We start from the raw sequence: 57,671 nt of genomic DNA, 5'->3' as shown, positions 1-57,671 counted from the left end.
TGTGGCAAGGGCACGGCCCGTTGGCAATCCTACTATGGAGGCTGCAATGAGAAGGCTGATGATCGAGTGTCTCATGGGAGAACTCCTTTTGGGTGAACTTCACGTCATGCGTCACCCCGCGTAGGCTCGTGTCGCGTTCAATGCGTCGCGAACCCACAATCCTCCGGTAGATTTTCGTACAATTGATTTGCCAATTGCTGGCGTAATCCCCAGAGGCATGGCCCATATGCTATAGGGAGGTACAATATCAGGCCTTCTAGATCGTTCCCTCAGGGAACGGTCTTCGAGCAGAAAAAAATCTAAGGGCACCGCTCGCATTTTGATGCGGCGTCGCTGATGCAGCGTTCACTTTCTTTCGATTTTACTAGATTTCAAAGCACCGGACAGCGGTCGGCATACTTGATCAGAAATTTAGCTTCGGGTCATTGAGTGCCAATCTTGAAGCTCTCTTGACGGCAACTTGTTTTTTGGAAGCGGATGCTTTCTAAAACACCGCTGGCTCACAGCTCCCAATCTCTATCATCGGCTTCTGGGATCGACTGTCGATCGATCTTCAGCCGTTCGCATTCTGTCGCGATGGCCCGAAAGCCGCCATCAGCCTGATGGCGCTCCGGGCCAAGAGCGGATCATCGATGGTCTCAGCCGGGCCGTGTGAATACAACTGCTCCTATAAAGAAAACGCACGTGATGGAAAGCCTAACTAATCCTCGACCATATCCTCTAGTCTTTCGATGTCTTTTACGATGAGTAACGTGCCTCGCCGCTCGACAATGCCAAGCTTGGAAAGACGGTTCAATTCGCGTGTCACAGCCTCACGATGCGTACTTATGCGGCTCGCAATTTCGGCGTGGGTGGGTGCTGGCTCTATCTTTACGCATTGACCCTGACGTGCACCTAGCCGTGCGAGGCGTAAAAGTTCTGCCCGGGTGCGATTGGCAACGTCCAGGCTGCTGAATTCATAGACGCGGTTCGTCAGCTCCCTGATCTTTCGAGCAAAGCGTAGCAGCATTTCGAATGTCAGATCAGGCTCTGTCTTCAACAATGAACTGAAGGCGAGGGCAGTCATCGAAGCAATGCAGCATCGCGATCGCGCCTCAATGCTCGCAGACCGTAGTCCGTGATCGATCGCGGAGATCTCGCCGAACATGTCGCCCGCTTTGAGATCACTGAACGTAATTGCCTTCCCGTCGATCGAATAGATACTCACTCGAACTTCGCCTTCTGTGATGAAGAAGACCTCATCCGTTTTATCGAGATAGTCGAGGATCAGTTCGCCTGTCTCGTAATGCCTCCAGTTGCAATGCTGCTGCACGCGTTCGATTGCTTCCGCAGGCAAGGCGCGGAACGGCTCAATCTTTGCAAATGAAGGTACGGATGAGGTCGAAGTCGCTTGTTTCATCTCACGTCTTCCTAAATCGCGGTCTGAAACTCACATTGGAAAGTGCCGTAGAAAGTCGATCACTTGACTGTTCCGGCAGCGATGTTCACGACGGATTTGATCACCATTGTCCGCGCGTCAGTTGAACAGTTGAATTCGAGCGTCTCGCCGCTGCTCAGGTTGAACTGATCGAAATCGCCAGGCCCGATATTTGCTTCATGGCGAAGAGCATCGAAGGTTTCGCCCGCCCCGTTTGGGGTATCGGCAACGGTCACCACCAGCTTGCACCGGTTCTCTTTAGGATAGAAATATCCAACTGCGTGTTTCGGACCTGCCGCGAAGGCGATCCCTTGCAACGGCTTCATGACCGTCCCACTGGCTGGGCTTCCCGCCAGTGCAATTCCCGTCGCCGATGCGGAAATCGTGGCGGCCAAGAGCGTTGCTTTCAGCAGCGAAGTGATCTTTTCCATGGCAATTTTCCTTATGTCCATCGGTTGTGTTGCGGTTCGCATCGTCTTTCGATGCTGGATGGATCATGAAGGTCTTTGCCAACACACGCTGTGGGCTTTGCCACAACCCGCAAAAAACTTTGAAAAAGTTTGCTAGGCGGCACCCAATTGAATGCCGCCGGTCCCCCCATTCGACTGGGAGGGTGCCGGGTGCGGAGCAGCCTCGCATTCTTTCGGTTCGCCGCGCAAAGCCCGGAGAACGGCTTCCTCTTCGCGTGGCATCGACGTGAAGTGCACTGTCACCTCGTTTCTCGAGCCCGTTGCGACGACCTTTGCGTAGAGAGTTCCTGTTGCAGACCCACTATCGCCGTTCCGAATGCGGATCTTAAGATTGCAGAGAGCGGATACCGGTTTGGCCAAGTGAGCTTCGGCTCGTTTCGAGGCAAGCTTCGTAAAGCGTCCACCGAAGACGTCATCGCTCTGCATGTCAGATTCGAGGACCTGATAGGTAAATTCAAGAGGTTCAGCCAAATCGACGAGAGGTTCGCTCGACTGATAGAGCATGAGCTTGTGCGGGCCGCCTATGCCCACGACTTCGCAGATTGTTATCGACTGCTCGAATCCTTTCGCTCGTACCTCCATCTGCTTCGCAATCTTGAGCATCGTCCCAACCTCGCGGCGCGTGCTTTCCGAAGCCAGGATTTGCCCGCCGACCGTGAGCGATTGGATGCGGGAGGTTAAATTGACGTGGCTGCCGACGACGCCGTACTTCAGTCGTTCGGCTGACCCGATATTGCCTACGATGACTTGACCCGTGTGCAGGCCAATTCCCATTTCTATATCGGGGAGGCCATCGATCCGGTTATGCTCATTGACGGTCTTCATCGCGAGCTGCATTTCGACAGCGCACGCCGCCGCCCGCTGAGCGTCATCATCGTGCCAAGTCGGTGCGCCGAAGATGACGAACACGGCGTCGCCAATGAACTCGTCAATCGTGCCGCCGTATTTCTTTATGATCGTTACCATGCTCGACAGGTAGCGATTGAGCATGTTCACGACCCACTTCGGATCCAAGCTTTCCGAAAGCGACGTGAAGCCTCTCAAGTCTGCCATGAGCATGGTAACTTTGCGCTTCTCGCCGCCCATCTGCATGCCGCTTGGGGAGTCGAGAAGCGTCGTGACGACTTCATCCGTCAGATAGCGGCCGAATGTATCGCGTATAAATCGGTTGCGAACTTCAACCTCTCCCGCAAGTCTCTTCAGCTCCGCCTCGATCTTTTTTCGGTCACTGATATCGGCCCAGGAGCCAATGAGCTCCATGGGATGGCCATCCTTGTCTTTCGTCGCGGTGAAGGTGTCCTGAATCCAGATATAGTGGCCGCGCCGGTGCCGGAAGCGATATTCGATGGCTCCCCCGCCCTGCTCGATAAGCTTTCCCAGCTCATCGAATACGCGGCCGAGATCGTCGGGATGCAGCCGCTTCAGCCAGAATTTGGGGTCCTCACGCATTTCCCATGGCGCATAACCCATCGTCGATTTCAAGTTTTCGCTGACGAATGTACAGGCGAAATTGCCCGAGGCTTTCGTCGTGTAGATGACTGCGGGACTCGCCGCGACGAGGTTCTGCAGGTCGTTCATCAGCGCCATGCGTTCGCCGAGTGCCTGCTCGACCTGCTTGCGATGCGTGATGTCCGCCCACGACCCCACGATCTCGAGCGGCTTTCCGGCGCTATCTGCGACGACCTTGAAGGTGTCTTGAATCCACACGTAATTGCCATCACGGTGCCGGAAGCGATATTCGATCGAGCCACCGCCTTGCTCGACAAGCGGCCCCATTTCTTGAAAAACTCGCTCGGTGTCCTCCGGATGGACGCGCTTCAACCAGAATTCCGGATCCTCGAGCATCTCCCACTCCGAGAAGCCCATGATGGGATCGATGTTGCGACTAACGAAACTGCATCTGTAGCCGTCCGTCGCCTGATTTGTGTACATGATCCCCGGAGTCACGGTGAGAAGATACTGGAGACGACCGCGCGCTTCATTCAGCTCCGTCGTCCGCTCTTCAACTCGCTTCTCCAATTCGTCATAGGCATTTTGCAACTCTTCCTGCGAACGTTTGCGGTCCCTCAAATCGGTCGCGAAGCCTACGGTGCCGATCTGCTCACCGTCATCGCCGAAGAGCATCGAAGCCGATATGAGCACTGGAATCGACGTGCCGTCCTTGGCCCAAAGAACGCTATCGAAGCCGGATACCGTGCCGCCGCGCTTGCGCATTTCGCGCAAGACTTCGTTCGCTCCGGCCTCACCGCCGTAAATGCGAGAAACACTTTGCCCCACGACTTCGTCGGCTCGATAGCCGAGAAGCGTTTCTGCACCTTCATTAAAGAGAACGATGCGGCCGGCCTTATCTGTCGAAATGATTGCGTCGGGCGAGCTTTCAATCAGGCGCGAGAGCGAGCGTTTGGTTTCCTGGAGCTGGGCGTTCGCCCGCAGTGCCGCTTGCTCGGCCTCCTTGCGCTCCGTGATGTCGGCCCAGGCGCCGATGAGCTCGATAGGACGAGTTGCGTTGCTCGGCCACCCGCCTGTCGCGGCGCTCGTTTCATCATAGACGACCTTAAAGCTATCCTGGATCCAAACGTAATGCCCCTTGCGGTGCCGGAAGCGGTACTCGACCGTTCCGCCACCGTGTTCGATCAATGGGCCTAATTCGCTCAGAACACGTTCAACATCATCGGGGTGCAGCTGATCCGGCCAGCACTTTGCATCCCTCGTCATTTCATCGGGTGAGAAGCCCATAATCGTGCGGATGTTTTCGCTCACGTAGGTGCATGCGTAAGTTCCAGAGGCGAGCGTCGTGTAAATAATGGCAGGGCTCGACGCGAGCAGGTGTTCGAAGCGCTCTCGAGCACTTTTCAGTTCGCTTTCGGATTGCCGGTTCTGGCCACGTGCTTCCAGTTCGGCGATCTTGTCGCGAAGCCGGGCCACCTCCTCCAGAAGCTCTTCACTTGATTTGACCCGGTCGTCCATTCCGACCGCCTCCACTTTTGGAGAGTCATCAGGTCGTCAGCGTACGGTACGTTAAAGCAAGAGCGTCACGCTAGCACGCCCGGAAGCGTAAATCGAGCAATCGGCCAATGCGAAGAGGCGGCGTTTTGTTGGCGTTCGTCGTCAACTTTCCTAATTTCGCTTTTTTCGAAATTTCTTTCATCTTGTGGCAAGTCTCACCGCTCAGGCGCAGCGATGCTGCGAAAGCAGATACTGCCACCCGGAAGCGTTGCCGCCCCCGAGTGGCAAGACAGCGACGCCTTCGATCACCGCTCCAGGCTCGTGGGCCTAAGCGGACGGATCGTCATGGTTCGTGCTTCCGATTGACACTCGAACGCGAATGCTTTGCCGGGCGCGGGCGCGATTATGCCCGATTTTCCGACTGGGATATCGGCCTCGTACTTCGTTGTCGCGAAGGTTGCGACATTTGCTTGCCACGTTGGCGGTGCGGCGACCCACATGGTCGCCTTGCAGATCCGATCCTCATTCGTGAAATAGCTTAGGGTAGCCTTGGCTTCGATCGGGAATGCGACGCTCTGGTTCGGTCTGAGCACTCGTGCGGCAGTGGGATCGTTAGCTTCGGCAGCCTTGTTCACGTGCGTGGTACAGAGGCCCACGGCTAGAGCTATGACAGTTTTCGTCATCGACATCATGGCGCGTTTCTCCTTTCCGCTTGGTCCGGCGCATCGCTCCATGGGTCCTGAAGCAAGTGCCTGATGAAACCACGGTGTCGAGAAATCGAAGTCCGCGCGGTGGCATTTGCCACAACCGTCCGCTTTTGAAGTCATCGATACGAAGTGCACAAGCGTGCGACCCGATGAAGAGCGGCAAAGCTCTATCGCGAACGCGCTTTAAATCGTCGCCTCTCAGGCCCAGTCAGGTCTGGTCGATAAGAACCAAGCTTCAGATGACGGGGCGAACGCGCGATCTCGCACTGTTCAATCTCGCCATCGATAGCAAGCTGCGTGGCTGTGACGTCGTAGCCGTCCGCATCGATGACGTTGCGCCGAGCGGCTAGGCAATGGCATGAGGTTTTACTCCGCATGAGCCGAGCCGGGCATTACCGGCTGCCGGATGGGTGGCAAATGCGGCACGCTTTCCGGTTCCTTTCGGGAGAACGGGCTTGCAGCGGGCCGATTCCGTTGTCGAGGGCTACGCGCTCAACTAGTTTCCACACGGGATGAATCATTTTTTGGAGGGGCAAATGCGTTCTTTGAAACTAGGCTTAGTCGCCACGGCGGCCTTCTGCGCACTTTCAGCAACGGCTCAGGCTGATTGCGTCAAGGTTGGAGCGGTCGGCGAAGCCGTGACCCACGATATCGCCGTGCTCTTTTCGACGCACGGTCTTGCAAACATCATCTATGGGCAGGGCCGCGTGGGCAAGGGTCCGGTCCACACGAAGTGCGAAGACGGCTCAGGTACAACGACGTGTCACTCCTCGCAGACGGCGTGCAAAGTGACGACACCCAAAACCTGCTTGGGCGCTTGGCTTTGCTTCCCCGCGTGACCCGGATGCTTGGCTAGCGGACAAAAGTCGGGCGATCACCGACGCTCAGGCGTCATCCGGAATGTTCATGCGTATTCGCGCGCGGCTTCGAACACATTGTTGGCGACGCGCGCGGCAAACTCTGCGATTTGCGGCATTCCCATCAGCTCGCCGACTGCTGCGCGAGCAAGAGGTCCGGCAATCCAAAGCGTCTCATCCGGATGGCCTTGGATATTTAAGCTCCGCCCCTGAGCGTCGCAGGCGATCCCGAGTCCAAGAGGATCTGCGCATAAGAAGCCGTCGTCCGACAAACCCTTCAAAAATGGTTGACTTGAAAGGATCGCACCATGGTTGGGGCCAGTCGCAAGGATAATGCGATCGACGGTGCGAGCGAGCCTCCGCTGTGATTTCGAAATGCGGAGCACGACTTCCAATTCACTCGCCGAGGCTTCCAGATTCTCTATCGAAGCAGCGACGAATTGCAGAACACCCGCATCGACGCGCTTCTGAATGATGGCTTCCGGTTGTGGGGCGATGCGGAAACGGTGAACATCCCAAAAGACCCGGAGATGGCGAACGATGCGGCGTCGCTCGGCAACCGGCAACGCGGGCCAAAAACGCGGCGCATGAACGCGCAGCGAATCGATAACAGCCTGCCACGGTATGTCTTGAGCGGCGGCCCGGCTGACGGTCTCCCGTACTCTCCGCAATAGCTCAGAGGCGCTTTGCGGTAAGGGATTGGAAAAATCGCCAAAAGGATCCCGTGCGGTCTTGGCGTGCGTCTTCGAGCGAAGGCCACGGCGGGAGATCGCAGTTATTTTTCCGTAGTGTCCTTGCGCGTCGAGGGTGGCCACGATATCGGCCATGGTTAGCCCCGTGCCGACGATCAGCAGACGTTCGTGCCTCTTGACCCCTGCGAGCGCCTGAGGGGCCGTCGCATCGGCAATCAATCTCGGGTCGTTCTCAAGTGTGCTCAAGAGAGGGGAGGGAAGGCGCGGCTCGGGATGCGTTGTGGCGATAACCACAAAGTCCGCATGCACCGATGTATTGTCGCTTTCGACCGTCCAGCGGCGTCCCTGCTTCTTGATCTGAGTGACGGCCTCGCGGACGTGCTCGACGGCTCCCGACTCGAGGAACGGACGAAGTTGTTCGTTCACGTAGCGTCCGAAGACGGATCGCTGAGGAAACGCCGATCCGTCGCCGGCGATAGCGTCCGGATCATCTGAGATCGCCCCCGTCTCGTTGACCCAGCGTAGGAAGTGTCCCTCATCTGCAGGGATGAGGCTCATTTTGGCCGCCGGCACGTTGATGCGGTGGTTCGGATCACTCCCGCCATACGCGAGACCCGCGCCGAGAAGAGCGCGCGGCTCGAAGACGATGATTTTCATCGGTGCCCCGAGCCACGCCAGATGATAGGCGACTCCCGCACCGCTAAAGCCGCCGCCGACGATTGCGACGGTCGGCCGCCGCACTTCCGCGTTCATGATTGGCCCACGCGCGCTGCTGGCCGATGATCACCGGCAATGGTTTCACCGAACGGTCCCGTGTTCAAAGAGAGGCCGGCACGTTTTGTTTCATGGCGAAGCGGCAGCTTCGGCAACAACAGTTCTGCAACGCGATAAGCTTCTTCGAGATGCGGATAGCCCGAGAGAATGAAGCTATCGACGCCGAGGCGGCGGTATTCGTCAATTCGCTCAGCGACCGTATCGGGATCGCCGACAAGCGCGGTGCCGGCGCCGCCGCGGACAAGCCCGACGCCCGCCCATAGATTTGGACTGACCTCGAGCTTTCCGCGGCTCCCCCCGTGCAACTGCCGCATCCGCTGTTGGCCGACGGAGTCCATGCGCGAGAACACTTTCTGCGCCGCCTCAATCGTATCGTCGTCGAGATATTGGATGAGAGACTCTGCTGCCTCCCAAGCTTCCTTGTTGGTCTCACGAACGATGACGTGCAGGCGGATGCCAAACGTAACCTCGCGGCCTTGCGCCTTCGCGAGTTTTCGAACGGTTTCGATTTTCTCTGCGACGCTGGCAGGCGGCTCGCCCCAGGTCAGATATTTGTCGATGCTGGTCGCAGCCACGTTGTTGGCCGCATCCGAAGAGCCGCCGAAGTAAAGCGGCGGATAGGGGCTTTGGACCGGCGGGAACAGAAGGCGCGCATCCTCAGCGTGGATGTGCTTGCCGTGGTAGTCCACGGTCTCGCCCGAAAGAATCCGCTTGTAGACGTCAAGGAATTCTCGCGTGATCTCGTAGCGCTCTTCGTGGCTGGCGAACAATCCGTCGCCCTTGTTCTCCAAAGGATCGCCGCCCGTGACGACGTTGATCATCAGTCGGCCATTGGAAATGCGATCGAGCGTCGAGGTCATTCGCGCGGCGAACGCCGGGGGTTGCAAACCTGGCCTGACGGCAACAAGGAAACGCAAATTCTGGGTGAGCGGCGCCAACGCGGCCGCCACGATCCAGCTGTCTTCGCAGCTTCTGCCGGTCGGCAGAAGCACGCCGTAGAAACCGAGCGTGTCGGCCGCGTGTGCGACTTGCTGCAAGTATGGCAAGTCCACCGCGCGGCCGCCAACGGTCGTGCCGAGATAACGGCTGTCGCCGTGCGTCGGCAAAAACCAAAGGACGTCGATTTTCTCCGGGGCACGGCTTGTCAAGTTGGTCTCCTACTATGTTTGAGTGTCACGGTTGGCGTCGCGGCGGTCGTTATGAATGAGCCGCTTCTGGCTTGCGCGACTTGGCTGGCTTTTTGTCCGCGCCGCTCGTCCGCTCGGGAATGTCGACGACAAGTCCGCGAGGAATTTTCTTTTCCTTATCATAGAGGGGCAGCTGCGCGAGCACGGCTGAATGCGTTTTGTGGTCGCGACTCAAGACCTCGACCTTAGTTCCGTCGGCATGCGGTTGGTCGAGCCGCACGATCGCGATGCCGGCATTCAAGAATGGAGAGAACGCGGCCGCGGTGACGAAGCCGATCCTCTTGCCGTCGATGGTTACCGGTCCTTCGCGCACCGGCTCGCCGCCGTCGCTAATGAGCCCGATCAGGCGCGATTCCTTTTTCGCGCTCGCGAGTGCCGCTTTGCCGATGAAGTCGTCCTTTGAAAGATCGACAAATGCGCCGAGACCCGCTTCGAACGGCGTCATCGTGTCATCCATATCGGAACCGTTGTTGAGGATGCCTCCCTCGATGCGGCGAATTTCCATCGAGTCGAGTCCGGCAACGTCGAGACCGAATGGCTTGCCGGCTTCGAGCACCGCGTTCCACAGTGCCGCCCCGTCGTAGTTCGGCTCATTCGGCAGCGTGTAAAACTCGAAGCCCGCTTCATTCGTCCAGCCCGTGCGGGAGACGATGATATCCTGACCCCGCACACGCGCGCGGCGAACGGAGAAGTACTTGAAATCGGCAGGCAGGCCGCCTTCGATCAAGTTGTTCAACACATCCAATGATGCCGGCCCTTGAACCTGAGAAACCCAGGAATTGGGATCGGAGACCTCGACGTCAAGGCCCTGAGCGTGTGCGATGAGCCACGAGTATACTGGGCCATCAGCCTGCACGTACCAGAAGGTATCCGGCGCTAGCCGAAGAAGTACGCCGTCGCACAGAATGTTTCCATTTGGATAGGTGAGGAGCGCGTAGCCTGCGCGCCACGGTTTCAGGTTGGAGACGTTGCGCGTGAAGACTTTATTGCAGAGCTTCTCGGCGTCAGGCCCCGAGATTTGGATCGGACGTTCGCCGGTGTCGAACAGTCCAGCCTTCTGCTTGAGGGTCCAGTAACCCTCCTCGCGTGAGACCTTCTGGCTGACCGGCATAAGGCGATTGTTATAGACGCAGTATTTGGCTCCGTTCGCGATGTGAAACGCGGAATAGGGTCCGCGAAGGGTGCCGTAGTCCCATCCACCTTCATTGTCGGCGGTGACGACCAAGCGTGTAGTGTTGAGAGACATGTCTTGTTGCTTCCTGATTGCTTTCGTTTGACGAATGGCGAGCGTGCTTCAGCGCGCGATACCGAGATCCTTCTTCGCTTGCTCGGGCCACTCACCCTTGTCGACGATGTAGTGGCGATAAATGAACATCAGCACGACCACAGCGATGACGCCCAACCCGTAGAAGAGTGCGTTCGGTGCGAAAGTGTTGGCGCCAAATATGATGAGCCCGAAGTTGAAGAGAGCGAGCGCAGGTCCGCCGTAGTTCACGAGGAAATCCGGAGCACGGAAATGACGTTCGCTCGCAGGATATTGTGCGCGCAGCAGTCTGACCGCGATGAGATCCATCGAGATGCTCAACAGGTAGGAGACTGCGCCTGCCGCCAGAACGAAGAGCGGAGCGCCGAGCAGCATCAGGAACGCGTTCACGACGATGTCAGCCCACATTCCGGCGACGGGTGCACGGTGCCCGTTGAGGCGCGAGAGAAATTTCGGGAAAACTCCGTCGACGGATCCCTGGTAGAGGGTTCTCGAACTTACAGCCAACAGCGTTCCAACCGACAGCAACAGTGCAAGGATTAGAACGATCGTGACGATTTCGGCAGCTTTGTTGCCAAAGGATATGGTCGCAAGTTCCGCGACCGCCTGCTGTGTGTAGCCGGCGACAAAATCGGGTTGCGTGAGAGCCGTGAGACCGAGAACACCGAGAAATGTGAACGGCAGCAACACGTAGCACACGAAGGCGATCGCCCCAGTCGATACGATTGCCCGAATGTTATCGCGATGCGGATCTTTGAATTCGCTGACGAACGACACCGCCTGTTCGGCACCGTAGGTGCTCCATCCTGCGATGAATAACCCACCGGCCAAAAGGGTCAGGCCTTCGGTGCTGAACCAGTCGACGCCACCCTTCAATTCGAAAGGTTGGAAGTTCGCATAGTTTATCGTGCCGTTGAAAAGAGGGACGATTGCAATCAGAACCAGAGGTATCAGAGCGAAGAGCGCGATGACGTGCTGGATTTTCGCGGCGCGGAGAATGCCTGTGTGCTGAAGAGCAAACACGAGAAGCAGAACCACTATGCCGGTGATGATCGTCGCGTTCAGCTGCAGAACGATCCCAGGCAATATCGACGACAGGTCGAGCAGTGTAACTGAAAAGGACGCAAATGACGTGCCCTGGAAAAAGGCGGAAACGATGTAGCTTCCGCAAAGCGAAGAAAGCACGGTCAGCGATGTCGAAGTTCCGAACCAGTAGGCGCCCATGTTTATGGGTGCGAACAGTTTACTGTACTTGATCCAAGCGACTGACGCGTAGACTGAGCCGCCGCCGGTCTTGTTGGGGAACACACCGGCCAATTCTGCGTACAGAAAAAGCTGCACGAAGCCGATGAGAGCGGAAATCCCCCAAACCAGGATGGACGCCGTGCCAAGAGTATCGGCCATGGCTCCGATGGAGAAGAGAATCCACGGTGATGCACCGGCCGTAATCCAGAAGGCGTCTTTCCAAGTGATGACCCGCTTCATTTGGGCTTGCGGGTTTCCCGCAGAGACCTGCGGACTTTCGAGTGTTGATACGGACATGCTGTTCCTTTGAGGCGATGGCTTTGAAAGCGGAAGTCGGTGTGTAGGGTGGCGAGAGCCGTCTGCCTCAGCTCCAGGCGTGCAGTGGCGGGTTCACACCATTGAGGAAGTAGTTTCCGAGGATCGCGTACTTCCACCGAACCGGATCGTGCAGCGTGTGCGTTCTCGCATTGCGCCAGTGGCGATCGAGATTGTGTTCCGCGAGCGTCGACCGCGTACCCGCCAGTTCGAACAGCTTGTTCGTTGCCGCGATCGCGATTTCGGTGCTGAGAACCTTCGCTTCAGCGACGGCGATTTGAGCGCGAGCAACGGATTCGGCCGTGGCGCCGACGACTGCTTCATCGACTGCTTGACCGGCCTTCTCGAGAAGCGCCTGGGCGGCATGCAAGCGAAGCTTGAGATCTCCGACGGCCTGGATCGTGTAGGGATCCTGCCAGGCATGCTCGACGCCGCTGTCGACCCACGCGCGCGACTTGGTCCGCACGAACTCGATGGTGTCGTCGATTGCTGCTTTGGCGATGCCGTTGTCGACCGCGACCTGGATGATCTGGAATATTGCGCCATCCGCCGTCGGCCGCTCATAACCCTTATAACCCGGGACGAGATGCGTCTTCGGGACGCGAACATTATCGAGGAGGACCGTGCCGCTGAGCGTCGTGCGCTGGCCGAAAGCCGACCAGTCGTCGATCACGGTCAGACCGGGCGCATCGCGCTCCGCGATGGCGTACCACGCGCGGCCCTGATCGTCCAAGGCGACGATCGGAACGAGATGGGCCAGCAGCGCGCCGGACGAATAGAATTTCCGTCCATTGACGATGACGTGGTCGCCGGCATCCGTGAATTTCGTTTCGAAGTCGACAGCCCGCTTGGAGCCAAACTCCGAAAACGCGTTGCCGAAGCGGAAGCCGCGGAGCGCCAAGCCGAACAACAGGCGCTGCTGGGCCTCGTCGGAAACTGTGCGGATCGCAGCGAGCACCCCGAGATGGTTCTGGGGAATCTGCCCGATCGAGGGATCGGCCGCCGAAATGATCTCGATGACTTTTCCGAGCGTGACGTACGAAACCTCGGGACCTCCAAACTTTTTCGGCACGTTGATGGACCAGAGACCGCTTTGCGAGAACGCATCCAGCTCTTGCACGGGCCAGCGGCGCGTGCGGTCACGTTCCGACGAGCCTTCTAGGAATGTCTTGGCAAGTTCTGTCGCGACCTCGATGGCTTCGCGATCTGACTTGATGACGTGGGCATCCTTTTGCGGACGCGGAAGTCCGGGAACGGCCTCTGGCTTGGCTTTGGCCGCCTTCGGAGCGTCGAGCGTAATTGTCATGGTGTGGATCCTGAAAAATAAGGGTGTTGAGAGATCGGCGCCGCGAAGGCGCGTGTATGTGCGTGTGTTCGCGCGGACTATTCCGCCGCATCAGCCAACGGCTGGGCTGCCTCCAACTCGCGTACGAGCGGGATGACGTGGCGGCCGAAATATTCGACCTCCTCTTGGAAGTGCAGGAATCCGAGAAGGATGAGATCTGCCCCAGCCGTCTTCAGCGCGATGATGCGCTCTGCGATTTGCTGCGGCGTTCCGATGAGATTGGAGCGGAAGCCGTCATTGTACTGCACCAGGTCTTCGAACGTTGACTTCGCCCAGTTGCCTTCCCCTTCAGGTGCCGCCTTGCCTGCGTTCTTCACCTCATGACCGAAAGCTTTGACTGCGTCTGGATCGGCCTGCTCGATGATCTTGGCCAATACGCTGCGGGCTTCGCTCTCCGTTTCGCGCGCAATGGCGAATGCATTGACGCCAACCTTCACCGAGTGGCCGTTTGCAGCAGCCTTCGCGCGAATATCGTCGACCTGCTTTCGTATCTCTTCGGGCGTGTTGCCGTTGGTGAAGTACCAGTCCGATACCCGCGAGGCCATGTCGCGCGCGGCGCGCGATGATCCCCCCTGGAAAATCTCGGGCTGCGGATCGATCGGCTTCGGCTTCAGATTGTAATTGTTGAAGCGGTAGAAGTCGCCGCGGAACGTGAAGTTATCTTCCGACCAGATTCCGCGCAGCGCCCGGATGAATTCTTCCGACCGCCTGTATCGCTCGTCGTGATCGAGCCAAGGTTCGCCGATGGCCGCAAACTCTCCGCGAAACCATCCGCTGACGACGTTGATCGCGATGCGGCCACCGTAGAGATTATTTATCGTCGCGATCTGCTTGGCAGCGACAGCCGGATTCCATGGACCCGGAAGAAGTGCGGCGATCACCTTCAACTTCTTCGTTTCGGACAACAGTGCCTGGCTGAACGTAACGGGTTCGTGCTGGAACTCCGCACCATACCCGGCGGTGAATCGGATCTGGCTCAGCGCATATTCGAAGCCGCTTTGCTCTGCGATTTGCGCGAGCTTGCGATTGTAGTCGAAATCCCAACTCGTCCTTTGCTCGACCTTGCTGATCACAAGGCCGCCGGACACGTTGGGAACCCAGTAGGCGAATTTTACCGGATCAGCCGAAGGTGAAGTGGTGGTCGCCGAATTTGTCATCGGGGATCTCCTGAAATTTCTTGGATTGACGCTCAGGCGATTGCCGCTGTGGCGGCCGATCGTGCGTCGAGAGGTTCGGGGCGGGATCGCGCCAGCTGGGTCAATGCCTCGGCGACGACACGTTCGATGCGCTCGTGAATGGCGGTGCTGCTGATGGCATAGTTCGAGAAGTCGCCTTCGACCGCATAGACTGATGTCGGCAGGGTGAGGGCGTTCAAGAAGCCGAACAGCGGGCGAAGCTGATGCTCGATCACGAGGCCGTGCAGCGGGCTGCCGCCGGTCGCGGCGAGCGCAACCGGCTTGCTGCCGAAACGCCGGTGATCGACCAGATCGAAAACGTGTTTCAAGGCACCGGTATAAGAGGCCCGATAGACCGGCGTTCCAACCACGAGCAGATCGGCGCCCTCGATCAGATCCAAGAATTGCCGCGCGTCCTTGCCGATGTCTGCCGGCGAAGTAGCGGCAAACAGCGCGGGCGCGGAGTCCGACAGCCTTAGAAGTTTCGTCTTATGGCCGCTGCGGTCGGCGATGGCTTTCAGGATGGCCTCGACGAGCACGGTCGTGCGCGAGGGATTTGATAGACTTCCCGATATTCCGACAATCGATAGAGTGGTCATATTGCGTCCCGGTCTTGTGCGAGATTGCGCTCGCGCGTTCGAATTAATTCCGGGACGATTTAGGATTGTCGCTTTTTCTAGAGCAATAGTGCCGAATGGCACTAACCGTCGGTTCTTCAGCAATTACGGCTTATACAAATATCCGCTATGCTTTGCAGACGATATATCCGGCGCGAAACTAGGCTTGCGATTTGGAGAGTAAGCCCAGCAGCTCGCGCTCGGAGTTGACCGCAAACTTGCGATAGAGCCGCTGCTTGTAGTTCTTGACGGTGCCCTTGGCGATCCCGAGCTCGACAGCGATCTGGCCGGACGACTTCGTCAGTTTGATCAGCGCCAGAACGTCATTTTCGAGCTTCGTAAGCGGCGCGATTGCGAGGTCGTCAGTCGCAGCCAAGTTCTCGGCAGGCTGACGAATGGAGCGCCAATTCAGTAGGTAAATATGGCCTTCCGGAGCGATGGAGAAGTCATCCGGAAGCCGCGCAACCTTGAGGCGCATGGTTTCCGAAATCTCGATATCGTCTCTGTCGATCGTACGAACATCTTTGCGAAGATTGACGAGGCGTGGCTCTCGATCCTCGGCTTCGCGCCAGCTGACACTGCGGTAGATGACGTTACCGTGGCGGTCGGTAAGCAGGAGGGGCGGTGTGACTCCTTCATCCGCACCGGGCGCGAAGTCGCACAATTTTCCGAAGGATCGGGCGAGATGCGCGAAATGAAGACCCTCCAATGCCGGAAAGATCCTCTCTATATGGGCCGCCAATTCCGCCGAGAATTTCCGATCGGAGCTTTCTAGAAATAGCGCGATGCACGTTTTACCAGGCGACGGAAATACAATTCCGATTTCGTCGGCGACTTTAGCCCGCCGGAGGAATACGCTCGTATATAGGCGGGTCTCCGCCGTATCGCTTATCGCTTCCTCCGAAGTCACCAGACCTTTCCGGCGCGTCGAGCGCCAGAAGCTGCCGAACGGATCGACCTGGTGGTAAGTCGTTTTGTACTCATCGACGATGAAATCAGGATGTCCGGTCGTGCAAAGAACGTCCGTCGATTCTGGATTTCCGTAGCGGACCGCAAACCCATAATCATGCGAGACCCCCGATCCGAAAAGGCGGAGCATGTTCTCGTAGAACGCGGGTGTGCCAGCGGATTTTGCAGCGGTGCCGAGATTGACGTACCAGTTGGCGTCATTGAGGACTTCAGACATGACCGGCAAATCTAGTGTGAAAACATCGGCAGCCGCCAAAATGCCGCGCATCGTCTCGGATAGCAGAGTGCGTGGGCGAGAGACTTGCCACGACTAAACACGAGCCGGCTCCGCGTCCCAAATAAGAAATTCAGGAAAGCTTATCTGCGATTTTGGACGCGCGGTTGGTGCCGAAAGCCGGTTCTACCGGGAAAAGGGCAGCTGCAAGTCCTCGATCTGCGTCGAGAAGAGATCGCCCGGCCTCTTGTCCGGCAGTTCTGCGAGCAGCAATGCCTCCCCACGAGGGCCTGCTCTCGCCAAATCGATCCCATCAGGCCCGGTGATGCCGCTCAGTCCGGTGTACTCGAGATCCCCCTCACTCCCGCAGAGGTTCGCGTAAGCCACAAACACGCCATTCTCGAGAGCGCGCGCGCGAATGAAGGTGGTTGGCACTTCAAAATACGGAGCCATGTTCGCCGTCGGAACGATGATGATGTGTGCTCCACGTCGCTTCAGTTCGCGCGCCATCTCGGGGAATTCGATGTCGTAGCAGATCGCCATGCCGAGAACGCGATCTCCTAGGCGCGCGACGATCAGTTCGTTGCCGGGAGCGAAGAGGTTCTTTTCGTCGGGGCCGAACAGGTGGATTTTTCGATAGACGGCAGTGAGATTGCCCTGCGCATCGAATAACGCGGAAGAGTTGAAGAGTTCGTCGCCGCTTATCTCGGGAAAGCCGACGGCAATAGCGCAGGCTACATTGCGTGCGATCTCTCCGATCGATCTGAGAGATGGACCGTCCCTCGTTTCCGCAAGATCTCGTAGGCGCGAGCCGACGTTGTACCCGGTCAAAAACAATTCCGGCAGAACGAGGAGATCCGCCTTCCAAGACGCAGCCGTCCGGGCAGTCGCGCGAATGGTCTCGATGTTTTTCGCTTTGTCTCCAGGATTGGAGCTCGTTTGGCAAACCGCGATTCGCATTGGGCCGGGTTCTCTTGCAGAAGCGTTAATGAGTTCGGCGCGCCCAATTCTGCACGAGATGTCACGCGCCGATGACCAAGTTTCTTGAGAAACGTTCGCGAGTTCAAGCGTCGACTTGGCTGACGGCTTCGGCGTGCGCTGAACTGCAAGACCTTATGCGTTCAGCCGCAAGATCTGCTTAAGGCAACATTTATCGTCGTTATGAGACACCAGTCCAACCCAGCAAGTTTGCGAGATTTCGATGCCAACAGTCCTTGTCATTTCTTCCAGCCCATCCGAGAAGTCGAAAACCGCGACCTTAGCGCAGTATGTCACAGACCATTTGTCGTCGATCGCTATGGATGCTCGGCACCTGCGACTGCGAAATTTGCCACCGGCGGCGCTCGTCCGGGCCGATACGAGCGATCCGGCTATTGCTGAGGCTGCGGCGCTTGTGAAATCCGCCGACGGCGTCGTGCTCGTCACGCCAACGTATAAGGCGTCTTACTCTGGACTGTTGAAGGTATTTCTCGATCTGCTTCCGCAATACGCGCTCGCCGGCAAAGCCATACTTCCATTGGCAACCGGGGGAACCTTAGCGCATGCGCTCATGCTCGATTACGCCTTGCGGCCTGTCCTTCATTCGCTCGGCGCGCGTCACTGCGTTCAGGGCCACTTTGTCATAGAAAGCGTAATTGATCCGGCCTCTCGGGAGCCGATCACAGACAAACGTTATGGGGACATGCTTGCAGAGGTGATCGGCCAGTTCGATGGCGCGGTAAATTACGCCAGGAAGGCAGCTTGAGAGCCGCTGCCTCGATAAGGCGTTCGTGAAGTATACCCTGAGCGAAGGCGGCGGAGGGTTGACGCATCCCCTCCGCCACTTGGCGCCCCCGTCTTAGAACGCCACAAGGTTCTCTTTCAGCGTCTTGCCCGTGTATTCGGTGCGAACCAATCCCTTGCGCTGCAGAGCGGGAACGAGCCCGTCGCACACCTCGATGATCGTGCGGCGGTTGGTGGATTGTACGGGCGTCGTGATGAGGAACCCGTCACCGCCGACTTGCGCCATGGCGTCAGCCATCTTATCCGCGACCTGCTCTGGCGTGCCGATGAGCTCTACCGAACCGACAATGCCACCGGAGGCTTCCACGACAAGCTGACGGAGGGTTTTGTTCGATCCCCACTGTTGGAACATGTCGAGTGAGCCTTGCTCGCCGTTCGTGCGGAGTTTCTCCGGCAACGGCTTATCGAGCTCGTACTTCTTGAAGTCGATATCGGTAATTGCCGATATGAGGGCGAGGCACTGTTCGAGGAATACGGGATCGGAAGACTTGCGCTTGGCCTTGGCAAACGCTTCTTCTTCCGTCTCGGCGAGGATGGGAGCGATCAGGAAGAGCACCTTGATGTCATCCGGATTACGTCCGTGGGCTTTTGCGCGCGCCCGTATGTCGTCCCGGTACTCCTTCATTTTCTCGATGCCTGGCGCAACCGCGACGATGGCATTCGCATGCTTCGCAGCAAAGTCGCGTCCCTTCGGCGAGCCGCCGGCTTGCACGAGTGCCGGAACGCCCTGCGGTGACCGAACAGTGTTGAGCGGCCCACGGCACTTGAAATACTTTCCTTCGAAGTTGACCGTGTGCACCTTTTTGTAATCGGCATACGTGCCGGTTGCGCGATCGCGAACGACGGCATCGGGCTCCCACGAATTCCAAAGTTTATAGCAAACGTCCATGTACTCATCCGCCATTTCGTAGCGAAGCTCACGTGGCGGGAGAGCATCCATTCCGAAATTCTGCGCCGCGGCGTTCTCCGCCGATGTGACGATGTTCCAGCCGAAGCGACCGCCGGCGATGCTGTCGACGGTCGACGCGAGACGCGCCAGCAAAAAGGGAGGATATGACAAGGTCGACATCGTTGCGACGACGCCGATATGCTTCGTTGCCGCGCTGATCATCGCCGCAAGAGGGACGGGGTCATGCTTCGGGGAAAATCCGAGCGCATGTTTCAGAGAGATCTCGGCTGTCCCACCGTAGGATTCTGAAATCGCGAGTTTGTCTTCGAACATGATGTAGTCGAAGCACGCACGCTCCAACGACTGCGCCATTTCAACGTAGAACTTGCCGTCCCAAGGTGCACCGCCGTTGGAGAATGGTCCGTTCCACTCATCGGACGTGAAGTTCGTGAACCAGCCAAGATGGAAGGGCTTTGCAGGCATTTATCAGTATCTCCTTGCGACGCTGCCGTCGAATAGCTCGCCTCTGTATCGAGCAGGATTAGAGCTACTGGCGGATCGTCCCAATGAGATTCTGCGCACTCTACGCTAATCGACAAAAGATCATTCTCGCTTCAAAAAATGCGCGCTAATTTCGCCCGCGCTGAAGCATGTCGACTACGGAAGGACTCTTCGTGTTGCGCTCCCACGACGCGAGCGACTGATGCCGTTCCTTGTCTGTTTGGCCCCTCAGATCGACATCGCGAACGAGCGTCGCGCCGAACGCGTCCGGCGCCTGAGGATCGCGTCTGACCTTCCCGAATTCAATGACGCGCGTGCCCAATGAGAAGCCTTCGTCCAAATCGTGGGTGACCATGAATACGGTCATGCCCCGGTCTTTCCAAAGTTCCAGCATCAACGAGTGAATTTGGGCTTTGGTCGGAGGGTCCAACGCGCCGAAGGCTTCATCGAGCAGCAGAATCTTGGGTTGGCAGAGAAGAGCTTGCGCGATTGCCAAACGCTGCTGCATGCCACCGGACAATTGAGCGGGATAATGGTTCAGGACATGGCCGAGGCCAACGCGGCCCAAGATTTCGGTTGCAGCGTTTCGAGCGCGACCACGCTTCCCACCAAAGAGATGCCCGCTGAACTTCGCCTCGGCGAGTTCCACCCCCAGCATCGCATTGCCGAGAACCGTCAGGTGAGGGAAGACGGAATACCGCTGGAAGACAATGCCGCGGTCCCTCGCTGGCTCCGAGGCGATTCTGACTCCATCGATCAGAATTTCGCCGCGGGTAATAGGCTCCATCGAAAGGAGTAGACGGAGGAAAGTCGTCTTCCCGCAACCCGATGGTCCGACAAGAACGCAAAACTCTCCGCTCTGGATCTCGAAGTCCAACCGCTCCAGCACGGTGACGTCGCCGTATTCCTTCCAGACGTTCTTGATCGATATTTGGCTCATCAGATCGATGCCCTCGCCCACGGGAACAATCGTTGGCTGAGAACTCTAAGTCCCAAATCCATGAGGAATGCGAGTGCCGCTATCCACGCGACGTAAGGGATGATGATGTCCATCGCCAGATATCTTCGGACGAGAAAAATGCGGTAGCCAAGACCGTCCGTCGACGCGATCGCCTCGGCGGCGATAAGAAACAGCCACGCGGGCCCGATCGAAAAGCGAAGCCCGTCAAGCGCGCGTGGAAGCATTTGCGGCAGAACGATCCGCACGATGATTTGAAACGTCGATGCTCCCATCGTTTGAGCCTTCACCAACAGCTCGTATGGCATCTGCTCGATGCGCAATGCCAGCTCGCGAATGAGATATGGCGCAACGCCCAGGATGATGAGGACAATCTTGGAAAGCTCGTCGAGCCCTAAGGCGATGAATAGGATTGGGAGAAGTGCGAGGGGCGGCACCAGTGACAGTGCGGCGACGAATGGATTAGCCAGAGAGGCAGCGTAGGGGATCAGTCCCAAAGCAATGCCAAATACGATTGCAATGACGAATGAAGCGCCCATTCCCCACGCGAGTCTCTTCAGGCTGGAAAGAGTGTCGGCCCAAAACAGATAGTTGCCGGTGCGGACGTCCGGGGTGAAGGCAAGTTGGCCGATTGCCGACCACATCGAACCGAAGGAAGGCAGGAGCTTGTCATTGGGATTTTCGTGCAGTCGTATGTCCGAGCAGATGACATACAGGATGAGGACCGCGCCGAATGGCACCAACCCGAGGAAGCGTGTGATCCTCGGGTTGGGCTTTTTATTGATGATGCGAGTCAACTCACAACTTTCCTTCTGCAGCCATCGCTGTGAAGGTCGTGTTGAAGCGGAACTTGATGTTGTTGGGATCGCCAATCGTTGATCCATCCGGGAATTGGATTCCGACGACGTCCTTCGACTTTGCGTTTTGACCCAGCAGTCCGTGATCGAATGAGAAAGAGCGGACCAGTTCCATCGTCTTCTTCAAAGAAGCGGAGTCCTGGAACTTGAGTGCATCAGCCGGCGTGTTGAACATGTAGGTCATGGCGAGTTGCGCCTTGAATCCCGCGGCATCGGTGCCAGACGCCGCCGCCATCGATGCGATGGCCTTTTCCGCTTCCGGCGTCCCGGAATTCATCAAAGCCAACATCTCGTACCAAGCGCCTGTGAGTGCTTTGCCCAGAGCGGGATTGTCTTTTAGCGTTTCCGAATTCACGGTCATGACGTCCATGATCTCGCCGGGAATCTGGGAGCTATCGAATACGGAGGTAGCGCCGGGCACTTTCTTGATGTCGCTCAACATCGGGTTCCAGCTTACGATGTTCTGAATTTCGTTCGAGCCGGTGAATGCAGCGACCGAGTCGCTTTCGGATGTGTTGACGGTCGTCACATCGCGCTCTGTCAGGCCGACGCTGCTCAGCGCACGGGCAAGCAGATAATGCGACACGGAGAACTCGACGAGATTGACTTTCTGTCCCTTGAGGTCGGCAACGGATTTGCCGGTTTTCAGAACCATGCCGTCGTTGCCGTTCGAGTAATCACCCATGATCAGGATGGTCGTGTCGACGCCGCCCGCAGCCGGGATCGTCAGCGTGTCCATGGTCGCCATGGCGCATCCGTCAAACTTGCCGGCTGTGTATTGGTTGATGGATTCGATGTAGTCGTTGAGTTGGACGAGTTCGATGGTGATGTTGTACTTGTCCGCCCACTTCTTCAAAATGCCCTGGTCTTTTAGATAACCCCACGGCATCCACCCCGCGTAGATCGACCATGCGACCCGAAAGTGATCCTTCTTTTCGGCACGCGCCGGCGTCAAAGAGAAGGCCAAGCATGCTGTGATAGCGATGAAGGTCGTGAGGAAGCGCTTGTACATCGATGTTTCCTGGGTTGCCTCAATCGAGAATTGATACACATGTCCAGCAAGCCGCCGGCGATGCCGAACAGCCAAGATGGCTCGGGTATTTGGGAAGTCGTGGTGTGCTTTGTCCGATTGGCGAGACCATCGTCTCAGGTGCCGGTCGACTTGGTTGACACGATAGCAGTCTGACCGGCGTCAACTTGCAAATGAGTGCACAAACCATTGCGCGATAGTGCACCGCTGAGTTTTGAATTTGCCGAACGAACGCCCCGGCCGGCATGTCAAATGAGAATGAACGCGCAGCATCGGTGAGCTCGCGAGCAGTTGGCGGCCGCGCACTCGATCGGACAGTAATTTGCGATGCTAAGGGATGATCGGTGAGCACTTGTTCAGTGTGTCTTGTACTGCGGTCGCGCGCATTTCTCGCGGTGTCATTCCATAACGCGATTTGAAGTGCCGGCTGAATTGAGCTTGATCGCTGAAGCCCCACCGATATGCGATCTCGCTTATGCGCTCCCGTCGATTTGTTTCCGAAAGTTGCGCCCGGCAAGCCTCCAGCCGCATGTCCCTGATCCAATGCGCTATCGAGGTCCCGCTCCCTTGAAAAAGCGTGTGCAGGTAGCGCACGGAGATATTGCAGGCGCCCGCAATCATCTCGAGCGAAAGGTTGGGATTGCCGATGTTTTGCTTCACGAAGCGCTCGACGCGGCTCAGGTGCGCGCGTTGCACCGAAGATTGGGAGCTATTCACCGCTCGATTGTGCGACTCGATCGCAAGGACGAGAAGCTCGATGAAAGTATTGCCGACCCCTTCCGCCGAGCGGTCATCCGAAAATCCAAACCGGTGAGGCACTTGCTGCACCATGTCGAACAAGAGGCCGCCGACGCCTGAATCCCCATCGAATAGTCTTCCGTAGAAGGGATCTAGGGATCGGATGTGCCTTTTGACGGATGCGAGAGGTATCTTGAGCACCCAAATTTCGTTGCTGTCGGTTTGCAGAAAATCCGAGGGTTCTCGGCCCTTTTCGATGAAGAACTGCTTCTTCGGACATTGAAGCCGAATGCCGTCTTGCTCGAAGCAGACGTCGGAATGCGATGAGAAGGAAACCAGAATATTCTCTTCGTGATCGCTTTGGACGTGGCCGACTCTTCTAATGTAACGGACCGAATCTGTGCGCATCCACGTCAGCGACGCAGTTCCAAGGTCCCAACTTCTCAAGATTGCGTTGAAGCTGTCTGGATGCCGAAACGACGCTTCGAACGGCAAGATAATTTGGGATACGGCTTCCTGCCATGACCGGGCCCGTTGCGGCAGAGGCGTGCTTTGGACTGAGAATTCCCGATACATCCGTCATCTTGCAAAATGAGCTTCGACGGAAGGTGGTGCAACTTCGATGCCAGATGGGCAAACGTCAGGAATACTGCGTGAACCGGGGCCCCTTCTGGCGCGGCTCCGCCAGATCAGTAGAAGCTCATCTCTTCGGCTGCTCGAAATTTTGGCGGATCGCGAGAATTTCGCGCTTTCGTAACAGACCCCGCACGCGCGTCGCACAGTCGGCAAAGTGTGGGCGGCGCGCGTGCGTTTGATCGCTAAGCGTCTTCAAGCGAAAAATCGTAGTCGGAAACGATTTTTGACTCGAGGAATTCTTCAATCCCCCAGACGCCGCCCTCGCGCGCTCGCCCGGATTGCTTCATGCCGCCGAAAAACGACCCGGCTCCACGGGACTTTCCGTTCATCTCCACCATTCCGGCCTTCAGCTTGAGCGCAAGACGGTTTGCCCTTCGCGCGTCGCCGGTTTGCACATAGTTGGTAAGGCCATAAGGCGTATCGTTAGCGACGCGGACGGCCTCATCCTCGGTGTCGAACGGGATCATTGCCATCACGGGGCCGAAAATCTCCTCGCGTTCGATCGTCATGCCGGGCTTAACGTCGGCGAAGATTGTGGGTTTGACGAAGTAACCCCGATTGAAGCCCTCCGGCAGGCCTAAGCCTCCACAGACCAGCCTTGCACCCTCCTCCAAACCTTTCTGGATGTAGCCCTGGACTTGATCCCATTGCCGCTTGTTGACCAGCGGTCCTATGTGGGGGCCGTGTTCATCGGCAGGCCCAACTTTGATCGACTCCGCAGTCGCGACAGCTTTTTCAATCGCCTGCACATACACGCTGCGTTCGACGAGCATTCGCGAAGGCGCGTTGCAGGATTGGCCGCAATTTTCCATCATCCGGCGTACGCTGCGCGCGACCGCTTGCTCGTCGGCGTCGGCGAAAACGAGATTTGCGCCTTTACCACCAAGTTCGAGGGCGACGCGCTTGAGCGTGTCGGCCGCGGCTCGAGTGATCGCCTTGCCGGCTCGCGTCGACCCGGTGAAAGAGATCATCTCGACGTCCGGGTGGGTCGAAAGTTGGGTGCCAACGCCCTCACCGTCCCCGTTGACCAGGTTGAAGACCCCGGCCGGAACGCCCGCATCATGGCAAAACTCGGCGAACAGCATGGCATTGAGCGGCGCTTCTTCGGACGGCTTCAAAACGCAACAGCAGCCGGCCAGCATCGCCGGGATTGCTTTCAGCGCGATTTGATTGACCGGCCAGTTCCAAGGCGTAATGAGGCCGACGACGCCAATCGGCTCCAGCGTCACCGCAACCCGGCGCGCGTGGGGGCCGAGCGGCCTGATCCATTCGATCTTATCGAACGCCTTGAGAAAATTACCGGTATGCCACGGCAGGCAGGGTGCTTGGTCGGAGAGCGCAAAATCGATCGGCGCGCCCATCTCCATCGCAATAACGGAAGCATACTCGGCAAGCCGTGCTTCGTACTGCTCGAGAATGCGCGACACGATTCGCGCACGCTCGCTTGGCGGTGTCGCGGCCCAGGCGGGTAATGCCGCTTTTGCCGCCGCAACAGCCGCGTTTGTGTCTTCTTGAGAGCCGAGCGAGATGATCGCGCACGGTTCCTCGGTCGAGGGATTGATGACCTCGAAGTCGCGAGGACGCGAGGGAGAGCACCAGGATCCGTTGATGTAAAATTCCCGCCTGATGATCATGAAGTCCGCTCTCCGATTGAAATCCGGTCTGACCGGCAACGCATTGCGCAACCGATCGCATTCTGCGTTCATCGACGGACGCGGACGGATCGTCAACCGGTATTGCGCAACGCGCCCTCGTGCATGTTGCCGAGGAGGCTGCGGACATTGGGTTCAGTACAGGGTATGGGATTGGTTCCGGACGTCGGGTCGCAGACCGCACGCGCCGCGATTTCTCAAATCGTGTCGGTTCGACAGCGACGGGGTTGGTGAGGCCATGATGGGCAATCGTTAGCCAGCGAGCGGCCTCGTGCTTGATCCCTTCCGGGCAAGAATAGACTCAGCACAATTGCCTCCCATCCTCTGTCCAAAGATGCGAGGCAATGCACGGAAAGAAATTCATCGTACGGTCATTTTAGCAGACCGTAAGGCATGGTTCATCCGCCCCTGCAAACCTGATAGCGATGCCACATGCGTCCCGAGCCCGTCTCAATTGCGGCTTGGCGCAAGCCCGCACAATCTCTCGAACCGCGGAAGCCCATCGTTGCCTGATGGGAATGCACAACTTTACCGAACTCCGGATGTGTCGCAGCCCAGATATCGGCAGGTCCAGGGTTGCCGTCAGCCAAGCCCAGATAGTTCGCATTCGCGATGGGTGCAGCTACGGCGAGGAGTGCAAGAGAACCGACCGCGGCGGCGATGTGTTTTGAAGTGATTTTCATGGGTCAACTCCATTAAACTACAGCGCACGAACCCCGGCGCTGCATCCGAGGCCACCCAAGATTTGGATATGTGGATGGAACTGAGCCCGCAAATAGACTGCTCGACCTAGCCAGTTGGTGCTTAACAGTTGGCGCGAACCAGCGTGTCTGGATGTTGCCTTTACGGGACGGCCCGCGTCGAACATTCACGACAGCGCATCGTTGCCGTAGACGAGGTCGCAAATCGCGCGCTTGAAGTGGTCGGCACGCAAATGATTTTGCTGGCCTCTTAAGCGGGCTATATCGACCTCAAATCTGCGCAGGAAGGGGCTCGGCTATGTCAACCGATCCGAACGCGACTGAAACGACTGCTGATATCGTCAGTCCTCCCAATGAAGTCGCGGCTGCGTCGCCATCTTCGGCGGGGTTCTTCGCAAGATTGGGACCCGGGTTGGTCACGGGTGCCGCCGATGATGACCCGAGCGGCATCGCGACCTACAGCCAGGTCGGAGCGCAATTCGGCTATGGCCTTGCGTGGACCATGTTGTTCAGCTTTCCACTGATGACCGCCATCCAGGCAATCGCCGCAAGGATCGGCTGCGTAACCGGCCACGGCATCGCGCACAATTTGCGACGCCACTATTCACCGTGGCTGCTCCGCAGCGTTGTCTTTCTGTTGCTCGTGGCGAACGTGATCAACCTCGGTGCCGACCTTGGCGCCATGGGTGCTGCATTAGGTTTGCTGATCGGCGGCCAGGAACGCGTCTACACCGTGTTGTTCGGCATCGTGTGCATTCTACTCGAGACGTTCGTCAGCTACGCCAGGTACGCATCCGTGCTCAAATGGGCCACGCTCTGCTTGTTCACGTATGTGGGCGTCGCTTTCACAGCACATGTGCCGTGGGGAACGGCCCTCCTCGGAACGTTTGTTCCGCATTTCGAATTTGATGGTCCCCATGCCATGGCTCTCGTCGCTGTTCTTGGCACGACGATCAGCCCATATCTGTTTTTCTGGCAAGCGGGACAGGAAGTGGAAGAGCTGCATCGGCGTCACGTCAAGCCCCTATGTGTCACGCCGCGAGATGCGGGTCCGGAGCTTTCGCGCATTCGCATCGACACGATGGTTGGAATGGGCGTGTCGAACCTTATCGCCCTGTTCATCATCTTCGCGACGGCCGCGACATTGAACGCCACCGGCGTGACCGATATTCAAACCTCCTCGCAAGCGGCGGAAGCACTGCGGCCGGTAGCGGGCGAATTCACGTTTGCCCTCTTTGCGATCGGGATCATTTCAACAGGCATGCTGGCCGTACCGGTACTTGCCGGTTCGGCGGCCTATGGTGTGAGCGAGCTTTTCTCCTGGAGGCAAGGTCTGAATTACAAGCTACAAGAAGCAAAGGCGTTCTATGCGACGATAGCGATTGCAACGCTCGGCGGGGTGTTGCTGAATTTCACGTCCATCGATCCCATCAAGGCGCTGTACTGGACCGCAGTGGTCAATGGAATTTTGGCAGCGCCGCTCATGGCCGTGATGATGGTGATGGCGATGAACCCACACATCATGGGGCGGCTAACGCTTCCGCGCCCGTTGCTCATAATCGGCTGGATCGCAACCGTCGCAATGGCGCTTGCAACACTGGTATTCCTGTTGATCTGACGCCGCATCGAAACGACGGAGCGCGCTCCTGTGTTCGGCGGCGGCAATTTTCACTTCATCCTCGAACAACCCCGTGGATGAGGAAAAATAAGTACATTATGATCCCACGAGTCATGCGATTGCCGTCCTCAACAAGCGGCAACCGCCTCGCGGCACTACACAAGCACTCAGGGTTGGAAATGATCGTCTCGCACCGTCACAAGTTCATTTTTGTCAAAACGGGCAAGACGGGCGGCTCAAGCGTGGAGATGCAGCTCTCCCTTTTCTGCGGCCCTGAAGACATCGTCACGCCAGGCATGGAAGCCAAGGATCCAAAATACGCGCAATTCTTGGAATCTCGCAGGCCGCGCAATTTGCGAATCCCGCTTCACCGGGCTGCGTACGTGTCTCTGCCGATCCCTCCGTTCGTTCCGCTGGAAAAGCACCATCGTCCCCGCGTGACCTTCTATGATCACATGCCGGCGTTCCGGATTCAGCGCGGGTTGCCGAAAAAAATTTGGAACGAGTATTTCAAGTTCACCGTCGTGCGTAATCCCTACGACCGGGCGATAAGCCAGTATTTCTGGAACAACCGGAAAACGTCGGATCACACCAAGGAGAGGGTCAACGACTATATTCTCCACAAGATCCCGCCTGTCATGCTGACCAACTGGTTCATGTATGCTTCGGGGCAAAATGTGCTGGTCGACCACTTCATTCGTTACGAAGAACTTGAGTCCGGTCTCCGCGCGACCCTCGATCGATTGGGCATCAAAGAGCCGCTCGCGCTGCCCGACGCCAAGGCGGGGCTGCGCCCGCGCACGGCGAGCCATCGGGATTATCTAAACCCGGCCGCGCGCGCTTATGTCGAGAAGCACGCAAAGGCTGAAATCGACTACTTTGGATATGAATGGTGAGGCGTTAGCAACTCTCGGGGATTTTTTCCCGCCGGATCTAACGCATGCGCTACCTTCGGCAACGAACGAGAAGATGAGAATTATTTTTCCTCTTTCCGGCCGGAAGTTGTGGCCGATCCGTCATAGCCACCGAAATATCCGGTTTCTCGTCGGTCAAATAGTTCGCGACGACCGATTTGCAGCTAGCCTGTCCCTCCGAGCACTAGGGGAGACAGATGCAGAGAGCGCAATCTCATAAACTTGAAGTGGAAGCGCCGAATCGATCCTCGCGCAAAGCGGGTAACTTACAGTGGCAGGATTCTGCCATCACCAAGGTGCATCGCTCCGATCTGAAGGCACAGCGGGCATGCTGCATTTGGTTCACCGGCCTATCGGGCGCGGGCAAGACGACGCTGGCAAACCTTCTCGATGAGACGCTCTACGCATCCGGCCGCCATACGTTCGTGCTGGATGGAGATTGTTGCCGCAACGGCCTCTGCAGCGATCTCGATTTTTCGTCCGAAGACCGGATGGAGAATGTCCGCAGAATCTCCGAAGTCGCGAAGCTGATGGTTGACGCGGGACTGATCGTGATCGTCTCGCTGATCTCGCCGCTCATCGAGCAGCGACAGAAGGCAAGAGAGCTTTTCGATCAGGATGAATTCATCGAGGTCTATCTCGATACGCCTTTGGCAACGTGCGAAAGGCGAGACGCGAAGGGTCTGTACAAGAAGGCGCGTCAAGGCCTCATCCCGAACTTCACGGGCATTTCGTCCGCATACGAACCACCTAAAAATCCGGAAATTGTTCTGAACGGCTCGAACTGCCCGGACGAGCTTGTGGATCGGATTCTGCGGTTCTTGGGAGAGCGCTCCGAACGCCCGACGCAGGTCAGCGCTTCCCGCTCATCATAACAGCGCACGAAGGGCAACGATGCCCTTGCCCTGCATTCGGAACACTGGCCGCGCCTCATCATTGAGACGCGTCATGCCCGCGCGAGAGGCCGCCATCCTAGGAAGCTCAAAATCCCCGGATGTTGTTTACCGCGATGCTCATGCAAATTGAGATCTAGGGACGGAGCCACCGCTCACGGTAAACCGCGAGTACTATGCGAGCCGGCGAGCGCGATCCGGTGCGAGAAAGGGATCCGTCGATCCGCAAACTGATCATCCCAGGGCGGAGCCGCGTTAAATAAGCGCCATCATGGTCGACATCGGCGACTGAAATCCCAAGATTATCCGGATGCGGAATGTTTCTCGGCCGTGTGCGGACGGAAAATGTGAAACGACGTCCGACGGAACAGCCGTCCTGAACCGTCGTTTATTCGAGGCGGGCTGTCCGTCTCACAACTTCTCCGCTGCCACGCATGGAGCAGTCGTGTTGAGGTCGCTCGTTAAGACGTTTATCTGGCTGGTTTTCTTGGCGGGCTTGGCTGGCGGCGGCTATTGGGTCTGGCAGCATCACCGCGCCGAAACACGGACGGTGGAAAAAAATCCGGACGAGCGCGTGCCCGTCACGGTCGCGACCGCAGAGACAAGAAACTTCCCGGTCTATTTTGACAGCCTCGGTACGGCGCAGGCCTGGAATATGGTGACGGTTCGCTCGCGCGTTGACGGCGAGATCACCAAGGTCGCCTTCGACGAGGGCCAGTTCGTCAAAGCTGGGGATCTTCTGATCCAGATTGACCCGAGGCCATATCAGGCCGCTCTCGATCAGGCCGTCGCCAAGAAGGCGCAGGACGAAGCCAACCTTGCCAACCTGAAGCGCGATCTCCAGCGTTTCGAGAAAGTCGGCACCCTCGCGACCACGCAACAGCAGATCGACACGCAACGGTCGAACATCACGCAGCAGGAGTCGCTCCTCAAGGCGGATGCCGGAGCAATTGCAAATACAGAGGTTCAGGTCGTCTACACGACCATCAAGGCCCCGATCTCCGGCCGCGTCGGTTTTCGTCTCGTCGATCAGGGCAACATCATCCACGCGGGAGACACGGGCGGCGTCGCGACCATCGCGCAAATCCAGCCGATCGCCGTGATCTTCACGGAGCCGGAAGAGCGTCTCCCGCGCATCCTCGATGAGCTGAAGCACGGACCGTTGTCCGTCACCGCATTCACGTCAGACGGCAAGCAGGAACTCGCCAAGGGGCAGCTTTCGCTCGTCGATAACCAAGTCGACACGACCACCGGCTCGATCAAGCTGAAGGGAAGATTCCCGAACACCGAAATGACTCTTTGGCCCGGACTGACCGTCGCGACGCGCCTGCTGATCACGACGGAAAAGAATGTCGTCGTTATTCCCGATGCCGCTGTCCAGCGCGGGCCCGATAAAATGTTCGCCTATGTCGTCGGGCCCGGCAGAAAGGCCGAACGGCGCGATCTCGTCGTCGGCGAAATCCAGGATGGCCAAGCTGTCATCAAGAGCGGCGTGAAGGCCGGAGAGCAGGTCGTTACCGCCGGATATTATCGCCTGGAACCCGGCTCGACGGTCGAGCTGCCGGACGATCGGAAAAAGGAGGAGCAGAAACAGAAAGCAACGCCTCCGGGCGGCCCGGTATCCGAATCCAAGCACACCGTGCTGGAGGCCGAGTGACATGGCGACCGGCGGCGTATCTGGCATCTTTATCCGTTATCCGATCGGCACCTCGCTCATCATGGTGGGCATTCTGTTCGTCGGCGTCGTCTCGTTCCTGAACCTGCCGGTCGCGCCGCTGCCGCAGATCGACTTCCCGACCATCCAGGTCTCCGCCACGCTTCCCGGCGCCAGCCCTGAAACGATGGCGTCGAACGTGGCGCAACCGCTCGAGCGCCAGTTTGCGCAGATACCCGGAGTCACTCAGACAACGTCGACCAGCGGCCTCGCCGTCACAACGGTCGTCGTGCAGTTCGATCTCAATCGCGATATCGACGGCGCCGCCAACGACATCCAGGCGGCCATTAATGCCGCCAGCGGCCAGCTGCCGCAAAATCTGCCTCAGCCGCCGATCTATCGGAAGGTCAATCCGGCAGACAGCCCCATTTTGATCCTGTCCGCGTCGTCCGACGAAATGCCCCTGACAGCGGTCGACGACAACGCCGACACCAAGCTCGCGCAGCAGATCAGCCAGATCACTGGCGTCGGACAGGTGACGATCGGTGGCGAGCAGAAGCCGGCGATCCGCATTCAATTGGATCCCGCCAAGCTCTACGCGCGCAACCTTACTCTTGAAGAGGTCCGCATCCCGCTGTCGATCACGACGGTCAACAGTCCTAAGGGTTCGCTCGACAGCACCAATCGCGGCTACACGATCTACACCAACGACCAGCTGACGGACGCGAAGTCATGGGACGATGTGATCCTCGCCTACCGCAACGGCAGTCCGATCCGCGTTCGCGATGTGGGTAAGGCCATCCGCGGCCCCGAGGATGCGAAAAAGGCCGCGTGGACGAACGGCAAGCGTGGCGTGTTTCTCATCGTATTCAAGCAACCCGGTGCGAACGTCATCGAAACCGTGGACCGCATCAAAGCCCAATTGCCGCGCCTTCAGGCTTCGATGCCGAAGGCGATCAAAATCGAAATTCTGAGCGATCGGACGGAAACGATCCGCGCGTCCGTCGCCGATGTGGAATACACGCTTCTCCTTTCGGTCGCGCTCGTCGTCGCGGTTATCTTCGTGTTTTTGCGCAGCTTGTGGGCGACCGTCATTCCGAGCGTCACCGTTCCCCTCGCGCTGTTCGGCGCCTGCGCTCTGATGTACGTCATGGGCTACAGCCTCGATAATCTTTCGCTCATGGCCCTGACGATTTCCGTTGGCTTCGTCGTCGATGACGCCATCGTCGTCCTGGAAAACATCGTCCGCTACGTCGAGTACGGCGACAAACCTTTCGATGCGGCGATGAAAGGCGCCGAGGAGATCGGCTTCACCGTCATCTCGATCAGCGTTTCGCTTGTTGCCGTCTTCATCCCGCTATTGCTCATGAGCGGCATCATCGGCCGCATCTTTCGTGAGTTTGCCGTCACTGTTACGATGACGATAGCGGTTTCCGCCTTCGTTTCGTTGACGCTGACGCCGATGATGGCATCGCGGTTTTTAAAGAGCGAAAAGGACGTCAAGCACGGCTGGCTTTACAATCTGAGCGAACGCGGCTTCGCAGCGATGCTCAATGGCTATACCCGCGGCCTCGACTTTGTACTCCGCCATCAGTTCTTCACGCTGATGACGTTTTTCGCGACGCTCGCGCTCACAGCCTATCTCTTCATCGAGATCCCGAAGGGCTTCTTTCCTCAGCAGGATACGGGCCTCATTACCGGCATCTCCGAAGCGGCCCAGGATATTTCCTTCCAGGCTATGCTTAGCCGCCAGGAGAAGATTGGCGACGTGGTCGCAAGCGATCCCGCCGTCGCAACCGTCGCCATGGCCATCGGAGCCGGAGGCCCCACCTCCGCGCTTAACAGCGGCCGCGTCTACATAACCTTGAAGCCAAAGGGCCAGCGCGAGGCTTCGGCATTTGAAGTCATTCGCCGGCTTCAGCCGAAGCTTGCAAAAGTCGAAGGGGCGCGTCTCTTCATGCAAGCGGCGCAGGATGTGACCGTCGGCGGCCGCGCTTCGCGAACGCAGTTCCAGTATACGCTGCAGGATGCGAACGTGAATGAGCTGAACACATGGGCCCCGAGGGTTCTCAGTAAGCTCAAAACCTTGCCCGAACTTCGCGACGTAGCGACAGACCAGCAGCTTGCTGGAACGACGCTCACCGTCGAAATCAACCGCGACGAAGCCTCGCGCTTCGGGCTAACCCCTGATGCAATCGATGCGACGCTCTACGATGCATTCGGTCAGCGCCAAATCGCTCAGTATTACACGCAGCAGAACAGCTACCACGTCGTCATGGAGGTGCTGCCATCCATCCAGGGCGATTTGGGAAGCCTCGATAATCTCTATATTCGCTCGCCGACGACCGGCGGCCTCGTTCCGCTTGCGACCTTCGCGAGTTGGACAACGCGCCCAACCGCGCCGCTATCCATCTCTCATCAGGGGCAATTTCCCGCGGTCACGATCAGCTTCAACCTGGCGCCGGAAGTGTCCCTCGGCACCGCGACGAACGCGATCAAGGCAGCCGAACGCGAGCTTCGCCTTCCCGCGTCGATGCAGACGACATTCCAAGGCAACGCTCAAGCCTTCCAGCAATCGCTGATAACAATTCCGCTGTTGATCGCGGCCGCGCTCTTCGTAGTCTATCTTATCCTCGGCATCCTCTACGAAAGCTACATTCACCCGATCACGATTCTCTCCACGTTGCCGTCCGCCGGCGCAGGCGCGCTCGCGACGCTGATGATCTTTGGATACGATTTCAACCTGGTGGCGATGATCGGCATCATCCTGCTGATCGGCATCGTGAAAAAGAACGGCATCATGCTCGTCGACTTCGCCATTCATGCCGAACGAAACGAACATCTCTCGGCCCGTGAAGCGATCCGCAAGGCATCGCTGTTGCGCTTCCGGCCGATCATGATGACGACGCTCGCAGCGCTTCTCGGCGGTGTCCCGTTGATGCTGGGAACGGGAACAGGCGCGGAAATTCGTCAGCCCTTGGGCTACGCGATGGTCGGCGGCTTGGCCATTAGTCAGGTTCTGACGCTGTTCACGACGCCGGTCATCTTCCTCTACATGGATCGCCTGTCCGACTGGGTGACGCGCACCCCGCGTGAAAAGTCCGCCGCGCCGGCGCCGGGCAAAACCGAACATGCCGAGCCGCATGCGCCGCCACAAGGTGTGAAGGCCGCGGAAACCTAGGAGAAACCTAGGCGAAATCTAAGCGGCTTCAGCGACGGGCTCGTCGACGATCCTCGTCTCGGGCAACGCCAGCGTTACCAGGAGAAACGCGAACAATCCGATCATTGCGAGCGTCAGAAACGCGGCCGAAGTACCGAAGTGGAGCGCGATCTCGCCCGCGAGCGTCGTACTGATCGATGCGCCGACGCCCATCGCAACCCCGACGAATGCAAGTGCGAGATTGAAGTTGCCGGTATCACGGGTCACGTCGGCGACGGCGCCCGAAACGAGGACGCCAAGCGCCGTCGCCGATATGCCGTCGAGCAATTGGATGCTGACCATGGTTGTCGGATCAGAGCTGAAGGACATCAGGGCCGCGCGAACCGGGAGCGCCGCAAATCCCAACAACAGAAGCGGACGACGGCCGTGGCGATCGCCGTATCGGCCGAACCATGGGGAAATCAGCGCAACGATGAATTGAGGAACGATAATGCACAGCGCAACGAGAACGGTCGCGGACTCGCTCGAGCGTAACGTAATCAGGTTCGCGGCGAGGGGCAGCACGGCGGCATTGGAAAGATGGAAGAGAGCGACGGATCCCGCCAGGATGAGCAGCGGCCGCATACTCAGAAGAGTTTTCGCAGCGTGGACGAAGTGATATTCGGGCTCCGGTTTCGGCTCGAGCTCTTCGCGGTGAAAGTCCGCCGGGATGATCAGGTAGAGCGCCATCACGGCCGGAACCGTCATGGTCGCTGAAACGAAGAACACCGCTTGGCTCGATAAGTAATAGCCGATGCCCCCCATGCTCGCCGCTGCGAACATGCTGCCAAGCGAAGAAAAGCGGGCATTTCGCCCGAGACGTTCCCCGATGAGATTATGACCCACGAGTCCGAGGCTGATCGCGGCAAGCGCAGGCCCGATCACCACGCTCGCAACCGAGTGGATCACTTGCGCTAGAAAGACAGCGTAGAACGTCGGCCAGATCGCAATGGAGAGCGCCGTGGCGCCGACGATAAGGGTGCAAGCCGCAGCAAGCGTTCGTTCGCGTCCTACTGCATCGACCAGCGCGCCGCCGGGCAACTGGCCGAGAAGCGCAATGACGCTACCGGCTGTCAGCACGAGCCCGATATCGGCGTTCGTCCATTTTTCGGTCGTCAGATAAACGGTAAGGAATGGGCCAAAGCCGACCTGCGCGTCGGCCAGGAAGAATGCAAACCAGTCGACGCCGATTTGGCTTCTTTTAGAGGGCGCTTTGAAGCCGCGCATGGCTCAATCCGCGGCGCAAGAAAAAGCGGCTGCGGCGGACGAATGCGCCGCCGTCATTTGGTTGACGCCGGAGAATGCGGGGGAGGCGAAGGCTTGGTTAGCGGCGGCGGCGCACCGGCAGACCCGACAATAACGATCGGTTCACCCGGATGATATTCCGGCGTCACACGCAACTCATCGCGCCCCATCTCGAGGGTGATGCCTCCAGAGGAAAAGTGTAATGTCGGCCAGGCAACGGCGATCTTGCGCGAGCCGACCCCTAGGAAGCCCCCGAAATCGATCACCGCGGCGCGCAGGTCACCCGAATGTCCGACGATAATATCGGTAACTTGCCCGAGCTTTTCCCCGGTTGTGCTTTTCACATCCTTTCCAAGTAGGGTTTCGACCGTGCTGTCGTCGACCACGATTGCAGGCGTCCCGAGGGGCGACGGCTCGACCGGCGGAATCTTTTCTTCGGCTTTCGCAGGCGAAGCTGCATCCGATTTGGGAGCGGGCTGAGGGGCTGGTGCCGTGTCCGCAGTTGCGCGTCGCGGTCCGATGCCCGCCGAGACTGCGATGGCCAGAAGACAAAGACCCGCCGCAAACCTCTTTCGCATCGATCGATCCTCGGACCTGATATGGCGGGACTTCGCTTCTGCGGTGCTCGCTGGCTTTTGCGAGAGCACATGACAGCGCGATTGTAACCAGCGGCAAGGGCGCAAGTTCCGGCAGCATTTTATCTTTGTGAGAACGGATGCCGCCGCCCGGCCGACCCGGTCCGCGGGCGTGCGATTGGCAGCCCAGGCGTTTTCTGCTTAGAAGCTCGCCGACCCGCTCGACGGCGACCTCTGGAGATACCTGTAGATGAAACTCGTACGCTTTGGCGCCCCGGGCGCCGAGAAACCCGGCATCCTCGATAACGAGGGCGCCGTCCGCGATCTTTCAGGAATCATTCCGGATTTATCGGGCGAGCACCTGGCGCCCGCAGCGCTCGCTCGGCTGCGCGGCCTCGATCTGGCGTCGCTGCCGAAAGCACCTGAGGGCGCGCGTCTCGGACCCCCGGTGGCGGGCACGCACAACTTCGTCGCGATCGGCCTCAACTACGCCGACCACGCCAAGGAGACCGGCCAGGAAATCCCCGCCGAGCCCATTCTCTTCAATAAGGCTTCGACCTCGATCTGCGGACCCAACGACGACGTGATGTATCCAAGAAATTCCAGGCATCTCGACTGGGAATGCGAGATCGCCTTCGTCATCGGCGCGCGCGCGCGATATGTGGAGGCCAAGGACTGGGCGAACTACATTGCCGGCTACTGCATCTGCAATGACGTGTCGGAACGCGTCTTCCAAAGCAAGCGCGCCGGTCAGTGGGTGAAGGGGAAGTCGGCAGAAACGTTCGGGCCGATCGGTCCCTGGCTCGTCACTCCGGACGAAGTGCCCGATACCGATAACCTAGCTATGTCCTTGGACGTCAATGGCGTGCGCAAGCAATCGGGCTCGACGTCGACGATGATCTTCAAGATCCCCGAGCTTCTCGCCTACGTGACGCAATTCATGGTTCTGGAGCCCGGCGACATCATAACGACGGGCACGCCCCCGGGTGTCGGCACTGCGCGCAACCCGAAGGAATTCCTGAAGGCAGGCGACGTCATGGAACTCAAGATCGAGGGCCTAGGCACGCAGCGTCAGAAGGTCGTTGAATTCAAGCTCTGACCTCAAGCCTCGCCATCTTCTTCCGGAGGAGGCTGACCTAACGGCCTCCTCATCAGGCTCCGGAAATCCGTTCCGGTCCGGATGGCGAGCTTCTGGCGAATCTCGTCCCATGAACGCGGATTGTCGAGGTCCAGCCGGCCCAACGCCTCTTGAACGTATTTGAGCTGATCCTTCAGGTCCTGCTCGCCGTGGGCAAGGCCCTCGTCCGGCTGCGCGGCAGCCTCGAGATCGTCGATCAGGGTGCTGATGAGACCGGTTTCCGGGAACAACAAATAAAGCGTTAGCTCGTCGCGCACGCGTCCGTCGACGCCATCAAGCACCGATAGTTTTTGCGCGTCACCGCCAGCTTCCCGGCGGAGGCGCGAATAAACTTCGCTCAGAATGCGGTCCTGTCCATTCTGAAATTCGCGCAGGAGGAAATCGAGGTTCTCGTTCTTCTTGCTGTGTGCGTTGAGAGCTTTCCATGCTTCCAGAATTGCGTCGCGCGACTCCGGGAGGCTCAGGCGCGTGTCGACGATGTCGGACCGCAAATTCACGGCTTCGAGCAACTCTTCGCGGTAGTAGGCGATGAGCCGTTGACGCTCTTCCTGTGAAAGCGGCTGGATTCCGGGCAGCGCCTGCTGCTGCTCACGCCGGCGTTCGATTTTCGGAACGCTTCCCGTATGCAAAGGCAATTCCGGCTGCGCACTGCGAAGCATGCCGCCTTCCAATGCAGGACGTTCCAGCACGCCTTCGAACCGCGCCCGATCACGGCCATAGCCCGTGCTCTCGGGAGCCGTCGCACGGATCGTCAGAAGCGTCTCGTAGAGCGCCGGTCGAATGTAATAGAGATCATCGGTATCACGGTCCGGCGCTACGGCTTTTGTCGCGGCACCGGCATTGATCACGCGACGCACCACGCGCGTATCGTAATCGTTGTCGATCTCTTTCAGCGTCACGCGCGACGTGAACCCTTCGGTCTCCCGGATCGGCTCCAGCGTGTTGAGCACGATTTCGGAATGCTCACGCGGATGCGGCGCGAGCGCGGCCGATACGAGTTGCTCGAGTTTAGCCCGGTCCTTGGCGCTGGAATCGGCTTTGAACTGCTTATCGCAGACTGACGAGAGATATTCGCGCAGTTCGCTCCGAACCCGGTAACGCTCCGGATTTTGACTGACGCTTTCGACCGCGCCGATATCCGCGCCAGCCGTCAGCACCATGCGGATGCGATCTGCTTGCGATCGCTCCATGTTGCTCAAATCGGCAAGCGCCGAAAACCCGTCCTGGTTGGTGATGGGTTTGAGCGACGTCAGCGTCAGCCACGCTGTCTCATAGGGATGCGCTCCGAGCGCGGCATTGATCGTCGCCTCGAGCTGAGCGCCGGACCGCGCTCTGAAGCTCGGAATATCCGACAGCGGTGAGCGCACGGCGTTGGCGCCGAAAAGGCCCGACATGAAGATCAACCCGTCGAGGCCGATCGCAATTGCGAGCGCCAGATACGCGAGCCGGTTTCCGTCCTGGAACGCGTTGAGCGTTACGACGAAGCGGTGCGCCTTGTCATCGCGCGAAAGCTCGATGTGGTTGATCTTCGTCCGCAGCGCATCCGTGTCTGAGCTTGGAAGCGCGCTGTCGGCAAGGCAACCGCGCGCGAAGGCGAAGAGATCGTCGGTCGATTTGTTGGCATTGAGTTTGTCGCCGCCGGCGCAGGCATTCTCGAATATCTTCGTGCCCGCCTGCAGCGCGAACAGTGTCGCCGCCGCGTCAGCCGTCGACTTCGGATCGCAATCGACCGTCGAAACGAGCGCCCGGGTCTCTGGCGTCGCCTGCATGGCGCCGGTGATCTCGCCGCACATCCGCTGGACTTGGCCGAGATGCTCGACCGTCGGGTCGGCGCGAAACTCCGCCTTCGTCTGATCGAAGAGAGGCAGAATACGCGCAGGATCGGTCTTCGGGCCCGTATCGGTCTGCGCGCTGCCTTCGGCAAGCTTGATGCGCTGCTCGGCGGTCTCCGCTTCGCCTTTGTACTTCGCGAGATCGCCGTCGAGCGTGGCGAGCTCTCTGTCGACTGCCGAAAGCCGGGACTCGACGGTGGCTAGACGCTTCTGCGCGTCCTTCATCCGCTCCTGAGCGATCTGAGCGGCGGCCTGGAGCTGCGCCAGTTCACCCATACGCTGACGATAAAGCGGCCCGCGGCCCGCCTTGCCGCTTCCTTCGACACCCTTGTCCTCGGCGAGTGCCTCGACGCGCTTGGCGTCGACGTCGCGCAGCTTGGCGTCGTACTCGCCCTTCTTGGCCGCATAATCCGCGGCAAGTTCCGGCCGCTGCCCGGCAAGATTCGATTTTTCATCCGTCAGCGACGTCTTGCGATTGGCCAGCCCCGCTTGGCCCGCCTGTGCCGACGATATCCTCTCCTGCTGCTCTTTCACCGAGCGCCGGTGCTCTTCGATCTGATCGTTGACGAAGCGTTCGATCACGCCCTGCGACTGGGCGGCGGCTTTCGCGACGTGGTCGAGCTGCTGCTCATAGCCCTTCCACGCATCCGTCGTGAAAAGCTCTTCCGCCAGCACCGCGCGACGGGCGGCGATGGCCTGCTCGATGTCGGTGATGATTCCGGCAACCTGGTTCTGCGCGCGAAGTTCGGCCGCGCGCACACGCTCTGACTGCGGGAAGATAGAGGTGAAGAAACTATCGAACGAGAAGAAGACGCTCGTCGCCATGCAGGCGAGGAACATCACCCAGAGCATCGAATTCCGGATGATGACGCGGATGACCTGCACGTACGGCCGCACCAGGTCGCTGGCTGCATAAAGTGCGAAAAGCGCGAAAAGGAGCAGTCCCGCCGCGAACATCAGGAGCTTGTCGCTGGCGGCGGACCAGTTGATGTCTTCGACGCTCGGATGTTTCGTGCCGCTCTGTCCCGACCATTGCAGGAAAAGAACGAACCCCGTGACGAAGAGGAGGAGGCCGATGAATGAGCCGATCCACGGCTGCACCCCCGAACTGACGAGCGAGGATTGGCCCGGCCGCGCCCGTGAATTCATTCCGGTCGCAAAGCTTTCGCCGATCAGCCACGCGACGATCAGCATGATGCCTTGAATGCCGAACGTCACCATGCCGGAGAGCAGGGGCTCGCCGGTGAAATTGTACATTCCTTCCCAGGTTCGCCAGCCCGCCGCGCCCGACAAGACGATGCCGGTCGTACCGAGCAGTGCGAGCCGCCAATTGGTGAAAACGGTGTCTTCGACGACGGCTCGGAGGCGCCTCGCGACCCGCGTTCGAAGCAGAAGGACGAGGCTGCACGTCAAGAAAACTGCGATGCCAATCGGCTGGGCGTGCTCCGCCAGCCTGTCGATCAGAAGCTTGATGTCCATCCTGAGCCCGATTCCGGCCTTCCGTTTGTGGCGAATCGCCCGCCGCTTACCTTAATAATTGCGCGGCTCAGCTGGCCGATTGGCGGCAACATTAAGACGAAATGTGCTCATCGCATGAACTTCTCTTTAGAATTCGGAGGTTGGAGCGATAATCCAAATGCGGTCAAGCGCCTAGCCGCGCCGCACAAAAATCGCGTCGCCGCCTTGAACCGAATGGCGGGTAACCCCGACATGTTATATTGTCCCGTTGCCTGAGGGTTTCCAAAGCGCTCGTCTGGCCGGGTTTAGAGGACTGTTATGGTGACAACGGCAGCCGAAGACCAACGCGCCCGCGAGCGAGTGAAAACGTCGCTCGAGCAGGCAACCGCCATCTTCGCGGAGAAGAACATCAGGTTCACGGACCTGCGCCGTAAAGTGTTCGAGGAAATCGCCTCGACGCTCGCAAGCGTAGGCGCCTATGAGGTCCTGGATCGCCTCGCCAAAAAAGGCACGAGGCTCGCGCCGATTTCGGTCTACAGGGCGTTGGATGCGCTTCTCGAAGCCGGCGTCGTCCATCGGCTCGAGAGCAAGAATGCCTATTTCGCCTGCCGGCGCCTGCATCAGCCGAGAACCGGTCGTCGTCCGATGTTTCTCAGCTGCGAGAAGTGCGGGATTGTGCAGGAAGTCGATGGTGACGACATCTTCCACGCCATCGATACCGCGGCCGAAGGCGCCAATTTCGAGCCTCGCGTGCGCTTTGTCGAAGTCTCCGGCACATGCCAGGAATGTGCAGCGCGCCGCAAGGCATAGGCAATATCAGCAAGACCGCGGCCCGAATTGTCGTCGAGCCTTCGGGCATGGAGAACGTATTTGTCATCCCGTGATGCACCAGGAACGGGTTCGCCGAACGGCAACAGCGCGACTGACGCCGCGGCCGCGCCTTGCAGCTGCGGTCACAACCATGACCATCGGCAAACCGATCAGCAGCTGGCTGCGGAGCCCGATCCCGGCGCGCTGATTTCCGCCCGTGGCGTCACGATGTGGCGCGGAAGCCGCGAGGTGCTGTCCGACATCAACCTCGACGTGAGACGCGGCGAGATCGTCACGCTGATCGGGCCCAACGGCGCCGGGAAGACGACGCTCGTCCGAATTCTGCTCGGCATCGAGCACCCCGAACGCGGCCGCATCATAAAACCGGCATCGACGCGCGTCGGCTACGTTCCGCAGCGCTTTGAAGTCGACGGGGCGATTCCGATGACGGTCGAGTCGTTCCTGTCGCTAGGTGAGCATACAACGCTGAAGGCCATCAAGGCGGCGCTGGAAGAAACCGGCGCGGCGAAGACGATCAATCAGCAGTTGTCGAAATTGTCGGGTGGCGAAACCCAGCGGGTCTTGATTGCGCGCGCGCTGCTTCGTAAGCCGAACCTTCTTATTCTTGATGAGCCTGCGAGCGGCGTCGACTTCACCGGCGAGGCCGACCTCTACGATCTGATCGGCCGCCTGCGCGACAAACATAACCTCGGTGTTCTTCTGGTGTCGCATGATCTTCACGTCGTCATGGCGCGCAGCGATCGGGTGATTTGCCTGAACGCCCATGTCTGTTGCTCGGGCAAGCCCGAGGACGTGTCGCAACACGCCGCCTACGCCCGCATCTTCGGACCCCAGGCAGCCACCGTTCTCGGCGTCTACCGCCATCACCACGACCATCGGCACGATTTGACGGGCGAACCCAAGCCTCTCGCCGGCGCCTCACCGACAGGGCGAGGCTCCTGAGTGTTTGATTGGCCCGAGCCGTTCGTCTGGCGCGCGTTATTCGCAGCCGTCGGATTAGCAATCATCGCCGCGCCACTCGGCTGCATCGTCGTATGGAGGCGCATGTCCTACGTCGGCGAGACGCTCTCGCAGGCGGGCCTCTTGGGCGTCGCGCTGGGCCTCGCGGCCAACGTCGATCTGACGTTTTCGGTCATTCTCGCGGCCATCGCCGCGGCGGGCGTCCTGACGCTTCTCTCGCGCCAGCAAATGGTGCCGCTCGATTCCGCCCTGGGCCTGATGCACCACGCGACGCTGGCGCTCGGGATCGCGGCAATCGCATTGGTAAAAGGTCCGGCGATCGACCTGATGAGCTATCTCTTCGGCGACGTTTTCGCGGTGACAGCGACCGATCTCTATTGGATCTACGGCGGTGGCGCCGTCGTCGTCGCCGTCACCCTCTATCTTTGGCAACCGCTCGTGCGGCTTTCGTTGCACGAAGATCTGGCGACCGCTGAAGGCATCAACCCCCGGCTGCCGCGCGCGGCGTTCGACCTCCTTCTGGCGGTGGTGATTGCGGTCGCGATGAAGATCGTCGGCATTTTGCTCGTCATGGCTTTTCTTGTGGTCCCGGCCGTTGCCGCGCGGCCACTATCCGAAACGCCCGAGCGGATGGCTGTGCTCGCTGGGGCAATGGCGATTTTGGGCGTTATCCTGGGCCTTTGGCTGTCGCTTTCGAGCGATGCCCCGGGTGGCCCGAGCATCGTCATAGCGCTGTGCACAATCGCGTCCATATCGCTTCTGGCGGGAAGCCTCAGACGGCGCTAGAACTTCGCTCCACAGGGTTCCGGAAAGGCCTCAACGATGTCGCACGGCGGCAGCATCACGATGAAAGCCAGGCACGAGACCGTCGCGGTCAGCGTCGGCGGTGTCCAGGTCGGCGGCGGTGCGCCGGTCGTCGTTCAATCGATGACCAACACCGATACCGCCGATATCGCGTCGACAGTGAAGCAGGTGGCCGACCTGGCGCGGGCCGGGTCCGAACTCGTCCGCATCACGGTCGATCGTGATGAGGCTGCGAAGGCCGTTCCCCACATTCGCGACCAGTTGCGCGCGCGCGGCGTCAACGTGCCTCTCATCGGCGACTTCCATTACATCGGCCACAAGCTTTTGGGCGATAACCCTGCTTGTGCCGAAGCGCTCGACAAGTACCGTATCAATCCCGGCAACGTCGGCTTCAAAGACAAAAAAGACCGTCAGTTCGGCGCCATCATCGAGACGGCGTTGAAGCACGGTAAGCCCGTCCGCATCGGCGTGAACTGGGGCTCGCTCGACGCCGAGCTGCTGACGCATCTGATGGACGAGAACGCTAATTCCCCGGAGCCGAAATCGGCCCGCAGCGTCATGCACGAGGCGATGGTGCAATCGGCGCTCCTTTCCGCTGAACGCGCGGAGGAGATGGGGCTAGGACGCGACAAGATCATCGTGTCGGGCAAGGTGTCATCGGTTCAGGATCTCCTTGCCGTCTACGCGATGCTTGCCGACCGCAGCCGTTACGCGCTCCACCTCGGTCTCACCGAAGCGGGCATGGGATCGAAAGGCATCGTTGCTTCGTCGGCGGCGCTTGGCATTCTCCTGCAGCAGGGCATCGGCGACACGATCCGCTATTCGCTGACGCCGGAACCCGGTGGCGACCGCGCGCAGGAAGTCCGCGCCGCGCAGGAACTGCTGCAGACGATGGGATTGCGGTCGTTCGTGCCCGTCGTCGCGGCTTGCCCCGGTTGCGGCCGCACGACGTCAACCGTGTTCCAGGAACTCGCTCGCGACATCCAGGATATGATCCGTGATCGTATGCCGGATTGGAAAACGCAGTACCCCGGCGTCGAGACGCTCAATTTCGCTGTCATGGGATGCATCGTGAACGGCCCGGGCGAAAGCAAGCACGCCGATGTCGGCATTTCGCTTCCGGGCACCGGCGAGTCCCCCGCTGCGCCCGTCTTCATCGACGGCAAGAAGGCGATGACGCTCCGCGGACCGAATATCGCGGGCGATTTCAAAGCGATCGTCGAAGATTACATTCAGCGCCGCTTCGGCGTTACAGAAATTGCCGGTGGTGCGGCGGCCGAATAGGCCCACCCCGGTAACCAAGAAATGCGCGTTCTTTTCGTATGGTAGCGCGAGAGTGGCAGCTCTCGCCGCGCTTTGCGACGATCCTGCGCTCGCCTTGCGCCCCCTTAATGATGTATCGAGGCCCGGTTAACACCTCTTCGACAAGTTACCACCTCTTCGAATGGACCCCCACGCTTCGAACGCAGTTTGCTAAGGACGTGTGCATCAGCCTCGACGAAGGAATATTTGTAGAATGAGCGAAGGAATAAGCACGCTCGAGCGCCACCTTGTGATCGGCGCAGGACCTGTCGGTCTCGCGATGGCGTCGGCATTGAAGCGTCACGGTATTCCTTTCGACCTCGTCGATTCCGCTTCCGGTGTGGGCGGTAACTGGCTTCACGGCGTTTATCGGCACGCGCACATCGTCTCTTCCAGGAAGGCGACGGAATACACCGATTATCCGATGCCCGCGGATTATCCCGATTTCCCGTCAGCCGACCAGATGCTCGCCTATCTGACGGCCTTCGCCGAAGATCGCGGGCTCCTCGCGTCGAGCGAGTTCAACAAGAGCGTGGCGTTCGCGGCGCCCGACAGCGGCGGCAACTGGAACGTCAAATTCGCAGATGGCGAGGAACGCAAATACAAAGGCGTCGTCGTCTGCAATGGCCATCATTGGGACAAGCGCTATCCCAAATTCCGCGGCCACTTCTCCGGCGAAATTCTGCACTCCAAGGATTACGTCGGTCCGGAGCAGCTCCAGGACAAACGCGTGCTTGTCATCGGCGGCGGCAATTCCGGTGTCGACATGGCGTGTGACGCAGGTCGTTTCGGCCGAGCCTGCGATATCAGCCTGCAAACCGGTTATTGGTATTTGCCGAAAACCTTTCTAGGTCGCCCTCTGACGGATATTCCGATTTGGGGACTGCCGATATTTCTTCAGCGCGCAATTCTGAAATCGATCGTCGCCGTCAGTATCGGCGATTACCGGCGCTATGGTCTGCAAACGCCGAACCACAAGATCTTTGATCGCCACCCGGCATTCGGAACCGACCTTCTCAACGCGATCCGCCTCGGACGCGTCAACCCGAGACCGGGGATTGATCGTGTCGACGGGAATACTGTGACGTTCGTCGATGGCACGACGGGTGAGTACGATCTGATCGTCGCCGCAACGGGCTTCAATACGTCGTTCCCATTTCTTCGCGATGGCCTCGTGAAGGTGAAGGACGGCGTGGTGCAGGTTTACGGCGGCGCATTCCCGGCCGGCATTCGCGGACTTTATATCGTCGGCTGGGCTCAGGCGCGAAATGGCTTCGGTCGCCTCATTACGCCGCTGGCCGATCTCTATGCGCGCATGATCACGCTGCAGGACGAGCTTACGCTTCCTCTCGGAACTCTCATGGAGAGTTCTTTCACGCAGCGATTGCCGACGACACATCTGGTCGATCCGGAAAAATCGCGTCGCGAGATTCGCCTCGCCCATTGGATCTTGCCGCTATTGAAATTGCGCGACCGGCGATTGGCGCGCAAACACGTGAACAAAGGCTCGAATCCGGCAAACGCCGCCTTACGGCACGCGCATAAAGAGTCTGGAAATACTCAATTTAGATCAAATTAATCATGCATAGCAGTTTCCCGGTTTCCGCACCCCAGTTGCCAAATTGGAAACCTATATCCCGTTAGGACGTTAACCAGCTCAAGAATGGTCGAACGGCCAAACACATAACGGGGTTCAAAATGAAATCGCTACCAGTCAAATCCGCGTTCGGCGGAGCTGTGTTCCTGCTCACCGCAAGCAGCGGCGGTGCCTGGGCCGCAGATCTTGGTCCCTACCAGTCTTACACTCCGCCGCCGGAAGCGCGCTACGAGGCGCCTTCGATTTGGCAGGGCGCTTACGTCGGCATCAACGGCGGTTACGGCTGGTCGAATTCGAATATCGCCAAGCCTGAAGGTGGCTACGGCGGCGCTCAGGTCGGCTACAACTGGCAGCGCGGGCGTTTGGTGTTTGGTATCGAGGGCGACTTCCAGGGCGGCGACATCGGCGGCCAGACCACCACGGCCTTCGACGACAAGGTCCGCTCTGACATCAACTGGTTCTCGACCGTGCGCGGCCGCGTCGGTATCGCGACCGGACCCTGGCTCATTTACGGCACGGGCGGCGTCGCGTTTGCGGACGTCGACACGAAGGTTCGCTTCGACGACGGCGATAAATGGAAGAGCTCCGGTACGCAGACCGGCTACGCCGTCGGCGGCGGTATCGAATGGGCCTTCACTCAGAACTGGAGTGCCAAAGCCGAGTATCTCTACGTCGGCTTGGGTGAGGATGCATTGGGCGTAAACAACGACTTCCAGACCGTACGCCTCGGCCTCAACTACAAGTTCTGAACGTGAATTGAAGCAGAGCCTCCGCTCTAGCTTTCGCGACGGCCCATCAGTCGCGCAGCTTCAACGAGGGGCTCTGCCTTGTCTCCGAATATCGCAAGGGCGTCGATGCCGGACGCGATGGAGCGGTCGAGATAGCGACGCGCCTCCGCAATTCCAAGCATGCCGATCAACGTCGCTTTGCCCGCGGCAGCGTCTTTGCCTGTCGCTTTGCCGACATCCGCGCTTGACCCTTCCGCATCGAGCAGATCGTCGCTGATCTGGAACGCGGCGCCGAGATGCTCGCCGTAAGTTTTGAGCGCCGCGCGCTGTTCGAAGCTCGCACCGCCGACGATTGCCCCCATTTCACAGGCCGCCGTGATTAGCTTCCCGGTCTTGAGCGCCTGCAAGCGCATGATGTCGGTGATGGTCGGATCGGGTCGCGCGCCGAGTTTTCCGGCTTCGAGATCGAGAACCTGTCCGCCAACCATTCCGTTGGCGCCGGACGCCACAGCAAGAAGGTAGACGAGCTCCGCCCGCGCCTTCGGATCGCCGCTGCCCTTTGAACCGCTGATCAGTTCGAACGCGAGAGCCTGAAGGGCGTCGCCCACCAGAATGGCCGTCCACTCGTCGTAGGCTTTCCACACCGTCGGGCGGCCGCGGCGGAGTTCATCGTTGTCCATCGCAGGAAGGTCGTCATGCACCAGCGAATAGCAGTGGATGCACTCGAGCGCGGCGGCAGCAGGAAGGGCGGCTTCTTTATCGGCGCCGAACAGCGCTGCGCTGTGGAAAACGAGAAACGGCCGAAAACGCTTGCCGCCACCTAGAACGGCGTGGCGAAGGGCCTCAGCCAGCCTCGGAGGCGTGCCTGCGGCCTCCTGCTCGGCAAGAACGGAGGCTAAAAAGGCTTCCACGAGTGTTGCTGAGTTGCCAAGCTGGACAAGAAACGGTGACACTGCCTTATGCTCTCCCCAGGGATCGTTCAGCCGCTTAACCAAGGCCATGGTTAGACGCTATGCCGAGGCGGTATCACACTATCAGCGATTGAATCAAAGCATGGATCGGCCGGACGGAACATCGGGCTCAACTGCCGCGCCCCTGGCGCCATCGGGCGACCAGGACGTGCTGTCGCCGCCACGACCCATTGCGGCCGCAGAAGTCGGCGCAGCGCTCGCCCGTTCGCTTGCTCTTGCCAACGCGCTGAGCGCATCCACTGTCCCCGAGGTGAGCGAATACCGCGCGACGCTCGAAACGTTGCTTCCAGATCCGTCGCCGGATCGCTGGCAGCCGCCGCTGCCGCTTCCTCCAAGGCCGCTTCCCGCGCGCGCTTTCTTCGAGACGTCTCCGCAAGAAGTCATCCAGACGGCGCTTCCATCTGAGCCAGCGGTAGAACCGGAACTGTTCGCACCTGAACCTCAGCGTCCTGCAGTATTGCCGCCGGCCGGCTCAGGCGAAGCGATCGTGGCCGCGCCCGAAGATGTTTTTTCCGCAATAGACGCTGAAGTTTCGTCGCGCTCATTCTCAAAAGCTGAACAGGTGAGCAGCGAGATTCTCGAAAAGGCCGAGGTCGAACAGCCGGTCGATCCCTTCGTGGTCGCGCTTCCAGACGGCTCAGAACGCGCGAACGAATTTCTCGGCCAAACGATCCCACAGCGCATGCTGGAACCTCGGTTATGGGCGCCGCCCCCGCCACCCGCTTTCGACGGTCTGACCGTTGATCGTTCGATGCGGCCAGATCTCGCGCCAGATCTTGCGCAAGTCGAGAAGCAATCGCCGGCACCGCGGATCTCAGCCGGGCGTGGCTCGCTCATCAAACGAGGCCTGAAGCTTTTATCGCTGCTCGCTTTGGCATGGCTCGTGATCGTGCTGCTGCTGATCGTCACCTACCGCTTCATCAATCCACCGGCTTCGGCCTTGATGCTGCAGCAATGGCTAACCGGCCAGTCCATTTCGCAAAAGTGGGTGGCGATAGAAGACATGTCGCCGAATATCGTCCGCGCCGTATTGTTGAGCGAAGACGGTCGCTTCTGTCAGCATTCCGGCATCGACTTCGAGGCCCTGGAAGACGCCGTAGAGAGGGCGGGCGGCGGCGCTGCCGCGAGGGGCGCCAGCACGATCTCGATGCAGGTCGTCAAGAACATGTTCCTCTGGCCGTCGAAGAGTTATTTGCGCAAAGCGATCGAGCTGCCGCTGACCTACGTGATGGAACTCGTCTGGCCGAAGCATCGGGTCATGGAAGTTTACCTCAACATCGCCGAGTGGGGCCCGGGCATTTTCGGAGTGGAGGCGGCCTCGCAATACCATTTCCGCAAATCGGCAAAAAGCCTCTCCGAACGAGACGCAGCCCGCCTCGCGGTCGCCCTGCCTAACCCATTGACGCGCAACGCCGGAAAGCCGGGTCCAGGCCTCCAGCGCCTCGCCAACGCCATCCAGGTCCGGATGCGGCTGGCGCCGTCCAGCCAGCTCACCTGCGTCCTGCCGAAAAGGCGCATTTAAAGGTTTCGCCAGGGGACTGGCATTTCCCGCATAACTTGCGTATAAGCCCCGCCCAAGGGACCGAGCGCCTGGAAACGGAGCCGCCGGTTTATCCAGCGATATAGGGTTAGGCTTTCCCGCCGCTCGTTCGGCGGCCCGTCCGCTTTGGCGGCGGCACGGTTATTACATTTGGAGCAAGACTGATGGCAGTTCCGCGCAAAAAGACGTCCCCCATGAAGCGGGGCCAGCGTCGTTCTCATGACGCTCTCACGGCACCGGCCTACGTCGAGGACAAGGACAGCGGCGAGCGTCGCCGTCCGCACCACATCGACCTGAAGTCGGGCAAGTACCGTGGCCGGCAGATCCTGCCGCCCGCGCTCGAAGAATAAGCGTCTTCGCCGATCCATCGAAAATTCAAGGCGCCGTTGTCTTCGCAGCGGCGCCTATTGCCTTTTGCCGGCCACCGTTGCTTGGCAAAACAGGGCTGCCGTGCCAAAAAGCGCGTGCTCGCCCCAAGGCGACGCCCGGGGGACAATCGAAATGTCAGGAGACCTTCATGTCCGTTAGAGCCATTCCGCTCTTGGTTCTCGCATTCCTTCTCTACAATGCGGTCGTCCTGACGATGGGGCCGGAGGCTCTGAAAAGCGATATTTTCACAGTCCATCTCCTGAGCGGCGGCGACTGGTCATTCAACTGGGGCGACTTCATTTTGCTCGTCACCCTGATCCTGCTCTTCATCGAGATCGTGAAATCGACATTCACGACGACCTCGACGTTGATCGATCACGCTCTTTCGATGGTTGTCTTCACCGCAGTCGGAGCCGAGTTCTTGATGGTTCCGCAGGCCGCGACGTCGGTCTTCTTCCTTATCCTCATCGCCGCGCTGATCGACGTTATCGGTGGCTACACGATCGGCATCCGCGTCGCGCGCCGCGACCTGAACATCGGCGCCGACCAATAAGTTTTCACCGTTCAAAATTGGGACTTCGGAAGCACGGCTTTCGGAGTCCGTTAAACTTACCCAAGCTGCGCGATTTTGGTGCTTGTTAAGGCGGCCGAATTCGTTTTCCCTCGAAGACAAGCATCTGCCATTCCCGCCATTCCAAGGGTGCTGCGAGACAGCTCGAGGGTGAAACGTGGTTTCTGCGCGTGACGCTGATGGTCGGCCTCAGGCCCAGATGCCTGACGAGAACCCGAAATCTCCAGATACCGGAAAACGTGATCCTCTGACTGAGACCGAAGGCCTCGACCTCGTCGGCATTCTGTCGTCCGTTGAGGAAACCGCCTACGTCTGGGACCTTCGAACAGGCCGCCTCGACTGGGAAAGCAATGCTGCCGAAATCCTCGATGTCGGCGATCTGAGCAAGATCTCGACGGGCGCCGCCTATCATGCGCTGATCGCGCCGGAGCACCTGAACGTCCGCCTCGAAGTCTTTGCGCGCAGCGTCGGAGCCGACCCCGAACGAGGCGTTCCCTATCGCATTCAATATCGTCTGCGGCCCGGCGGCCTGCGGAGCGGCAAGGAAGTGCGCCTCGAAGACCAGGGGCGATGGTGGCCGGGAGCCGACGGACATCCCCAGCGGGCGCGCGGTGTCGTCCGCATCGTTGATGATCACTATCTCGAGCAGCAGAGGCGGCTCGTGCGGAACGATCTCGACGAGCTGACGGGCCAGCTCAACCGCATGCGCTTGACGGAGGCCCTCGCCACCGTGCTCTCGCGGACCGAACGGGAACAGCGATCCAGCGCCTTCCTCATGATCTCCGTGAACAACCTGGCGGTCATCAACGAAACGTTCGGCCTCGAGGTCGGCGACGAGGTGATCGCTGAAGTCGGCCGGCGAATTCGCGCCAAGCTGCGTGGCGGCGATATCATCGGACGCTACTCCGCCAATAAATTCGGCATCGTCTTGATGAACTGCGGGGCCGGTGCCGTGCACACGGCAGCCGAGCGTTTCATCAACGCCGTGCGGGATACGACGATCAAGACGTCTGCTGCTCAATTGTCCGCAACCGTCTCACTCGGCGGCGTCATCATTCCCGATCAGGCGAACTCCGTGCATGACGCGGTGAACTTCGCCTTGCGGACATTGGACATCGCCAAATCGAAGCGCTTCGATTGCTTTGTCCTCTACGAACCCTCACCTTCCGGAGACGGCGCACGCCTGCGCAACAAAACGATCGCAGAAAGCGTCGTTAACGCCCTCGACGAAAATCGCATGCGGCTCGTGCTGCAGCCCATGGTCTCGACAAAGACCGGCAAACCCGAAGTGTACGAGGCCTTGTTGCGAATGGTGCGTCCGGACGGAAGCCTCGTTGCGGCCGGTGAATTCGTGCCGATCGCCGAGCAGCTTGGCCTGTCTCGCCTCATCGATCGCAGAACTCTAGAGCTGACGGTCGACCTGCTGAAGCAACACCGTGAATTGATTTTGTCCGTCAATGTCTCGGGCCTAACGTGCTCGGACAAAGAATGGCTGACGACGCTGCGCCGTGTGACGGCGGGCCATCCCGACGTGCTCCGCCGGATGATCGTCGAGATCACGGAAACCGTCGCGCTGCACGAGCTCGATCAGTCCGTCAATTTCGTCAACACCCTGAAAGAGCTCGGCTGCCGCGTCGCCATCGACGACTTTGGCGCGGGCTATACCTCGTTTAAAAATCTGAAGCTGCTCAACGTCGATATGGTGAAAATCGACGGCGCGTTCGTGAAAAACGTCGCCAACGACACGAGCGATCAGATCTTTGTAAAGACCATGATCGAACTCGCGAAGACGTTCGGCATGGAAACCGTCGCCGAATGGGTCGGTGATGAGCGTTCCGCGAAGTATCTGACGGATGCGGGCATCACGTACATGCAGGGCTACTATTACGGCATGCCCTTCGACAGCTCCGACTACGTCAAAGCTGCCTGATGGCACCGATACTTCGCAGTGACACTTCCGCGTGCTCAGGGCCGCGATTGCGACAGCTTCTCGATCTTCTGCTGCATCGCTGAGAGCTGCGACTTGAGTTCGCTCAGCTCGTCGCGGTCGCCGGATTGTTCCGGCGCGGGCGTTTGAGTTGTGCCCGGTGCTTGGCCCTCGCCGGGCTTGCCGCCCTTACCAGGCGTTCCGAACGAAGCCCACATCGACATCGCCTGCTCGAACATGGCCATGTTCTGTCTGGCTTGCTGCTGGTAAAAATCGAACGCAGCCGCAGGATTTGAGAACGCCGAAGCGAATTGCTCGCGAAAACGAACCTGTTCCTTCGCCAAGTGCTCGAGACTGAACTGCAGATAGCTCGGCACCATGCGGGCAATGCTGTCGTCGTAGAACCGGATGAGCTGCCGAAGGAACGGAATTGGCAGAAGCGCCTGCCCGCCTTCACGGCTTTCCTGCTCAACTATGATCTGCGTCAGAACTGCGTGAGTGAGATCGTCGCCGTTCTTCGCGTCGTAAACGACGAAATCGCGGTCGCCGCGCACCATCTTCGCCAGATCTTCCAGCGTTACGTACGTGCTGGTTTCGGTATTATAAAGTCGCCGGTTGGCGTACTTTTTAATAACGACGGCTTCGCGTTTCGGGGCTTGCGTCTGAGGATCAGGATTGGTCAACATCGCGTTCGTGTTCTCTACTAACGGCGGCTTAGAGTAGGTTGCTGCACTGCGGCAGCGTACCACACCCTGGGGCCCCACCGCCAGACGTTTCTGTCACTCTTTTGGGCGGGGAGAAACCAATGCCGATGGGCAGTCTAGGCAAGAGGTCGCAATTGCTGAAAATAACCACGCGCTGCAAAGTGCCTTTGTCTGCTGATTGAAGCCGTAATAAGTGGCGCGCCGGCAGGGCGTTCTATAAATCTTCAAGCAAAACTACGTGCCCAGGGAGGGGCCGCCAATGAGCCAGGACGCTTCGACAATCGTTATCGCGAGTGCAGCACGCACACCCGTCGGTTCCTTCAACGGCGCCTTGGCATCGCTGCCCGCTTCGAAGCTCGGTGAAATCGCCATCAAGGCCGCGCTTCAGCGCGCAAACGTGCCCGCAGGCGACGTATCCGAAGTTATTCTCGGACAGGTTCTGACCGCTGCGCAAGGCCAGGGGCCCGCCCGCCAGGCATCCGTCGGCGCCGGTATTCCGGTCGATACACCCGCCTGGAGCGTCAACCAGATCTGCGGTTCCGGTCTCCGCGCCGTTGCACTCGGAATGCAGCAAATTCAGACGGGCGCTGCATCCATCGTCGTTGCCGGCGGCCAGGAAAGCATGAGCCAATCGACCCACGCGGCGCACATGCGCGACGGCACGAAGATGGGCGACATCAAGTTCACCGACACGATGGTGAAGGACGGCCTCTGGGACGCCTTCAACAATTACCACATGGGCACGACGGCCGAGAACGTCGCCCGCCAGTGGCAGATCACGCGTGAAGAGCAGGACAAGTTCGCTGCCGCCTCGCAGAACAAGGCCGAAGCCGCAAGGAAGGCCGGAAAGTTCAAGGACGAGATCACGCCGGTAACCATCAAGGGCAAGAAGGGCGACACCGTCGTCGATCAGGACGAATACATTAAGGAAGGCGTCACCGTCGAAGGCATCGCCAAGCTCCGTCCGGCCTTCGATCCGAAAGAGGGCACCGTGACGGCTGCGAACGCGTCCGGCATCAACGACGGTGCTGCCGTCGTCGTGCTGATGACCGCGGAAGAAGCAAAGAAGCGCGGCATCACTCCGCTCGCGCGCATCGTCTCGTGGGCGACCACGGGCGTCGATCCCTCGATCATGGGCACCGGTCCGATCTCCGCATCTAAGAAGGCGCTCGAGAGAGCCGGCTGGACGATCAACGATCTTGATTTGATCGAAGCCAACGAAGCTTTCGCGGCTCAGGCGCTCGCAGTGAACAAGGGCGTGGGCTGGGATGCCGACAAGGTCAACGTCAATGGCGGCGCAATCGCGATCGGCCATCCGATCGGCGCATCCGGCGCACGTATCCTGAATACGCTCCTTTTCGAAATGCAGCGTCGCGACGCCAAGAAGGGTCTCGCGACATTGTGCATTGGCGGCGGTATGGGCGTCGCCATGTGCGTCGCACGAGACTAAGCGCCCTCAATTTCTAACGCAGCCGTTCCGAGTTGGACGGCTGCGTCTCTATATCCAACCAAAAGCCGCAACAAAAAAATCAGGAGAGAATGATATGGCACGGGTTGCCCTCGTCACGGGAGGCACGCGCGGCATTGGCCACGCAATTTCGATCGCTCTTAAGAGCAACGGTTACCGTGTAGCCGCCAGCTACGCCGGCAACGACGCCGCAGCGCAGGCATTCCAGGTCGAGACGGGAATCCCCGTCTACAAGTTCGACGTCGGCAATTACGACGCGAGCGAGAAGGCAATCGCACAGATCACCAAGGAAGTTGGCCCCATCGACGTGCTGGTGAACAACGCCGGCATCACGCGCGACGTCATGTTCCACAAGATGACGAAGCAGCAGTGGGATGAAGTGATCGGAACGAACCTCAACGGCTTGTTCAACGTCACTCGCCAGGTTTGGGAAGGCATGCGCGCACGCAAGTTTGGACGCGTCATCAACATCTCTTCCATCAACGGCCAGAAAGGCCAGATGGGCCAAGTGAACTACTCGGCATCGAAAGCCGGTGACATCGGGTTCACGAAGGCGCTCGCACAGGAAGGCGCCCGCGCCGGTATCACGGTCAACGTCATCTGCCCGGGCTACATCGCGACGGAAATGGTCAAGGCCGTGCCCCAGGACGTTCTCGAGAAGAGCATTCTTCCGCAGATCCCGGTAGGCCGCCTTGGCGAACCGCACGAGATCGCTCGCGCCGTCGTGTTTCTCGCGTCCGACGATTCGGGCTTCATCACCGGTTCGACGCTCACCGCCAACGGCGGACAGTACCTCGCGAGCTGACAGGTCTTAAGGGACCGGACGGCGAGATCGCCACAACACTTTGCGCCAATGAAAAAGGCTCTGCCGGAAATCTCCGGCAGAGCCTTTTACGTTTGACGACGATGAAGCGAAGTCTCAGCCGCGGAAGCGCGATCTCACGATGCGGGGAAACTCGTCCTCGCTCTCGCTTTGGTTCTGCGCGTAGGCATTCGCACCCCGCTGCTCGGCTTCCCGCTGCTGCTCGGCCATGTGCTGGCGTCCCTCTTCGATGCTCCACCAGCGCTCACCCGCGGGCGGCGCCACTGCGGGCATCGACGCCGGAGCCTGCTGCTGGGGCGCAGACGGCCCAGGCGCTGGGCGGCCGTTGTAGGCCTGCTGTTGCTGCTGCCGTGCCGGCTGCTGCTGGGGCGCCGAGAACCACGCTTCGATCAGATCGAGTTCATCGGCCGACAGGCTGAGGCCCTGGCTCCGGCAGCGCGCAACGACGAAGTTGCGGAAGCGGCCGGCAAAAAGGCTTGCTGACGTTCCCTGCTCGAACCACGGATCGCTCTCGCTCACCACGTCATAGATGAAACGAAGATCGTCGCGCTTGATGTCGAGGCCGAACTCCCGGGCGCGCTGGGTGATGTTGACAAGCGTCTGCGCGCCCTGCAGCCCGTTCGATGTGATCTCTTGCGACATCACATCGAACAGAACGCGATATTCCGCCGGAGCCAACGCCGGTGCCTGGCAGGCATCGTGGATACGCGCGATCGATTGCTGGATCTGCGTTGCCTGATCGGCGCCCCGGGGCGCGGCAGCCATCGCCGTCCCGCTCATCGGAGCACTCATGGGAGGAGGGGGCGTCTGCTGGCCCTGCGGCCGTGCCAGTTCCCGGCGCGGTTCGGGTTGATAGGTCGCCTGCGGCGGCGGAGCCACGGGCTGCCGTCGCGGCTGCAATGCCGCTGCCCCCGGAGCCTGAGCACCGACAGACTGCGTGAGCGCCTGCGGAGCCGCAGGAGCGACTGCCGTCAGTTCCGGCATGCGCGACGTCGGCATTGGCGGCGCAGGAGGCGCAGCCGGTGTCACCCGGTCGATGTAGCGCGACTGCGGGACGGGCGACTGGTACGCGCTCTGAGGAATAGCAGCAGGAGCGGCCGGTTGCGCGACCCGCGCGGGAGCCGACAAAGCAGCTTGCTGCGGTTCGGCGCGAGCGGGTTCAGGCCGGCGTTGTTCAGCGACCGGTGGCGCCAGCTGCTGAGGAGCGATCAGCCCGGCTGCCGAGATGTGCCGGTTACCGTCGAACACGGTATAGGGCGCCGTATCGCTCAGGTGGATGTCTTCCGGAAGATCTGCAAGCAGCAGATCCCGGAACGATCCGTACCCGCCCCAATTCGTGCCGACCGTCTTATCGCGGCCGACGACGCGCACCGCACGATCCGCCAGCGTCTCGAGAGGAACGGCCTGCGGAGCGACGCGGACGAATTCCACGACCTCGGAGAGAATGGCCTTGCGCGCCGCCTCGACATCGATTGGAGCCGGTGCCGCGATCTCGCGCGGGCTTTCGCCCGAAATTGCTCGGTTGCCGCTGGTCAGCAGCGTGATGAGGTTGGATTCGCGAATTTCGCCGTCGCTGATCGCCGTATAGGGCTGCGCGGTGTGGTCGTTCGCAAACACGACCGTGCGCCGTGCATGCGCGCGCAGCCGGTGAAGCAGCGGCGTGAAATCGGCATCGCCCGACAGAATGATGAATTCGTCGAAATACGTGTCGTGATTGAGGATATCGCGAACGTCCATCACAATGCGGATGTCGGCGGAATTCTTCAGCTGCGCCGTCAACGGCGGGCAATCGATCACTTCGAAGCCCGAGCGCAAGAAATGGTGCCGAATGAACGGGAACGAGTTCATGTCCGTCGAATTGTCGTGCGCATTACGGCGAGGAACGGGATTGCCGTAGCACCGGTTCATCGCGATCCGGCGTTCGCCTGGCAATGAGTACGAGTTCGTGGACGTGATGAGTTCGCCGGACGCAATTCCTTGCAGCCACACAGCACTGTCTTTGGCGAAACGCTTCGCAGCGTCTTCGTTCTTACGTTTCAAAGATAGGTAGATGTTGTCGTAATCGACGAACACCGTAGATAGGACGGGTCCTGAGGACTCGCGTTTCATGGACTGCAACCCCCGTGAATCGGAACATGATTCGCAATCACTGTTGACGAGTCGAACGCCGCCTACAAGAAGCGCCACACCACTGTTGTCGGAAAGGGGCAATTAACCCGTGGATGGAAGGCCATCACGCCACGCCGCCGAAAAACGCAGTTGGGGACGGCATGTGGATCATCGCCGAAAGGCTTTGATCTGTTGCAGCTTCGCCGCTTAGTCGACGACCGGAGGCGCATCCGGCACGAAGTCCGGAGCGGTCAGCGTGAAGCCCTCGAACATGAACCCCGGCGCGACCGTGCAGCCGACCAGCGTCCATTTTCCGAGGCTGCGCGCCTGCTGCCAATGCCCCGAAGGAACGACGGCTTGCGGCCGCTCTCCTCCCGCGAGATCCGAGCCCAGCCGAATGCGTTGAACCGGACCGCCCGTTGGTGAAATCTCCAGAAGTATCGGGTCGCCCGCATAGAAGTGCCACGCTTCGGCCGCGTCCACCGCATGCCAATGCGAACGCT

48 protein-coding genes and 1 pseudogene (2 of these 49 cut by a window edge) are annotated in these 57,671 nt (G+C 59.3%); 21 read left to right on the top strand and 28 right to left on the bottom strand.

Going from position 1 to position 57,671, the window contains the following annotated elements:
• The 5 genes from BM399_RS20965 to BM399_RS13810 all read right to left on the bottom strand — a co-directional run.
• Nucleotides 1–75 carry the start of an adenylate cyclase gene (locus tag BM399_RS20965; protein WP_143117828.1) on the bottom strand. 255 nt of this gene lie to the left of the window's left edge, so 75 of the gene's 330 nt are visible here — the first part of the coding sequence; the start codon lies at nucleotides 73–75; its stop codon lies beyond the left edge, outside the window.
• A 625-nt stretch (nucleotides 76–700) separates the two neighbouring features.
• Nucleotides 701–1,399, bottom strand: a complete 699-nt coding sequence (locus tag BM399_RS13825) for a Crp/Fnr family transcriptional regulator (RefSeq protein WP_092868370.1) — start codon at nucleotides 1,397–1,399, stop codon at nucleotides 701–703.
• A 59-nt stretch (nucleotides 1,400–1,458) separates the two neighbouring features.
• The gene (locus tag BM399_RS13820) at nucleotides 1,459–1,848 is read right to left on the bottom strand and encodes a hypothetical protein (RefSeq protein WP_092868369.1); all 390 of its coding nucleotides are present in this window, start codon (nucleotides 1,846–1,848) and stop codon (nucleotides 1,459–1,461) included.
• Between the two features lie 132 nt (nucleotides 1,849–1,980).
• Nucleotides 1,981–4,854 carry a PAS domain-containing protein gene (locus BM399_RS13815; RefSeq protein ID WP_092868368.1) on the bottom strand — a complete coding sequence of 958 codons (2,874 nt, stop codon included), beginning with the start codon at nucleotides 4,852–4,854 and terminating at the stop codon, nucleotides 1,981–1,983.
• A gap of 284 nt (nucleotides 4,855–5,138) precedes the next feature.
• A complete protein-coding gene (locus tag BM399_RS13810) occupies nucleotides 5,139–5,525 on the bottom strand; it encodes a hypothetical protein (protein ID WP_143117827.1) in 387 nt (128 codons plus the stop codon).
• A gap of 164 nt (nucleotides 5,526–5,689) precedes the next feature.
• On the opposite strand from BM399_RS13810, the pseudogene BM399_RS13805 reads away from it, so the two are divergent.
• Both BM399_RS13805 and BM399_RS13800 read left to right on the top strand, forming a co-directional pair.
• Nucleotides 5,690–5,887, top strand: a pseudogene (locus BM399_RS13805) (hypothetical protein); the annotation flags it as partial.
• A 189-nt stretch (nucleotides 5,888–6,076) separates the two neighbouring features.
• Nucleotides 6,077–6,379 (top strand): hypothetical protein, encoded by a 303-nt coding sequence (locus BM399_RS13800; RefSeq protein WP_092869097.1) that lies wholly within the window; start codon nucleotides 6,077–6,079, stop codon nucleotides 6,377–6,379.
• 65 nt (nucleotides 6,380–6,444) lie between these two features.
• Here the strand turns inward: BM399_RS13800 and BM399_RS13795 are convergent, their stop codons facing one another.
• From BM399_RS13795 to BM399_RS13755, 9 genes are all read right to left on the bottom strand, one after another.
• On the bottom strand, nucleotides 6,445–7,842 hold the full coding sequence (locus BM399_RS13795) for an FAD/NAD(P)-binding protein (protein ID WP_092868366.1): 1,398 nt from the start codon (nucleotides 7,840–7,842) through the stop codon (nucleotides 6,445–6,447).
• Nucleotides 7,839–9,011, bottom strand: coding sequence for an FMNH2-dependent alkanesulfonate monooxygenase (gene ssuD, locus BM399_RS13790; RefSeq protein WP_092868365.1), 1,173 nt, complete (start codon nucleotides 9,009–9,011; stop codon nucleotides 7,839–7,841). The genes BM399_RS13795 and ssuD overlap by 4 nt, the downstream gene beginning before the upstream one ends.
• A 49-nt stretch (nucleotides 9,012–9,060) precedes the next feature.
• Nucleotides 9,061–10,296: an aminomethyl transferase family protein gene (locus tag BM399_RS13785; protein WP_092868364.1), complete on the bottom strand. Its 1,236-nt coding sequence runs from the start codon at nucleotides 10,294–10,296 to the stop codon at nucleotides 9,061–9,063.
• A gap of 48 nt (nucleotides 10,297–10,344) precedes the next feature.
• Nucleotides 10,345–11,856, bottom strand: a complete 1,512-nt coding sequence (locus BM399_RS13780; protein WP_092868363.1) for an APC family permease — start codon at nucleotides 11,854–11,856, stop codon at nucleotides 10,345–10,347.
• Nucleotides 11,857–11,923: 67 nt separating this feature from the next.
• Nucleotides 11,924–13,180, bottom strand: coding sequence for an SfnB family sulfur acquisition oxidoreductase (locus tag BM399_RS13775; RefSeq protein ID WP_092868362.1), 1,257 nt, complete (start codon nucleotides 13,178–13,180; stop codon nucleotides 11,924–11,926).
• A 77-nt stretch (nucleotides 13,181–13,257) separates the two neighbouring features.
• On the bottom strand, nucleotides 13,258–14,376 hold the full coding sequence (sfnG, locus tag BM399_RS13770; protein ID WP_092868361.1) for a dimethylsulfone monooxygenase SfnG: 1,119 nt from the start codon (nucleotides 14,374–14,376) through the stop codon (nucleotides 13,258–13,260).
• A gap of 32 nt (nucleotides 14,377–14,408) precedes the next feature.
• A complete protein-coding gene (gene msuE, locus BM399_RS13765) occupies nucleotides 14,409–14,993 on the bottom strand; it encodes an FMN reductase (protein ID WP_092868360.1) in 585 nt (194 codons plus the stop codon).
• Nucleotides 14,994–15,171: 178 nt separating this feature from the next.
• Nucleotides 15,172–16,248 (bottom strand): helix-turn-helix transcriptional regulator, encoded by a 1,077-nt coding sequence (locus BM399_RS13760; RefSeq protein WP_092868359.1) that lies wholly within the window; start codon nucleotides 16,246–16,248, stop codon nucleotides 15,172–15,174.
• Between the two features lie 132 nt (nucleotides 16,249–16,380).
• Nucleotides 16,381–17,154 (bottom strand): carbon-nitrogen hydrolase family protein, encoded by a 774-nt coding sequence (locus BM399_RS13755; RefSeq protein ID WP_092868358.1) that lies wholly within the window; start codon nucleotides 17,152–17,154, stop codon nucleotides 16,381–16,383.
• Nucleotides 17,155–17,395: 241 nt separating this feature from the next.
• Between BM399_RS13755 and ssuE the strand changes: the two genes are divergently transcribed.
• A complete protein-coding gene (gene ssuE / locus BM399_RS13750; RefSeq protein ID WP_092868357.1) occupies nucleotides 17,396–17,938 on the top strand; it encodes an NADPH-dependent FMN reductase in 543 nt (180 codons plus the stop codon).
• Between the two features lie 93 nt (nucleotides 17,939–18,031).
• On the opposite strand, the gene BM399_RS13745 is transcribed toward ssuE, so the two are convergent.
• The 7 genes from BM399_RS13745 to BM399_RS13715 form a co-directional block, all read right to left on the bottom strand.
• Nucleotides 18,032–19,348 carry an NtaA/DmoA family FMN-dependent monooxygenase gene (locus tag BM399_RS13745; protein WP_092868356.1) on the bottom strand — a complete coding sequence of 439 codons (1,317 nt, stop codon included), beginning with the start codon at nucleotides 19,346–19,348 and terminating at the stop codon, nucleotides 18,032–18,034.
• A gap of 145 nt (nucleotides 19,349–19,493) precedes the next feature.
• Nucleotides 19,494–20,306: an ABC transporter ATP-binding protein gene (locus BM399_RS13740; protein ID WP_092869096.1), complete on the bottom strand. Its 813-nt coding sequence runs from the start codon at nucleotides 20,304–20,306 to the stop codon at nucleotides 19,494–19,496.
• Entirely contained in the window at nucleotides 20,306–21,121 is an 816-nt protein-coding gene (locus tag BM399_RS13735) for an ABC transporter permease (protein ID WP_177228165.1), read from the bottom strand. Before BM399_RS13735 ends, BM399_RS13740 begins: the two co-directional genes overlap by 1 nt.
• A gap of 1 nt (nucleotide 21,122) precedes the next feature.
• Nucleotides 21,123–22,193 (bottom strand): putative urea ABC transporter substrate-binding protein, encoded by a 1,071-nt coding sequence (locus BM399_RS13730; protein WP_092868354.1) that lies wholly within the window; start codon nucleotides 22,191–22,193, stop codon nucleotides 21,123–21,125.
• 348 nt (nucleotides 22,194–22,541) lie between these two features.
• On the bottom strand, nucleotides 22,542–23,525 hold the full coding sequence (locus tag BM399_RS13725) for a helix-turn-helix domain-containing protein (protein ID WP_092868353.1): 984 nt from the start codon (nucleotides 23,523–23,525) through the stop codon (nucleotides 22,542–22,544).
• Between the two features lie 242 nt (nucleotides 23,526–23,767).
• Nucleotides 23,768–25,219 (bottom strand): aldehyde dehydrogenase family protein, encoded by a 1,452-nt coding sequence (locus BM399_RS13720; protein WP_092869095.1) that lies wholly within the window; start codon nucleotides 25,217–25,219, stop codon nucleotides 23,768–23,770.
• Between the two features lie 416 nt (nucleotides 25,220–25,635).
• Entirely contained in the window at nucleotides 25,636–25,920 is a 285-nt protein-coding gene (locus BM399_RS13715; protein WP_092868352.1) for a hypothetical protein, read from the bottom strand.
• Nucleotides 25,921–26,236: 316 nt separating this feature from the next.
• On the opposite strand from BM399_RS13715, the gene BM399_RS13710 reads away from it, so the two are divergent.
• The 5 genes from BM399_RS13710 (at nucleotide 26,237) to BM399_RS13690 (ending at nucleotide 34,198) form a co-directional block, all read left to right on the top strand.
• The gene (locus tag BM399_RS13710) at nucleotides 26,237–27,556 is read left to right on the top strand and encodes an NRAMP family divalent metal transporter (protein WP_092868351.1); all 1,320 of its coding nucleotides are present in this window, start codon (nucleotides 26,237–26,239) and stop codon (nucleotides 27,554–27,556) included.
• A gap of 119 nt (nucleotides 27,557–27,675) precedes the next feature.
• A complete protein-coding gene (locus BM399_RS13705; RefSeq protein WP_177228164.1) occupies nucleotides 27,676–28,452 on the top strand; it encodes a sulfotransferase family 2 domain-containing protein in 777 nt (258 codons plus the stop codon).
• Nucleotides 28,453–28,667: 215 nt separating this feature from the next.
• Nucleotides 28,668–29,345 carry an adenylyl-sulfate kinase gene (cysC, locus tag BM399_RS13700; protein ID WP_092868349.1) on the top strand — a complete coding sequence of 226 codons (678 nt, stop codon included), beginning with the start codon at nucleotides 28,668–28,670 and terminating at the stop codon, nucleotides 29,343–29,345.
• A gap of 466 nt (nucleotides 29,346–29,811) precedes the next feature.
• Nucleotides 29,812–31,020 (top strand): efflux RND transporter periplasmic adaptor subunit, encoded by a 1,209-nt coding sequence (locus BM399_RS13695; protein ID WP_244531258.1) that lies wholly within the window; start codon nucleotides 29,812–29,814, stop codon nucleotides 31,018–31,020.
• A gap of 1 nt (nucleotide 31,021) precedes the next feature.
• Nucleotides 31,022–34,198, top strand: coding sequence for an efflux RND transporter permease subunit (locus BM399_RS13690; RefSeq protein WP_092868347.1), 3,177 nt, complete (start codon nucleotides 31,022–31,024; stop codon nucleotides 34,196–34,198).
• Nucleotides 34,199–34,216: 18 nt separating this feature from the next.
• Here BM399_RS13690 and BM399_RS13685 read toward each other — a convergent pair whose 3' ends face one another.
• Together BM399_RS13685 and BM399_RS13680 are read right to left on the bottom strand one after the other, a co-directional pair.
• Complete coding sequence (locus BM399_RS13685; RefSeq protein ID WP_092868346.1) at nucleotides 34,217–35,443, bottom strand: MFS transporter; 1,227 nt, start codon at nucleotides 35,441–35,443, stop codon at nucleotides 34,217–34,219.
• Nucleotides 35,444–35,496: 53 nt separating this feature from the next.
• Nucleotides 35,497–36,039 carry a PRC-barrel domain-containing protein gene (locus tag BM399_RS13680; protein WP_092869094.1) on the bottom strand — a complete coding sequence of 181 codons (543 nt, stop codon included), beginning with the start codon at nucleotides 36,037–36,039 and terminating at the stop codon, nucleotides 35,497–35,499.
• 247 nt (nucleotides 36,040–36,286) lie between these two features.
• Between BM399_RS13680 and BM399_RS13675 the strand changes: the two genes are divergently transcribed.
• Nucleotides 36,287–37,135 carry a fumarylacetoacetate hydrolase family protein gene (locus tag BM399_RS13675; protein WP_092868345.1) on the top strand — a complete coding sequence of 283 codons (849 nt, stop codon included), beginning with the start codon at nucleotides 36,287–36,289 and terminating at the stop codon, nucleotides 37,133–37,135.
• Between the two features lie 2 nt (nucleotides 37,136–37,137).
• Here BM399_RS13675 and BM399_RS13670 read toward each other — a convergent pair whose 3' ends face one another.
• On the bottom strand, nucleotides 37,138–40,485 hold the full coding sequence (locus BM399_RS13670; RefSeq protein WP_092868344.1) for a hypothetical protein: 3,348 nt from the start codon (nucleotides 40,483–40,485) through the stop codon (nucleotides 37,138–37,140).
• A gap of 297 nt (nucleotides 40,486–40,782) precedes the next feature.
• Between BM399_RS13670 and BM399_RS13665 the strand changes: the two genes are divergently transcribed.
• The 6 genes from BM399_RS13665 (at nucleotide 40,783) to BM399_RS13640 (ending at nucleotide 46,707) form a co-directional block, all read left to right on the top strand.
• Nucleotides 40,783–41,274 carry a Fur family transcriptional regulator gene (locus BM399_RS13665; protein ID WP_092868343.1) on the top strand — a complete coding sequence of 164 codons (492 nt, stop codon included), beginning with the start codon at nucleotides 40,783–40,785 and terminating at the stop codon, nucleotides 41,272–41,274.
• Between the two features lie 60 nt (nucleotides 41,275–41,334).
• The gene (locus BM399_RS13660) at nucleotides 41,335–42,237 is read left to right on the top strand and encodes an ATP-binding cassette domain-containing protein (RefSeq protein WP_092868342.1); all 903 of its coding nucleotides are present in this window, start codon (nucleotides 41,335–41,337) and stop codon (nucleotides 42,235–42,237) included.
• Nucleotides 42,238–43,041: a metal ABC transporter permease gene (locus tag BM399_RS13655; RefSeq protein ID WP_092868341.1), complete on the top strand. Its 804-nt coding sequence runs from the start codon at nucleotides 42,238–42,240 to the stop codon at nucleotides 43,039–43,041.
• A 36-nt stretch (nucleotides 43,042–43,077) separates the two neighbouring features.
• On the top strand, nucleotides 43,078–44,343 hold the full coding sequence (gene ispG, locus BM399_RS13650) for a flavodoxin-dependent (E)-4-hydroxy-3-methylbut-2-enyl-diphosphate synthase (RefSeq protein ID WP_092868340.1): 1,266 nt from the start codon (nucleotides 43,078–43,080) through the stop codon (nucleotides 44,341–44,343).
• Nucleotides 44,344–44,575: 232 nt separating this feature from the next.
• Nucleotides 44,576–45,940: a flavin-containing monooxygenase gene (locus tag BM399_RS13645; protein ID WP_092868339.1), complete on the top strand. Its 1,365-nt coding sequence runs from the start codon at nucleotides 44,576–44,578 to the stop codon at nucleotides 45,938–45,940.
• A gap of 119 nt (nucleotides 45,941–46,059) precedes the next feature.
• Nucleotides 46,060–46,707, top strand: a complete 648-nt coding sequence (locus BM399_RS13640) for an outer membrane protein (RefSeq protein ID WP_092868338.1) — start codon at nucleotides 46,060–46,062, stop codon at nucleotides 46,705–46,707.
• Nucleotides 46,708–46,733: 26 nt separating this feature from the next.
• Here the strand turns inward: BM399_RS13640 and BM399_RS13635 are convergent, their stop codons facing one another.
• Nucleotides 46,734–47,639 (bottom strand): polyprenyl synthetase family protein, encoded by a 906-nt coding sequence (locus BM399_RS13635; RefSeq protein WP_177228163.1) that lies wholly within the window; start codon nucleotides 47,637–47,639, stop codon nucleotides 46,734–46,736.
• 100 nt (nucleotides 47,640–47,739) lie between these two features.
• Between BM399_RS13635 and mtgA the strand changes: the two genes are divergently transcribed.
• The 4 genes from mtgA to BM399_RS13615 all read left to right on the top strand — a co-directional run bounded on the left by mtgA (nucleotide 47,740) and on the right by BM399_RS13615 (nucleotide 52,067).
• Nucleotides 47,740–49,179, top strand: coding sequence for a monofunctional biosynthetic peptidoglycan transglycosylase (gene mtgA / locus BM399_RS13630; protein WP_092868336.1), 1,440 nt, complete (start codon nucleotides 47,740–47,742; stop codon nucleotides 49,177–49,179).
• Between the two features lie 182 nt (nucleotides 49,180–49,361).
• Complete coding sequence (rpmF, locus tag BM399_RS13625; RefSeq protein ID WP_092868335.1) at nucleotides 49,362–49,547, top strand: 50S ribosomal protein L32; 186 nt, start codon at nucleotides 49,362–49,364, stop codon at nucleotides 49,545–49,547.
• A 167-nt stretch (nucleotides 49,548–49,714) separates the two neighbouring features.
• Nucleotides 49,715–50,119: a hypothetical protein gene (locus BM399_RS13620; protein ID WP_092868334.1), complete on the top strand. Its 405-nt coding sequence runs from the start codon at nucleotides 49,715–49,717 to the stop codon at nucleotides 50,117–50,119.
• A 175-nt stretch (nucleotides 50,120–50,294) separates the two neighbouring features.
• Nucleotides 50,295–52,067: a bifunctional diguanylate cyclase/phosphodiesterase gene (locus BM399_RS13615; protein WP_244531257.1), complete on the top strand. Its 1,773-nt coding sequence runs from the start codon at nucleotides 50,295–50,297 to the stop codon at nucleotides 52,065–52,067.
• 35 nt (nucleotides 52,068–52,102) lie between these two features.
• On the opposite strand, the gene phaR is transcribed toward BM399_RS13615, so the two are convergent.
• A complete protein-coding gene (gene phaR / locus BM399_RS13610) occupies nucleotides 52,103–52,750 on the bottom strand; it encodes a polyhydroxyalkanoate synthesis repressor PhaR (RefSeq protein ID WP_092868332.1) in 648 nt (215 codons plus the stop codon).
• Between the two features lie 277 nt (nucleotides 52,751–53,027).
• Between phaR and BM399_RS13605 the strand changes: the two genes are divergently transcribed.
• Nucleotides 53,028–54,218, top strand: coding sequence for an acetyl-CoA C-acetyltransferase (locus tag BM399_RS13605; RefSeq protein ID WP_092868331.1), 1,191 nt, complete (start codon nucleotides 53,028–53,030; stop codon nucleotides 54,216–54,218).
• Nucleotides 54,219–54,312: 94 nt separating this feature from the next.
• Complete coding sequence (gene phbB, locus BM399_RS13600; protein ID WP_092868330.1) at nucleotides 54,313–55,041, top strand: acetoacetyl-CoA reductase; 729 nt, start codon at nucleotides 54,313–54,315, stop codon at nucleotides 55,039–55,041.
• A gap of 114 nt (nucleotides 55,042–55,155) precedes the next feature.
• On the opposite strand, the gene BM399_RS13595 is transcribed toward phbB, so the two are convergent.
• Together BM399_RS13595 and BM399_RS13590 are read right to left on the bottom strand one after the other, a co-directional pair.
• Nucleotides 55,156–57,168, bottom strand: coding sequence for an NYN domain-containing protein (locus BM399_RS13595; RefSeq protein ID WP_092868329.1), 2,013 nt, complete (start codon nucleotides 57,166–57,168; stop codon nucleotides 55,156–55,158).
• Between the two features lie 207 nt (nucleotides 57,169–57,375).
• A protein-coding gene (locus tag BM399_RS13590; RefSeq protein WP_092868328.1) for a cupin domain-containing protein crosses the window boundary here: on the bottom strand, nucleotides 57,376–57,671 show its 3' portion. 154 nt of this gene lie beyond the right edge of the window; 296 of the gene's 450 nt are visible here — the last part of the coding sequence; the start codon falls outside the window, past its right edge; the stop codon is at nucleotides 57,376–57,378.

Origin of the sequence: Hyphomicrobium facile, from assembly GCF_900116175.1 — a bacterium.
In the GTDB taxonomy this organism is placed as follows: Bacteria; Pseudomonadota; Alphaproteobacteria; order Rhizobiales; family Hyphomicrobiaceae; genus Hyphomicrobium_B; species Hyphomicrobium_B facile.
This window is presented reverse-complemented; position numbering and strand designations above follow the sequence as displayed.

Coding starts and splice junctions, on each gene's coding strand:
- BM399_RS13825 (WP_092868370.1), bottom strand. CDS start 1,399: ATGAAACAAGCGACTTCGACCTCATCCGTACCTTCATTTGCAAAGATT.
- BM399_RS13820 (WP_092868369.1), bottom strand. CDS start 1,848: ATGGAAAAGATCACTTCGCTGCTGAAAGCAACGCTCTTGGCCGCCACG.
- BM399_RS13815 (WP_092868368.1), bottom strand. CDS start 4,854: ATGGACGACCGGGTCAAATCAAGTGAAGAGCTTCTGGAGGAGGTGGCC.
- BM399_RS13810 (WP_143117827.1), bottom strand. CDS start 5,525: ATGATGTCGATGACGAAAACTGTCATAGCTCTAGCCGTGGGCCTCTGT.
- BM399_RS13800 (WP_092869097.1), top strand. CDS start 6,077: ATGCGTTCTTTGAAACTAGGCTTAGTCGCCACGGCGGCCTTCTGCGCA.
- BM399_RS13795 (WP_092868366.1), bottom strand. CDS start 7,842: ATGAACGCGGAAGTGCGGCGGCCGACCGTCGCAATCGTCGGCGGCGGC.
- BM399_RS13785 (WP_092868364.1), bottom strand. CDS start 10,296: ATGTCTCTCAACACTACACGCTTGGTCGTCACCGCCGACAATGAAGGT.
- BM399_RS13780 (WP_092868363.1), bottom strand. CDS start 11,856: ATGTCCGTATCAACACTCGAAAGTCCGCAGGTCTCTGCGGGAAACCCG.
- BM399_RS13775 (WP_092868362.1), bottom strand. CDS start 13,180: ATGACAATTACGCTCGACGCTCCGAAGGCGGCCAAAGCCAAGCCAGAG.
- sfnG (WP_092868361.1), bottom strand. CDS start 14,376: ATGACAAATTCGGCGACCACCACTTCACCTTCGGCTGATCCGGTAAAA.
- msuE (WP_092868360.1), bottom strand. CDS start 14,993: ATGACCACTCTATCGATTGTCGGAATATCGGGAAGTCTATCAAATCCC.
- BM399_RS13760 (WP_092868359.1), bottom strand. CDS start 16,248: ATGCGCGGCATTTTGGCGGCTGCCGATGTTTTCACACTAGATTTGCCG.
- BM399_RS13755 (WP_092868358.1), bottom strand. CDS start 17,154: ATGCGAATCGCGGTTTGCCAAACGAGCTCCAATCCTGGAGACAAAGCG.
- ssuE (WP_092868357.1), top strand. CDS start 17,396: ATGCCAACAGTCCTTGTCATTTCTTCCAGCCCATCCGAGAAGTCGAAA.
- BM399_RS13745 (WP_092868356.1), bottom strand. CDS start 19,348: ATGCCTGCAAAGCCCTTCCATCTTGGCTGGTTCACGAACTTCACGTCC.
- BM399_RS13740 (WP_092869096.1), bottom strand. CDS start 20,306: ATGAGCCAAATATCGATCAAGAACGTCTGGAAGGAATACGGCGACGTC.
- BM399_RS13730 (WP_092868354.1), bottom strand. CDS start 22,193: ATGTACAAGCGCTTCCTCACGACCTTCATCGCTATCACAGCATGCTTG.
- BM399_RS13725 (WP_092868353.1), bottom strand. CDS start 23,525: ATGTATCGGGAATTCTCAGTCCAAAGCACGCCTCTGCCGCAACGGGCC.
- BM399_RS13720 (WP_092869095.1), bottom strand. CDS start 25,219: ATGATCATCAGGCGGGAATTTTACATCAACGGATCCTGGTGCTCTCCC.
- BM399_RS13715 (WP_092868352.1), bottom strand. CDS start 25,920: ATGAAAATCACTTCAAAACACATCGCCGCCGCGGTCGGTTCTCTTGCA.
- BM399_RS13710 (WP_092868351.1), top strand. CDS start 26,237: ATGTCAACCGATCCGAACGCGACTGAAACGACTGCTGATATCGTCAGT.
- cysC (WP_092868349.1), top strand. CDS start 28,668: ATGCAGAGAGCGCAATCTCATAAACTTGAAGTGGAAGCGCCGAATCGA.
- BM399_RS13690 (WP_092868347.1), top strand. CDS start 31,022: ATGGCGACCGGCGGCGTATCTGGCATCTTTATCCGTTATCCGATCGGC.
- BM399_RS13685 (WP_092868346.1), bottom strand. CDS start 35,443: ATGCGCGGCTTCAAAGCGCCCTCTAAAAGAAGCCAAATCGGCGTCGAC.
- BM399_RS13680 (WP_092869094.1), bottom strand. CDS start 36,039: ATGCGAAAGAGGTTTGCGGCGGGTCTTTGTCTTCTGGCCATCGCAGTC.
- BM399_RS13675 (WP_092868345.1), top strand. CDS start 36,287: ATGAAACTCGTACGCTTTGGCGCCCCGGGCGCCGAGAAACCCGGCATC.
- BM399_RS13670 (WP_092868344.1), bottom strand. CDS start 40,485: ATGGACATCAAGCTTCTGATCGACAGGCTGGCGGAGCACGCCCAGCCG.
- BM399_RS13665 (WP_092868343.1), top strand. CDS start 40,783: ATGGTGACAACGGCAGCCGAAGACCAACGCGCCCGCGAGCGAGTGAAA.
- ispG (WP_092868340.1), top strand. CDS start 43,078: ATGTCGCACGGCGGCAGCATCACGATGAAAGCCAGGCACGAGACCGTC.
- BM399_RS13645 (WP_092868339.1), top strand. CDS start 44,576: ATGAGCGAAGGAATAAGCACGCTCGAGCGCCACCTTGTGATCGGCGCA.
- BM399_RS13640 (WP_092868338.1), top strand. CDS start 46,060: ATGAAATCGCTACCAGTCAAATCCGCGTTCGGCGGAGCTGTGTTCCTG.
- mtgA (WP_092868336.1), top strand. CDS start 47,740: ATGGATCGGCCGGACGGAACATCGGGCTCAACTGCCGCGCCCCTGGCG.
- rpmF (WP_092868335.1), top strand. CDS start 49,362: ATGGCAGTTCCGCGCAAAAAGACGTCCCCCATGAAGCGGGGCCAGCGT.
- BM399_RS13620 (WP_092868334.1), top strand. CDS start 49,715: ATGTCCGTTAGAGCCATTCCGCTCTTGGTTCTCGCATTCCTTCTCTAC.
- phaR (WP_092868332.1), bottom strand. CDS start 52,750: ATGTTGACCAATCCTGATCCTCAGACGCAAGCCCCGAAACGCGAAGCC.
- BM399_RS13605 (WP_092868331.1), top strand. CDS start 53,028: ATGAGCCAGGACGCTTCGACAATCGTTATCGCGAGTGCAGCACGCACA.
- phbB (WP_092868330.1), top strand. CDS start 54,313: ATGGCACGGGTTGCCCTCGTCACGGGAGGCACGCGCGGCATTGGCCAC.
- BM399_RS13595 (WP_092868329.1), bottom strand. CDS start 57,168: ATGAAACGCGAGTCCTCAGGACCCGTCCTATCTACGGTGTTCGTCGAT.